General features: G+C 40.5%; 54 protein-coding genes and 1 tRNA gene (1 of these 55 running past the window's edge). 23 read left to right on the top strand and 32 right to left on the bottom strand.

Going from position 1 to position 57671, the window contains the following annotated elements:
• Together mfd and HPC41_RS20895 are read left to right on the top strand one after the other, a co-directional pair.
• Positions 1 to 780, top strand: the final stretch of a protein-coding gene (gene mfd / locus HPC41_RS20900) for a transcription-repair coupling factor (RefSeq protein WP_172396032.1). It extends 2559 nt beyond the left edge of the window; 780 of the gene's 3339 nt are visible here — the last part of the coding sequence; its start codon lies off the left edge, out of view; its stop codon occupies positions 778 to 780.
• Positions 781 to 993: 213 nt separating this feature from the next.
• Positions 994 to 2184, top strand: coding sequence for a trans-sulfuration enzyme family protein (locus HPC41_RS20895; RefSeq protein WP_172396031.1), 1191 nt, complete (start codon positions 994 to 996; stop codon positions 2182 to 2184).
• Positions 2185 to 2280: 96 nt separating this feature from the next.
• Here HPC41_RS20895 and galK read toward each other — a convergent pair whose 3' ends face one another.
• From galK to HPC41_RS20870, 5 genes are all read right to left on the bottom strand, one after another.
• On the bottom strand, positions 2281 to 3432 hold the full coding sequence (gene galK / locus HPC41_RS20890) for a galactokinase (RefSeq protein WP_172396030.1): 1152 nt from the start codon (positions 3430 to 3432) through the stop codon (positions 2281 to 2283).
• A gap of 2 nt (positions 3433 to 3434) precedes the next feature.
• Positions 3435 to 4484 (bottom strand): UDP-glucose--hexose-1-phosphate uridylyltransferase, encoded by a 1050-nt coding sequence (locus HPC41_RS20885; protein WP_172396029.1) that lies wholly within the window; start codon positions 4482 to 4484, stop codon positions 3435 to 3437.
• A 75-nt stretch (positions 4485 to 4559) separates the two neighbouring features.
• On the bottom strand, positions 4560 to 5834 hold the full coding sequence (locus HPC41_RS20880; protein ID WP_172396456.1) for a metallophosphoesterase: 1275 nt from the start codon (positions 5832 to 5834) through the stop codon (positions 4560 to 4562).
• A gap of 12 nt (positions 5835 to 5846) precedes the next feature.
• The gene (gene hemH, locus HPC41_RS20875; RefSeq protein ID WP_172396028.1) at positions 5847 to 6881 is read right to left on the bottom strand and encodes a ferrochelatase; all 1035 of its coding nucleotides are present in this window, start codon (positions 6879 to 6881) and stop codon (positions 5847 to 5849) included.
• Positions 6882 to 6961: 80 nt separating this feature from the next.
• Complete coding sequence (locus HPC41_RS20870; protein WP_172396027.1) at positions 6962 to 7810, bottom strand: 4-hydroxy-3-methylbut-2-enyl diphosphate reductase; 849 nt, start codon at positions 7808 to 7810, stop codon at positions 6962 to 6964.
• A 301-nt stretch (positions 7811 to 8111) separates the two neighbouring features.
• On the opposite strand from HPC41_RS20870, the gene HPC41_RS20865 reads away from it, so the two are divergent.
• Entirely contained in the window at positions 8112 to 8531 is a 420-nt protein-coding gene (locus HPC41_RS20865) for a nucleoside-diphosphate kinase (protein ID WP_172396026.1), read from the top strand.
• 69 nt (positions 8532 to 8600) lie between these two features.
• Here the strand turns inward: HPC41_RS20865 and HPC41_RS25865 are convergent, their stop codons facing one another.
• The 3 genes from HPC41_RS25865 to ruvX all read right to left on the bottom strand — a co-directional run bounded on the left by HPC41_RS25865 (position 8601) and on the right by ruvX (position 10636).
• Complete coding sequence (locus HPC41_RS25865) at positions 8601 to 9377, bottom strand: class I SAM-dependent methyltransferase (RefSeq protein WP_172396025.1); 777 nt, start codon at positions 9375 to 9377, stop codon at positions 8601 to 8603.
• A 276-nt stretch (positions 9378 to 9653) separates the two neighbouring features.
• A complete protein-coding gene (gene ybeY, locus HPC41_RS20855; protein ID WP_172396024.1) occupies positions 9654 to 10082 on the bottom strand; it encodes an rRNA maturation RNase YbeY in 429 nt (142 codons plus the stop codon).
• 140 nt (positions 10083 to 10222) lie between these two features.
• On the bottom strand, positions 10223 to 10636 hold the full coding sequence (gene ruvX / locus HPC41_RS20850) for a Holliday junction resolvase RuvX (protein ID WP_172396023.1): 414 nt from the start codon (positions 10634 to 10636) through the stop codon (positions 10223 to 10225).
• Positions 10637 to 10897: 261 nt separating this feature from the next.
• On the opposite strand from ruvX, the gene def reads away from it, so the two are divergent.
• Positions 10898 to 12124, top strand: a complete 1227-nt coding sequence (gene def / locus HPC41_RS20845; protein WP_172396022.1) for a peptide deformylase — start codon at positions 10898 to 10900, stop codon at positions 12122 to 12124.
• A 120-nt stretch (positions 12125 to 12244) separates the two neighbouring features.
• Here the strand turns inward: def and HPC41_RS20840 are convergent, their stop codons facing one another.
• Positions 12245 to 13234 (bottom strand): aspartate-semialdehyde dehydrogenase, encoded by a 990-nt coding sequence (locus HPC41_RS20840; RefSeq protein WP_172396021.1) that lies wholly within the window; start codon positions 13232 to 13234, stop codon positions 12245 to 12247.
• Between the two features lie 403 nt (positions 13235 to 13637).
• On the opposite strand from HPC41_RS20840, the gene HPC41_RS20835 reads away from it, so the two are divergent.
• The 10 genes from HPC41_RS20835 (at position 13638) to trhO (ending at position 22769) form a co-directional block, all read left to right on the top strand.
• Positions 13638 to 14585 (top strand): NAD-dependent epimerase/dehydratase family protein, encoded by a 948-nt coding sequence (locus HPC41_RS20835; RefSeq protein WP_172396020.1) that lies wholly within the window; start codon positions 13638 to 13640, stop codon positions 14583 to 14585.
• Positions 14586 to 14587: 2 nt separating this feature from the next.
• Entirely contained in the window at positions 14588 to 15313 is a 726-nt protein-coding gene (locus HPC41_RS20830; protein WP_121120973.1) for a YebC/PmpR family DNA-binding transcriptional regulator, read from the top strand.
• A 122-nt stretch (positions 15314 to 15435) separates the two neighbouring features.
• Positions 15436 to 16632 carry a hypothetical protein gene (locus HPC41_RS20825; RefSeq protein WP_172396019.1) on the top strand — a complete coding sequence of 399 codons (1197 nt, stop codon included), beginning with the start codon at positions 15436 to 15438 and terminating at the stop codon, positions 16630 to 16632.
• 64 nt (positions 16633 to 16696) lie between these two features.
• Positions 16697 to 17440, top strand: a complete 744-nt coding sequence (locus HPC41_RS20820) for a DeoR/GlpR family DNA-binding transcription regulator (protein ID WP_108634674.1) — start codon at positions 16697 to 16699, stop codon at positions 17438 to 17440.
• Positions 17441 to 17463: 23 nt separating this feature from the next.
• On the top strand, positions 17464 to 18924 hold the full coding sequence (locus HPC41_RS20815) for a lipopolysaccharide biosynthesis protein (protein WP_172396018.1): 1461 nt from the start codon (positions 17464 to 17466) through the stop codon (positions 18922 to 18924).
• Positions 18925 to 19797, top strand: coding sequence for a glycosyltransferase family 2 protein (locus HPC41_RS20810; RefSeq protein WP_172396017.1), 873 nt, complete (start codon positions 18925 to 18927; stop codon positions 19795 to 19797).
• A 3-nt stretch (positions 19798 to 19800) separates the two neighbouring features.
• Positions 19801 to 20715, top strand: a complete 915-nt coding sequence (locus HPC41_RS20805; RefSeq protein WP_172396016.1) for a glycosyltransferase — start codon at positions 19801 to 19803, stop codon at positions 20713 to 20715.
• 2 nt (positions 20716 to 20717) lie between these two features.
• Complete coding sequence (locus HPC41_RS20800) at positions 20718 to 21473, top strand: glycosyltransferase family 2 protein (RefSeq protein ID WP_172396015.1); 756 nt, start codon at positions 20718 to 20720, stop codon at positions 21471 to 21473.
• Positions 21473 to 21688 (top strand): DUF3820 family protein, encoded by a 216-nt coding sequence (locus HPC41_RS20795; protein ID WP_046673143.1) that lies wholly within the window; start codon positions 21473 to 21475, stop codon positions 21686 to 21688. Before HPC41_RS20800 ends, HPC41_RS20795 begins: the two co-directional genes overlap by 1 nt.
• A 94-nt stretch (positions 21689 to 21782) precedes the next feature.
• Positions 21783 to 22769: an oxygen-dependent tRNA uridine(34) hydroxylase TrhO gene (trhO, locus tag HPC41_RS20790; RefSeq protein WP_172396014.1), complete on the top strand. Its 987-nt coding sequence runs from the start codon at positions 21783 to 21785 to the stop codon at positions 22767 to 22769.
• 65 nt (positions 22770 to 22834) lie between these two features.
• On the opposite strand, the gene HPC41_RS20785 is transcribed toward trhO, so the two are convergent.
• The 6 genes from HPC41_RS20785 to trmB form a co-directional block, all read right to left on the bottom strand.
• A complete protein-coding gene (locus HPC41_RS20785; protein WP_172396013.1) occupies positions 22835 to 23515 on the bottom strand; it encodes a DUF937 domain-containing protein in 681 nt (226 codons plus the stop codon).
• Positions 23516 to 23648: 133 nt separating this feature from the next.
• On the bottom strand, positions 23649 to 24509 hold the full coding sequence (locus tag HPC41_RS20780) for a glycerophosphodiester phosphodiesterase family protein (protein ID WP_172396012.1): 861 nt from the start codon (positions 24507 to 24509) through the stop codon (positions 23649 to 23651).
• A gap of 246 nt (positions 24510 to 24755) precedes the next feature.
• A complete protein-coding gene (locus HPC41_RS20775; protein ID WP_172396011.1) occupies positions 24756 to 26282 on the bottom strand; it encodes a DUF5689 domain-containing protein in 1527 nt (508 codons plus the stop codon).
• Between the two features lie 27 nt (positions 26283 to 26309).
• Positions 26310 to 27854 carry a SusD/RagB family nutrient-binding outer membrane lipoprotein gene (locus tag HPC41_RS20770; protein ID WP_172396010.1) on the bottom strand — a complete coding sequence of 515 codons (1545 nt, stop codon included), beginning with the start codon at positions 27852 to 27854 and terminating at the stop codon, positions 26310 to 26312.
• A 12-nt stretch (positions 27855 to 27866) separates the two neighbouring features.
• Positions 27867 to 31133, bottom strand: a complete 3267-nt coding sequence (locus HPC41_RS20765; protein WP_172396009.1) for a SusC/RagA family TonB-linked outer membrane protein — start codon at positions 31131 to 31133, stop codon at positions 27867 to 27869.
• Positions 31134 to 31645: 512 nt separating this feature from the next.
• Entirely contained in the window at positions 31646 to 32302 is a 657-nt protein-coding gene (gene trmB, locus HPC41_RS20760; protein WP_172396008.1) for a tRNA (guanosine(46)-N7)-methyltransferase TrmB, read from the bottom strand.
• 57 nt (positions 32303 to 32359) lie between these two features.
• Between trmB and fcl the strand changes: the two genes are divergently transcribed.
• A complete protein-coding gene (fcl, locus tag HPC41_RS20755; RefSeq protein WP_172396007.1) occupies positions 32360 to 33298 on the top strand; it encodes a GDP-L-fucose synthase in 939 nt (312 codons plus the stop codon).
• Here the strand turns inward: fcl and HPC41_RS20750 are convergent.
• The 3 genes from HPC41_RS20750 to HPC41_RS20740 all read right to left on the bottom strand — a co-directional run bounded on the left by HPC41_RS20750 (position 33295) and on the right by HPC41_RS20740 (position 34613).
• Positions 33295 to 33798, bottom strand: coding sequence for a hypothetical protein (locus HPC41_RS20750; protein WP_172396006.1), 504 nt, complete (start codon positions 33796 to 33798; stop codon positions 33295 to 33297). The two genes, fcl and HPC41_RS20750, sit on opposite strands and share 4 nt — an antisense overlap.
• The gene (locus HPC41_RS20745) at positions 33791 to 34207 is read right to left on the bottom strand and encodes a hypothetical protein (protein WP_172396005.1); all 417 of its coding nucleotides are present in this window, start codon (positions 34205 to 34207) and stop codon (positions 33791 to 33793) included. Before HPC41_RS20745 ends, HPC41_RS20750 begins: the two co-directional genes overlap by 8 nt.
• Positions 34208 to 34343: 136 nt before the next feature.
• Positions 34344 to 34613 carry a YtxH domain-containing protein gene (locus tag HPC41_RS20740; protein WP_172396004.1) on the bottom strand — a complete coding sequence of 90 codons (270 nt, stop codon included), beginning with the start codon at positions 34611 to 34613 and terminating at the stop codon, positions 34344 to 34346.
• 238 nt (positions 34614 to 34851) lie between these two features.
• Here HPC41_RS20740 and HPC41_RS20735 point away from each other — a divergent pair, with 238 nt between their 5' ends.
• Entirely contained in the window at positions 34852 to 36396 is a 1545-nt protein-coding gene (locus HPC41_RS20735; protein ID WP_172396003.1) for a YifB family Mg chelatase-like AAA ATPase, read from the top strand.
• Here HPC41_RS20735 and HPC41_RS20730 read toward each other — a convergent pair.
• Genes HPC41_RS20730 through rsfS form a run of 4 tightly spaced genes read right to left on the bottom strand, consistent with a single transcriptional unit; the run spans position 36393 to position 40230 of the window.
• The gene (locus tag HPC41_RS20730) at positions 36393 to 37016 is read right to left on the bottom strand and encodes a rhomboid family intramembrane serine protease (RefSeq protein ID WP_172396002.1); all 624 of its coding nucleotides are present in this window, start codon (positions 37014 to 37016) and stop codon (positions 36393 to 36395) included. The genes HPC41_RS20735 and HPC41_RS20730 overlap by 4 nt on opposite strands.
• A gap of 2 nt (positions 37017 to 37018) precedes the next feature.
• Positions 37019 to 37666: a LutC/YkgG family protein gene (locus HPC41_RS20725; RefSeq protein WP_172396001.1), complete on the bottom strand. Its 648-nt coding sequence runs from the start codon at positions 37664 to 37666 to the stop codon at positions 37019 to 37021.
• A gap of 58 nt (positions 37667 to 37724) precedes the next feature.
• Positions 37725 to 39806 (bottom strand): ATP-dependent zinc metalloprotease FtsH, encoded by a 2082-nt coding sequence (gene ftsH / locus HPC41_RS20720; protein WP_172396000.1) that lies wholly within the window; start codon positions 39804 to 39806, stop codon positions 37725 to 37727.
• Positions 39807 to 39855: 49 nt separating this feature from the next.
• Entirely contained in the window at positions 39856 to 40230 is a 375-nt protein-coding gene (gene rsfS / locus HPC41_RS20715) for a ribosome silencing factor (RefSeq protein WP_077437259.1), read from the bottom strand.
• Between the two features lie 47 nt (positions 40231 to 40277).
• Between rsfS and HPC41_RS20710 the strand changes: the two genes are divergently transcribed.
• The 4 genes from HPC41_RS20710 to pfkA all read left to right on the top strand — a co-directional run bounded on the left by HPC41_RS20710 (position 40278) and on the right by pfkA (position 44582).
• On the top strand, positions 40278 to 41048 hold the full coding sequence (locus tag HPC41_RS20710; RefSeq protein ID WP_216660844.1) for a biotin--[acetyl-CoA-carboxylase] ligase: 771 nt from the start codon (positions 40278 to 40280) through the stop codon (positions 41046 to 41048).
• Positions 41049 to 41171: 123 nt separating this feature from the next.
• Positions 41172 to 41621 (top strand): protein-disulfide reductase DsbD N-terminal domain-containing protein, encoded by a 450-nt coding sequence (locus HPC41_RS20705; RefSeq protein ID WP_172395999.1) that lies wholly within the window; start codon positions 41172 to 41174, stop codon positions 41619 to 41621.
• 86 nt (positions 41622 to 41707) lie between these two features.
• Entirely contained in the window at positions 41708 to 43414 is a 1707-nt protein-coding gene (locus tag HPC41_RS20700; RefSeq protein WP_172395998.1) for a protein-disulfide reductase DsbD family protein, read from the top strand.
• Positions 43415 to 43607: 193 nt separating this feature from the next.
• Positions 43608 to 44582 (top strand): 6-phosphofructokinase, encoded by a 975-nt coding sequence (gene pfkA / locus HPC41_RS20695; RefSeq protein WP_172395997.1) that lies wholly within the window; start codon positions 43608 to 43610, stop codon positions 44580 to 44582.
• A 121-nt stretch (positions 44583 to 44703) separates the two neighbouring features.
• Here pfkA and HPC41_RS20690 read toward each other — a convergent pair whose 3' ends face one another.
• The 5 genes from HPC41_RS20690 to HPC41_RS20670 all read right to left on the bottom strand — a co-directional run bounded on the left by HPC41_RS20690 (position 44704) and on the right by HPC41_RS20670 (position 48635).
• Positions 44704 to 45150 carry a hypothetical protein gene (locus tag HPC41_RS20690; protein WP_172395996.1) on the bottom strand — a complete coding sequence of 149 codons (447 nt, stop codon included), beginning with the start codon at positions 45148 to 45150 and terminating at the stop codon, positions 44704 to 44706.
• 299 nt (positions 45151 to 45449) lie between these two features.
• Positions 45450 to 46589: a TlpA disulfide reductase family protein gene (locus HPC41_RS20685; RefSeq protein ID WP_172395995.1), complete on the bottom strand. Its 1140-nt coding sequence runs from the start codon at positions 46587 to 46589 to the stop codon at positions 45450 to 45452.
• A 74-nt stretch (positions 46590 to 46663) separates the two neighbouring features.
• Positions 46664 to 47455 carry a TPM domain-containing protein gene (locus HPC41_RS20680; protein WP_420240161.1) on the bottom strand — a complete coding sequence of 264 codons (792 nt, stop codon included), beginning with the start codon at positions 47453 to 47455 and terminating at the stop codon, positions 46664 to 46666.
• A gap of 19 nt (positions 47456 to 47474) precedes the next feature.
• Complete coding sequence (locus HPC41_RS20675) at positions 47475 to 47903, bottom strand: TPM domain-containing protein (RefSeq protein WP_172395994.1); 429 nt, start codon at positions 47901 to 47903, stop codon at positions 47475 to 47477.
• Positions 47904 to 48056: 153 nt separating this feature from the next.
• A complete protein-coding gene (locus tag HPC41_RS20670) occupies positions 48057 to 48635 on the bottom strand; it encodes a LemA family protein (protein WP_108635100.1) in 579 nt (192 codons plus the stop codon).
• 167 nt (positions 48636 to 48802) lie between these two features.
• On the opposite strand from HPC41_RS20670, the gene HPC41_RS20665 reads away from it, so the two are divergent.
• Together HPC41_RS20665 and HPC41_RS20660 are read left to right on the top strand one after the other, a co-directional pair.
• On the top strand, positions 48803 to 50347 hold the full coding sequence (locus tag HPC41_RS20665; RefSeq protein ID WP_172395993.1) for an NAD(P)/FAD-dependent oxidoreductase: 1545 nt from the start codon (positions 48803 to 48805) through the stop codon (positions 50345 to 50347).
• 59 nt (positions 50348 to 50406) lie between these two features.
• Positions 50407 to 50482, top strand: a tRNA-Gly gene (locus tag HPC41_RS20660).
• A gap of 44 nt (positions 50483 to 50526) precedes the next feature.
• On the opposite strand, the gene HPC41_RS20655 is transcribed toward HPC41_RS20660, so the two are convergent.
• The 4 genes from HPC41_RS20655 to sufB all read right to left on the bottom strand — a co-directional run bounded on the left by HPC41_RS20655 (position 50527) and on the right by sufB (position 55828).
• Positions 50527 to 51756, bottom strand: a complete 1230-nt coding sequence (locus HPC41_RS20655; protein WP_172395992.1) for an MFS transporter — start codon at positions 51754 to 51756, stop codon at positions 50527 to 50529.
• A 433-nt stretch (positions 51757 to 52189) separates the two neighbouring features.
• Complete coding sequence (gene sufD, locus HPC41_RS20650) at positions 52190 to 53497, bottom strand: Fe-S cluster assembly protein SufD (protein WP_172395991.1); 1308 nt, start codon at positions 53495 to 53497, stop codon at positions 52190 to 52192.
• 60 nt (positions 53498 to 53557) lie between these two features.
• On the bottom strand, positions 53558 to 54316 hold the full coding sequence (gene sufC / locus HPC41_RS20645) for a Fe-S cluster assembly ATPase SufC (protein WP_108635099.1): 759 nt from the start codon (positions 54314 to 54316) through the stop codon (positions 53558 to 53560).
• A 60-nt stretch (positions 54317 to 54376) separates the two neighbouring features.
• Positions 54377 to 55828, bottom strand: coding sequence for a Fe-S cluster assembly protein SufB (sufB, locus tag HPC41_RS20640; RefSeq protein ID WP_172395990.1), 1452 nt, complete (start codon positions 55826 to 55828; stop codon positions 54377 to 54379).
• Between the two features lie 330 nt (positions 55829 to 56158).
• Between sufB and HPC41_RS20635 the strand changes: the two genes are divergently transcribed.
• Positions 56159 to 56629, top strand: a complete 471-nt coding sequence (locus HPC41_RS20635) for an Lrp/AsnC family transcriptional regulator (protein ID WP_028071042.1) — start codon at positions 56159 to 56161, stop codon at positions 56627 to 56629.
• 164 nt (positions 56630 to 56793) lie between these two features.
• On the opposite strand, the gene ung is transcribed toward HPC41_RS20635, so the two are convergent.
• Positions 56794 to 57468 carry a uracil-DNA glycosylase gene (ung, locus tag HPC41_RS20630; protein WP_172395989.1) on the bottom strand — a complete coding sequence of 225 codons (675 nt, stop codon included), beginning with the start codon at positions 57466 to 57468 and terminating at the stop codon, positions 56794 to 56796.
• Positions 57469 to 57671: the final 203 nt, after the last annotated feature.

Genomic DNA, 57671 nt, shown 5'->3' with positions numbered 1-57671 from the left:
GACCTGCATCAGATGCGGGGTCGTGTGGGTCGTTCGAATAAAAAAGCGTTCTGTTACCTATTGAGTCCGCCGTTATCGACATTGACCCCTGAGGCCTATAAACGCCTTTCGGCCATCGAGGAATTTTCGGAATTAGGTTCAGGCTTTAATGTTGCCATGCGAGATCTGGATATCCGGGGTTCAGGAAATTTATTGGGTGGTGAGCAATCGGGCTTTATCGCAGAAATCGGATTTGAGATGTACCATAAAATTCTGGATGAGGCTATACAAGAATTAAAAGATGATGAGTTTTCGGAGGTATTTGCCGATGAGCAAGAACGCAAATACGTCAATTTCACACAGATAGACACAGATCTGGAGGTATTGATCCCCGATGAGTATGTCACCAATATTACCGAGCGTTACAATCTCTATACAGAACTTTCCAAACTTGAAAACGAACAGCAGCTCGCGGCCTTTGAAAAAGAACTCGAAGACCGCTTTGGCCCTATCCCGCACGAAGTATTCGAACTGTTCAATACTTTACGCCTGCAATGGTTTGGAAAAACAATTGGGTTTGAAAAGATATCCTACAAGAAGAATACTTTAAAAGGGTATTTTGTCAATAACCCCAAATCGAGCTATTTCGAATCGGATCAATTTGGCCGGGTGCTGTCTTTTGTACAGTCCCACCCGGAGATCAGCAACCTCAAAGAAGTTAAAGGGCAACTTCGTCTTGCATTGAGCAATGTAAACACAATAAGTTATGCGCTAAACCTGCTCAAACAGATGTTATCCTAGTATTCTCAACACGCGCCATAAATAAAATCTACTTATTGCGTAGATTTTATTTATATTTGGTTAAGAAACAAAACCTTCCTAAGGCGATCCATGCAGGTTGCATTGAAGGACTATAGAAGGTTATGATTGGCTATCAGAAACAAGCACATTCAATTTTAGCGTGCAACAAGTTGATTGGTACTGAAAAAAAGAACACTTATCCATAAAATTAGCATGACATCCAAGACCGAAACGATACTCGTCCATGAAGGACAACAATTCAATTCAACCGCTGCTGTAACGGCTCCTATCTTTCAGACATCGACTTATATTGCAGACAGTGATCCTGCGGAATACATTAAAGCAGCGACAGAAGCCAAACACCCTTACTTCTATCACCGGCATGGCAACCCAACGAATAGCCAGGTAGCTGCAGTTGTTGCCAAACTGGAGAAAATGGAAGATGCGCTTGTCTTTGCCACAGGCATGGCCGCGATCAGTAACGCCATATTGGCCATTGTGAAGTCTGGGGATCATATCGTTGCACAACATGCCCATTACTCTGGTACAGCGATTTTTTTTAAGGAATTCTTGACCGATTATGGTATTACTGTCACTGCCGTGGATCAAACGGATACCGCAGCCTTTGCACAGGCTATTCAGGCAAATACCAAACTCATCTATATTGAAACACCTTCCAATCCGAATTTAAATATCACCGATCTCAAAGCTATTGGCGAACTTGCCAAGCGGCAGGGTATTTTGAGTATGGTTGACAATACCTTTGCTTCACCTATCAATCAGACACCGGTGGATTTTGGGATTGATGTCATTGTGCATAGTGCCACAAAATATCTGGGCGGTCATAGTGACCTAACTGCCGGAATTGTCTGTGGAAGTCAGGAATATATCGCAAAAGTCTGGAAACGGTCCGTGACCCTGGGCGCATCGCTGGCTCCATTGGATTCCTGGCTGTTGCTCCGCGGGCTAAAAACATTGAGCTTGCGTGTCAAGCAGATCAATGCGAATGCCCTGCAGCTGGCTGAGTTTTTGGATCAGCATCCGAAGATCAAGAGCGTAAGTTATCCGGGGCTTCCCAGCCATCCCCAACATGAACTGGCGACCCGCCAGATGAAAGGCTTCTCCGGAATGATCTGCCTTGAGGTTAATGGACAGGACGAAGAACAGGCCTTCAACAATGCGCAGGCTTTGATCAACAACCTCACCATATTTATCAATGCCGCCAGTTTGGGCGGTGTCGAGTCGCTTATCGTACATCCGGCAAGCATGTGGGGTGGACACCATACCAAAGCGCAAAAAGAAATCTCGGGAATCACAATGGGTATGTTGCGGATCTCCGTCGGTATTGAGAATGCTGCAGACTTGATTGACGATCTAGATCAAGCCTTAAGGAAACTTGGCTAAAAATTTAGAGACCTACTTTCTGGTAGTGGATAAAACAAAAGAGAGTGAATAGTTATCATACCACCCACTCTCTCTTTTGCTTTATGCGATTCTTATCTAAAGAGCACGCGTACCATTTGCAATCTTGACCTGAATGACCGAAAGTTCCTTATCAAATTTTTGCTGATATTCTCTCTCCAATGCCGGCAAAATTGAGTCCAAGGCTCCTTCTTTAACAATATTAATGGTACAACCACCAAATCCACCACCCATCATCCGTGCGCCGATGACTTCGGGGAATTGTCTTACATAGTCAACCAGATAATCCAGCTCGGGGCAACTGACCTCATAAACTTTGCTCAATCCTTCATGGCTCTGGAAGATATATTGTCCTAGCTGAGCAATATCGCCCGAGCGTAATGCAGCGCAAGAGTTCTCTACCCGTTCGTTCTCGCGGACAACAAAACTTGCCTTGGCGTAGATATCTGCATCTTTCTCTTTTACCAGTTCGTCAAGCATATCCACCGTAACATCACGCAGGTTTTTAACGTCCGGATATTTCTCCCGCACCCATGCCGACGCCTGCTCACATTGTTCACGGCGTTTATTGTACGCTGTGGAAGCCAAGGAGTGTTTCACATTCGTATTCAATAGAACAACTTCATAACCTTTGAGGTCAAGTGGTACATATTCAAATCCCAAGGAGCGACAATCCAGCTTAATGACATTTTTTTCTTTACCAAAGGCAGAAGCAAACTGATCCATGATACCACACATCACGCCGGCATAGGTATGCTCAGCCTTTTGTGCGATCTGCGGAATATCAATCTGCTTGACATCCAACCCGAACAGCTCACTAAGTGCTAAAGTAACGGCACATTCCACTGCTGCCGAAGAGGACAATCCTGCACCTAGCGGGACATCACCATCAATATAAAGATTAAATCCCCCCAGTGCTGCTCCTCTTTTCTGGTATTGATCCACCACACCAAGGATATAATTTGGCCAATGCTTTTCTGAAATAGCGATATCTGTTAATTTGACCTCATGACTTTCCTGATAATCTTCGGCATAAAGCACAATATTGTCATCAGCGCGCTTGCTGACAGCGACATAGATCGCCTTATCAATAGCCGCAGGTAAGACAAACCCGTCGTTATAATCGGTATGCTCGCCGATAATATTAATCCGACCCGGAGATGTTACAACAATAGGATCGTCTTGATATAAGCTTTTAAATTTATTTACTATAGTTTCTTTTGCGATCATTCTTATATAGATTTATAATGTATAGTAGCACAACTCCGCAATTGTTCTGCTGCAATTTCTGGTGTAATATCGCGTTGTGGGTTTGCCAACATTTCATAGCCGACCATAAATTTCTTCACGGTTGCAGAGCGCAATAATGGAGGGTAGAAGTGCATATGCCAATGCCATTCGGGATGATCTCCATCGTTTACTGGAGCTTGATGCATTCCTGCAGAATAGGGAAAAGAAGTTTTGAACAGATTGTCGTAACGTGTGGTCAATAATTTGAGCATTGCTGCGAAATCCTCCTTTTCCTTTTCGTTAAACGCGGCAATGTTCTGAACAGATCGTTTGCTGACGATCATAGTTTCATAAGGCCAAGCCGCCCAAAAAGGAACCAAAGAAACGAAAGAATCGTTCTCATCAATAATACGTTCTTTTTTTCTTAATTCAGCGTTGATATAATCGGATAGCAGGGTATGCTGGTATTTGTCAAAATATTTCTTTTGCTGGACACATTCTTTTTGAATCTCTACCGGCAAATGATTTTGAGACCAGATCTGCCCATGTGGATGCGGGTTACTGCAGCCCATAATAGCGCCTTTATTTTCAAAAATCTGAATATAACGGATCCATTCAACCTTAGAAAGTTCCTCAAATTCTTTTTGCCAAAGGTCAACAACAGCTTTTATAGCAGATTGTTCCATTTCAGGCAACGTAAGATCGTGACGTGGGGTGAACGCAATCACTTTACAGATTCCTTTTTCAGTCTCCGCAATAAACAACTCGTCCTCATTAAATTCCTGTTGACTGGTATCTTTCAATAATGCCGAGAAATCGTTGACAAAAACGAAGCTTTCTTTATAATCGGGATTGATATCACCATCTGCCCTTTTATTGGTTGGGCACAAATAGCATTGGGGATCATAGGCAGGTCGATTATCACCTGGTAGATCTTCCACTTGACCCTGCCAAGGCCGCTTACTCCGATGTGGAGACACAAGTACTTTTTCCCCGGTAAGAATATTAACGCGTGTGTGGGGAGCGTCCCCAAAGTTTAAAGTTGATTGCATGTCATGTATAACTGGTGTACAGAATACACAATATTAGCTTTTTTAAGTCAAAAGTAAAAATTAAAATATGCAACACTAAACCTTAGATTTGGGATCCTGTCCTTTGATCAGTTCAAAGATTGTAATTTCAGGTAGGATACCAACCCGGCCAGGATAACCCAAAAATCCATATCCAACATTGACGTATAGGCGCTTGTTTTCCTGCGCACGGTACAGTCCGGCCCATTCCTTATAGATATATTGTACCGGGCTCCATTGCAGCATTTCAGAACGAACACCAAACTGCATACCATGCGTATGCCCCGCAAACATCACATCCACATCAGTATCCAATACTTGCGCACGCCAGTGGGAAGGATCATGGGACAAGAGCAATTTAACAGACTGTTCCTCGGTTCCGGTTAAGGCCTTTTTGATATCCCCATGTTTTGGGAAACGCCCAGTTCCCCAGTTCTGAACCCCAACAATGCACAGTTCTTCGCCATCCACCTTGATCTTACGATGCTCATCCATCAACAGGTCCCAGCCCATGACTTTATGCACATCGATCACATCCTTTAAATTTTTTCGCTTTGCAGGAGAATCTTCTTTTCCATAATAATAATCTCCATAATCATGGTTACCCAAGGTAGAAAATACCCCCAGATCAGACTTCACTCTTGCAAAAATATCTTGGTAATCTCGCATTTCAGATGCCTGAGCATTCACGATATCACCTGTAAAAAATGTAACATCCGCTTTTTCCTTTAGCAGCATATCTATCCCGCCGGTCACAGCAGTTTTGTTATAGAAAGATCCCGAGTGTACATCCGATATCTGTGCGATGGTCATGCCGTGAAATGCTTTGGGTAGATTAGGTAAGTATAACGGTACCCGTCTGACACGATAATCGTATGCACCGGAAATAATTCCCCAGCTCAGCGGAATAAGCGGTGAGGCACCTATTAATATACCAGCCTTGGTCAAAAAATCAGATCGGCTGATTCCCTTCACCGGATTTTCAGGCAATGGATCGCCAGCATCTTCAACAAGATCCTCAACAGACTCTTTCTTGCTGAATAAACGTTTGATCCAGACTCCACCCCTGCGGATATCATCGATCAAGAGGATCAGGAAGAAGAATATCTTTGAAGCTGCAGTCAGAAAGAATCCAACCAGAATAACAGATCTTACAATCAGCGGAATATTATATTTGGCAGATATAAAAACACCCAATAGCAGGAGGGCGGTATACGACCACCACAACACGGTGAATATTTTTGTCTTGGGAAATTTAATCTTCGTAGCGCGAAGGGCGAAAAAGATATAAAAATCTAAAATGAGTAAAACACATGCATTTACTAACAACATCATCAATTCGTTTTAATTTTTGGCGTTGAGTGCCAATTGCTTCAGAGATTTGATCCATTTGGGATCGTCATTGAGACTTTCAACCAGACAGACTTCCTCTCCCCCTAAATTCTTGAATTCATTAGCATATTCCACGCCAATTTCATCAATCGTCTCTATGCAGTCGGCCACAAATGCCGGACTGAAGACCAATAATTTTTTATAACCTTTATTTGCGAGGTCATGCAACAAATCAGAAGTATAGGGTTGAATCCATGGTTCTTTTCCCAACCGGGACTGGAAACACAGCGAATATTGCTCTTTCTGCAAGCCCAATTTTTCAACGATGGTCCGGGTAGTTGCATAACACTGAGAAACATAACAATATGTATTGACATTTGTTTTGCAGGAATCACAGCCAGACTCAGGGCATTTTAGTTTGCCCGAGGGGTCCACCTTACCCAATTGCCTAACAGGAAGACCATGGTAGCTAAAAACAAAATGGTCGAAATGTGCAAGATCGTGTTTTCGGGCATGATCTGCAAAGGTCTCAGCCATCAAATCATCCGTACAAAAATTGCTTACAAAACTCACCTCAGGAAGATAGTTCCACTTGCGAATGAGCTCCATAACACGATCGATGACTGAACCGGAGGTAGCCGAAGCATACTGAGGGAATAATGGAATGACGCGGATAGACTCGAGCAGCATACCTTCCATCTTGTTCAGCGCAGATTCTATGGATGGATTTTGGTAACGCATCGCCAATTCCACATGGTACTCTTCACCTAAAGATTCCTGCAATAAGTCGCGTTGCAGTATACTATAATGCATCAATGGAGATCCAGTTTCCTTATCCCAGATTGTTTGGTAAATCTTTGCTGATTTTGGTGCCCGGGTACGAGCAATGATTCCTTTCACCAATAAAGTCCGTTGGAAATAAGGGATATCTATGACACGGGGATCCATTAAGAATTCGGTCAAATATTTTTTTACGTCTGGAGTAGTTGGACTATCGGGTGTACCTAATTGTACTAAAAGGATACCTTTTTTGGCTTTATTGCTCATAGCCTACAAAAATAAACAAAAAAGCATGTACTACAGATTCGCCCGCGATAATATGAAATATCTATGACGGGTAAACTAGGTTAGAACGCTTCCAGTGCCGCTTTTACATCTTTCATTAACCACATTGGTGTCGAGGTTGCTCCGCATATACCAATACGGTCGCCCACGGCAAAAACCGACGCTTCCAGTTCGGCGGGGTCAGAAATAAAGTAACTTTCAGGATTAGCTTTTTGACAGACTTCAAACAAAACTTTTCCATTGGAAGATTTCTTCCCGGACACAAAAACAATTTTGTCATATTGCCTTGCAAATGTGCCAAGATCTTCATACCTGTTAGAAACTTGTCTACAGATGGTATCGTTTGCCTTGACTTCATACCCTCTTCTGATCAGCTCCTCTTTGATGGCGTAGAATTTATCCACACTTTTTGTCGTCTGGCTATAGAGGGTAAATGAACTTGGTAAATCGGCGTCATCCAGTTCAGCAATATCCTGAAAAACGAGCGCTTCATTATTTGTCTGTCCTTGTAAGCCGATGACCTCCGCATGTCCGTGCTTTCCGAAGATCAAAATCTTCTCATCCTGGTCAAAAGAGGTCTTGATCCGGTTCTGCAACTTGAGAACGACCGGACAAGAAGCATCAATTAAAGTGATGTTGTTTTCCAAAGCGATACGATAAGTCTCGGGAGCTTCGCCATGTGCGCGGATCAGCACCTTTTCATTTTGTAAGGTCGGAAGCACAGTATGGTCAATTATACGCAACCCCTTGGCTTTTAAGCGGGCCACTTCCTCATCATTATGTACGATATCACCTAAACAATAGAGGTAACCATCCTCTTCCAAAATCTCTTCCGCCATATCGATAGCGTATACCACGCCAAAGCAAAAGCCTGAATCTTTATCGATGTCTACTGTTAGATTTAATGCCATAACATTACAAAGTTACATATTCATATCGAATTTATTTATTTAATAGATTTGTTTACAAATGATTTTTTATTTCTATTCCTCATCAATTGTAATATAGGATCGGTCAATATCCCACGGCAGAAGAGATTCATAGGTGACTTAGCGCGTATTGCATGGATTCACTTCAACCAAACGAACCATTGTTTCACATACATGATGTATCTTAAATTAACATACTTAGGCGAATAAATTGTTTTTATATAAGCCTAATTATATTGCATATAAAAAGCAATTTATCTAAGTTTGCAAAAAAATTAAAATAATGGCAACTAACAGAACTTTTACGATGATCAAGCCTGACGCAGTAGCGAACGGTCACATCGGTGCAATCTTAAACGACATTATTGCTGGTGGTTTCAAAATCATTGCAATGAAATATATTCAATTATCGAAAGAAACTGCTGGCGCATTTTACGCTGTGCACAAAGAACGTCCTTTCTACGGTGAATTGGTAGAATTCATGACTTCAGGTCCTATCGTTGCTGCAATCTTAGAAAAAGACAACGCAGTTGAAGATTTCCGTACATTAATCGGTGCTACGAATCCAGTTGATGCAGCTGAAGGTACAATCCGTAATAAATATGCTAAATCTATCGATGCTAACGCTATCCACGGATCTGATTCTGATGAAAACGCGGCTATCGAAGGTAACTTCTTCTTCTCTCAATTTGAAAGATTTTAATCAATTAGTAATGCGATAAAAAAAGCGTTGTATAACAGTACAACGCTTTTTTTATGGATCATCGTTTTCTTATCTCCACATAAATCCACCAATCCTAAAAAAACGGAGGAATTTGTTGATCGCTGTTAGCGCCGGTTTCTTAATCTTCCATTTTAAACCACTTAAACCCGTTGGTGGAGCATCAAAATCTTGTACTGTAGCATTACCCGTTCTCATATGAGTAGGCGGCAGCATTTTACGTTTCTCAACAACCAGTATGCTGTCGTAATAATGTATGGAATTGACCGAACGTGTAAACTCATTGACCTTTAGCCCCCGTTGTTCTGAATGATAGGCATTGATGTAATCAATAAAATTCTTACTGTATTCGATAAATGTGCCATTTCGCTTATGTCCACCACCATAAAAAACCTGATAAGAGGTATGCAGGTCTTCACATAGATAGACACCATCCTCTTTTACGTGCCCAAATAGTTCTTCAAAGGTAATAATCTGTTGCAGCATGGTATGCCCGCCATCATCTATCAGGATATCTATCGGGGGGATTGACTCTTTCACTTTGCGCAGGAATTTACGGTCTGACTGAGATCCGATAAATATCTCGACGTTCTCCTCTTCCAGTGCTTTGCAATTGGGGTTGATATCTACCCCGTAGATTTTTGCTTTGTCGCCGAAATATTTCTTCCACATCTGGAGACTCCCACCCTGAAAGACTCCTATTTCCAGGACGACAATATCCTTACCTTTGAATTGGCGGAAATGACGATCGTATACGTCGAAATAATGCATCCATTTGTTGATCAGCTTATCATTGTTATTACGGAAATATTCCTCTAGCTCGTTCATATTAGACACTCTATAAATGGTTTAGACAATTTGTGGTTTGAAGCTAATTAAATATAATCGAAAAGTCAAGTTTTTTTGGCGGAAGAGGTTTGGGATATTCTGGTAGGATCAGAAATTTGATCCTACTTATCCGCAGAGATCTGTGACAGCAAATGAAAGATCACTTGCATAAAGAAAATAAACGAGAAGCTGTCAGAAAAGAAAAGCACCGTCAGGAAGAATTGCATACCTGAATGAGGCTCCCAGGGATTAAGAAGAAAAAGCTACAATAAAAAACTAGAAATTTCTTTTTCCTAGATATTCATCTTCCTTAGCCGTCATCTTTGCTTTATCCGCAGGCTTTTTGTCTGGATATCCACAAAGATGCATGACGCCGTGAATAATAACACGATGCAGCTCATCCCGTTCAGCAACTTTAAATTTTTGTGCGTTCTCCTGAATACGTTCCACACTGATAAAAATATCACCGGCAATAGTATCTTCGTCTTCCGATGAATCAAAAGTCACAATATCCGTATAGGTATCGTGATTCAGATATTCCTTGTTAATTTCCAACAGATAAGCATCCGAACATAGAATAAAGCTCAGTTCGCCAACCCGCTTAAATCCTTCACCTTTAATTGCATCAACGATCCATTGACGAATCTTTCCTTTTTCCTTTAGTTTGAAATCTATGTCCTCAGTAAAAAATAATATGTTTTTCATCTATAACTAATTATTAATTGAGCGCACGGGGCCCGGTTTTCGATCCATCAGTTAGATGGATCTTATGATCATCAAATCAACATTTCCCCATCCATAAAGCTGTTATTTATCGTGAAAGAGGTCATGTCATGAATTCTTATTTAAAAGCTTCGGCTATCCATATAGCTCTGCAAAATAATTGTCGCCGACACCGTGTCGATCAGGCCTTTCTGTTGACGGTCTTTTTTCTTTTTGCCACTTTGGGCAATGGCTGCGGAAGCCATCTTAGAAGTAAACCGCTCATCAATTTCAACCACCGGGATCGCCGGGTATATCTTTTTCAATTTGCGCATAAAGCCTACAACGTGCGAAGCTGATTCGGAGTCCGATCCATCCATTTGCCTGGGTTTGCCCACAACGAATGTTTCGATCTGCTCGGCTTGCAGGTAATCTGCCAAAAAGGTCCAGATATCCTGCGGATGTACTGTTGTCAGTGCCGTAGCAATAATCTGCATTGGATCGGTTACTGCAACCCCAATTCGTTTTGTACCGTAATCAAATGCCATTAATCTCATGGACCTATCTTTTTTTACAAAAGTACAATTTAGATATGAGTATTGAGATACGCGTATTGAGATTCTGCTTCTACACGCCATAGGCCTATGAAGTGTTATGATTTTTTTATTTTTTTACCCTGTAAAACTTCAATTCATTAAAAAAGCTATAACTTTGGTAGACTATTTAGGCGACAACCTTTGGTTCAATATTCAATTAGAATGTAACCGAATATGTATTGGCATACCCCGGTGGCGACCTAAGAAAGACAATTTATAGAGATGAGAAGAACAGTTATTGCCAGCCTTTTTGTTGCCTTTTGCCTATACGGCCATGCGCAGAGCAATTACGAGCAACAAATTTTAACGCAGCGCAAGGAAAAAGCTTTAGAATTAGCCAAGGAACAATTTGGTCCATTAAAAGCAGAACAAGTGGCCTCCTTAGATTACTTTGCTGTAAATCCAAACTATAGGGTTAAAGCAAAGGTAGAGGTCTTATTTGATGAGCCAGTGTTTCGTATGCCTACCTATGATGGTACAAGCAATGAATATAAACGTTATGCAATTGTGACATTTCCACTGAATGGAGCAGAAAGAACATTGAATATTTACCAAAGTGTAGCTTTATTTCAAAACCCTGCCTACAAAAAACATTTATTTTTACCATTTTTAGACCAGACAAACGGCCAGGAAAGTTATAGCGGTGGGCGATATATCGACCTGTCCACAGATGACATCAAAGGCAGTACCATTGAAATAGATTTTAATAAGGCTTACAATCCTTATTGTGCTTACAGCAATGGGTATCGTTGTCCAATTCCCCCAGTTGCAAACAATTTAGAAACAAAAATTATGGCAGGAGAAAAAGCCTTTCATAAAGCAAAAAATGAACGGCCTGTCAACCTGAATGGCGGACAGGAATTTACAGAAGCTGATAAGAAAATTATTTTATCAGGCAATGAAAGCACGCTCCTTCGTGTATTGCAAACCACCGATGAGAAAGATTTAAAGGTATTGAAAGCAACAAGCAGTGATGTGAAATATAATGACCCACTGTTGGAAACACTATCAAAGCGCATGTTTGCCACAGTTCGCGATCCGAACCATCCTGGCGTGGGTATAGCCGCTCCCCAAATTGGCATCAACAAAAATCTAATTTGGGTACAGCGGTTTGACAAACCCGAACAACCCTTTGAGTTTTATATCAATCCCAAAATTCTATGGCGTTCGAAGCTAAAACGGAAAGGAGCTGAAGGCTGTCTCTCCATCCCGAATCGCAAAGAAGATGTATTGCGGAGCTATGCAATCCGTTTACAGTATATCAACAAGGATGGAAAAGTGATTGAAGAGAATATTGAGGGCTTTACGGCGGTAATTTTCCAGCACGAAACGGATCACCTCTTTGGCATATTATTTCCTGACCGCCTGGAAGAACAGGAAAAAGAAAACTACGTGCCATTGAATGATAAAATTGATTTCTCCATTTTGCCGAAGACCTTGACACCATAGGTTCAAAATGTATTGAACCTTCAGGAAGCGTTTGGACAATGCTAAGTCGGCAATGTGCGATTAAAAAGAGCCCCCATTAACTGCTTCATGGGGGCTCAATTATAATGGAATCTATATGCGTTAGATCAATCCTTTTTCTGCCAATAGTTCAGCAACCTGAACAGCATTTGTCGCTGCGCCTTTGCGCAAATTGTCAGCCACTACCCACATATTAAGGGTATTTGGTTGAGATTCATCACGACGTATACGTCCCACAAAAACCTCATCTCGACCATGTGCGTCTTTTGGCATCGGATATTGAAGAGAAGCTGGATCGTCGACAACAATACAGCCGCTTTGAGCAGCTAATGCAGCACGTACATCATTTAAATCAAAGTCATTTTCAAATTCGATATTTAATGATTCGGAGTGACCGCCCATAACGGGTATACGTACAGTCGTTGCTGTCACCTTGATTGAATCATCACGCATGATCTTGTTTGTTTCCAAAATCATTTTCATTTCCTCCTTGGTGTAACCATTCTCCTGAAACACGTCAATATGCGGAATGACATTTAAGTCAATCTGATAAGGATAAGCTTTTTCGCCGTCTTTACCTGCGCGTTCATCCATCAGCTGGTTAACAGCTTTTACCCCAGTACCTGTTACGGACTGATAAGTCGAAACAACGACACGTTTAATTTTATATTTATCATGTAATGGTTTTAACGCCACTACCATTTGAATGGTTGAACAATTTGGATTTGCAATAATCTTATCATCAGCCGATAACACATCGCCATTCACTTCCGGAACGACCAATTTCTTCGTCGGATCCATACGCCATGCCGACGAATTGTCAATAACAGTAATTCCAGCTTCCGCAAACTTCGGTGCAAACTCCTTAGATGTATCCCCGCCTGCAGAGAACAATGCAACATCAGGTTTCAAAGCAATAGCCTCAGATGGTGTAACCACCTTATACTTCTTTCCCTTGAATTCAATTTCCTTACCCTTACTGCGCTCTGAAGCTACCGGAATTAATTCTGTTACTGGGAAATTTCGCGCCGCCAACACGGTTAGCATCTCAGTACCTACAAGGCCTGTTGCGCCGACTACTGCCACTTTCATTTTTGTCTGTGTTTAAATTGTATATAAAATTTGTTATTTGATTTGTTTTTAGTTGATTCTTGAAGAATGAATTCTTCAAATTTAAAAAATATTCCGTAATTACGCTATTAAAATAATAAAATATACCTCATTCTACTAAAAAAGTCACAACAGTTCCATTTTGTTAGTCCTAATAACATAAACTATCGCGCCTTACCTACCCTGTTTGTCATAAAAAAATGAAGTTACGACAATTCAAAAAAAATAAAAATTTTCGCCGCTCGTTCAAAAAAAAAGAACAAACGATTGAAACGGTTTAAAATCTCATAAAAACTGCGCCAAGAGTCTATAAATTAACATTTTTAGAGGACTGTCCTTGACACCAGACAGTTGTCAGATACTGAAAAGCCTTTATATTTGCATCATGAAAGAAAGCATTATTATCATTGGTGCAAACGGCCAAATCGGTACTGAATTGGCAATCGCTCTGCGTAAAAAATTTGGTGCAGAAAATGTTGTCACCACAGACATCAGAGAACCACAAACAAAAAGCCCCGACGAAAATTTTGAAATTGCAAATGTACTTGACAAAAATGGTCTCGACATATTGTTTCAAAAATATAAACCTACTCAAGTATATTTATTGGCAGCGATGCTTTCTGCAACAGGCGAAAAATATCCTGAAAAAGCCTGGGAGCTTAATATGAATGGATTGCTCAACGTGCTTGACCTTGCAGTTACGTATAAAGTTTCAAGAATATTCTGGCCAAGTTCGATTGCTGTCTTTGGTCCCCATTCGCCAAAGGAGAATACAGCGCAATACTGCGTCATGGATCCCAATACAATCTACGGCATCAGTAAGCTTGCGGGTGAACGCCTTATCGAATGGTATCAGGAACACCGCGGACTGGATATCCGTAGCGTAAGATATCCGGGTATTATCTCCTGGAAGACCGAACCGGGAGGCGGAACAACAGATTATGCTGTTGATATCTTTTACGAAGCATTAAAAACAGGCAACTATGAATGTTTCCTCTCCGAAAATACAGCATTACCCATGTTATATATGGAAGATGCCATCCGCGGTACACTTGAACTGATGGATGCACCACAGGAGAGCTTGAGCATCCGCCACAGCTATAACCTTGGTGGTATTACATTTACTCCGAAAGAACTCGCACAAGAAATTAAAAAAATTCTTCCTAATTTTGCAATCTCTTACGTAGCGAACGACCCAAGACAACAGATTGCCGATTCATGGCCTGCAAGTCTGGATGATTCATACGCAAGCAAAGACTGGAACTGGAAGCCAGAATTTGACATCCAGAAGATGACAGTCGATATGATTGAAAATCTTAAAAACAAAATATAACAATGGGAAGAGCTTTCGAATTCAGAAAAGAGCGGAAATTCAAACGCTGGGCTAAGATGGCCGTGCAATTTACACGTTTAGGTAAAGAGATCGCTATGGCGGTTAAAGAAAGCGGCCCGCACCCTGAAACCAACTCGAGACTTCGCACGGCAATACATAATGCTAAGGCTGTAAACATGCCTAAAGATCGTATCGAAGCAGCTATAAAACGCGCTTCAGAGAAAGATTCAAAAGGCTATGAAGAATATGTATATGAGGGTTATGGCCCACATGGTGTTCCGGTTTTGATCGAAACAGCGACAGACAATACCAACCGTACCGTCGGAAATATCCGCAGCTATTTTACAAAAGCTGGTGGGTCATTGGGAAAAACAGGGTCCTTGGATTTTATTTTCAATCGCAAATCTATTTTCCGTTTTGCAGCTACAGATGAATTGGATCTCGAAGAATTAGAACTTGAGCTCATCGATGGTGGGTTGGAAGAATTATACGTTGAAGCTGATGAAGAAGGCAATGATGTTGCTGTAGTACAGACTTCTTTTGAAGATTTTGGTAATATGCAAAAATTACTGGAAGAGAAGGGTATCGAAGTAACCTCAGCAAAATTGGAGCGTATTGCTTTATCACACTCTGACATTACAGAAGAACAAGCTGCTGATGTATTGAAGATGATTGATAAAATCGAAGAGGATGATGACGTACAGGCTGTATACCATAACATGGCGTAGGCCGACTATCTCAAAAAAACAACTAAAAAGAGCGCTGGTCGCTCTTTTTTTATTGAAATGCCTCTCAGCTCCGTCAGAAAAATTACTACATTTGTAATAGACTATATCAAACTCATAACAGGATGACTTTTGAAGAATTTTTCACGAAAAAGAAAATTGATTTAAAAGCTTTAAAAGCTGCAGATGAACTCTTATTTGAAGAGTTCAAAGCACACTATTCTGCGATGGGAGAGAAAAGCTTTGATCATAGCAAGAAGTTTTGGTTCAACAAGCTTCGGAAGAGCTTCCATCTAACGGAAGAAGAAGTGGTGGTTGTCAAAAAAACAATCCAAGAAGACAAAATAGAGACGACTTCATCCACAACGGATGCCAATGCGTCAAAACCTGCAGGTTTCAAACCGCGATTTAAAGCACCGGCCCCGTCTGAGCCCTCCAATCAAAAGGAGGAACCTAAAACAGAACCATCGACAACACCTTCAGAAGCGACTGATAGCGCAGTAACAGAAACACCGAAGCCAGCTGGGTTTAAGCCCCGCTTTAAGCCAGGTGTCACTAAAAGTGCAGAGCCAGCGGAAGAAACGTCTGCACCTAAAGGTTTGTCAACGGAATCGGCTCCGGAAACGCCGAAGCCCACGGGATTCAAACCACGATTCAAGCCAGGCGTGACAAAAACCGCAGCATCTGAACAGTCAGCACCTTTGGAAGAAAATCCAGTAACACCTTCAGAAGCGACTGATAGCGCAGTAACAGAAATACCGAAGCCAGCTGGGTTTAAGCCAAGGTTCAAACCAGGAATCACAAAAAGCGCAATAACCACAGGAAACACATCCACTCCTCCAGCTGCGTCCACGGAATCTACTCCAACAGAAGCGACAGCGGGTTCTACCTCGGAACCCTCAAAGCCAACTGGATTTAGACCACGATTCAAAGCGGGGGTGACAAAAGCAGCTACACCTGAACAATCAGCACCTTTGGAAGAAAATACAGTGACGCCATCAGAGGTCACACCCCCAACAGCGGCTGAAACCACCAAGCCGAAAGGATTTAAACCACGATTCAAAGCTGAGGTGACAAAAGCAGAAAGTACAGATTCTACACAGGCGGTAACTCCTCCAACAACAGCCGTCCGTGCGGAGCCGACAGCTGAACCTGTCCCACAAGCAGCACCAACAATAACGGAAGGCAGCACAACCAATCCCACTGGTGAGCCGCAACAGAACGATGATACTGTACAGGAACAGGCAGCGGCAAACAAGCCGAAAGGATTTATACCTCGCTTCAAAGCGGGATTAACAAAAATTGATAAAAAGGAAGAATAATTTTCACTACATTTAAACTGATTTTTTTCAATTAGTTTAAAATTCCGATTAAAACCAAAGACCAATGTTAAAGGAAGAAAGACAAGCATTTATTATACATCAGATCAATCTACATAACAAAGTTTTATCTTCAGATTTAAGTGTTCAACTCAATGTATCAGAAGATACCATCAGACGAGACCTGAATGAGCTTGCAGAAAACGGTAAAGTTTTAAAAGTCTATGGTGGGGCACTTTCCAAGTCCTTTCAATTTCCTTTCCAGGACGGAAATGTCTACGCAAAAGAAGCGAAGAAAGAAATTGCAAAAAAGGCCAGCACCTTGATCTCTAATGGTATGACAGTACTCGTAGGCGGCGGAACGACCTTGATCGAGCTGGCGCGGACAATTCCAGATCATCTTCAATGTACCTTTTTCACCATCAGTCCACTAGTCGCATTGGAACTCGCCGAGAAACCGAACCTTGAAGTGATCTTGGTCGGCGGGAAGCTTTCACGTAATACAAATATTGTGTCGGGCGCCCAGGTAGCCAATGAATTAGCAGATTTAAAAGTAGACCTCTGTCTATTAGGAACGAACTCGCTCTCTGTAGAGGACGGAGTTACTGACTCCGACTGGGAGGTGGTGCAGATCAAACGCGCAATGATCAAATGCTCCAAAAAGGTTGCTATACTCAGTATTGCAGAAAAACTTAATTCCGTCCAGAAGATGAAAGTGGTACCTTTACGTGATATTTCCTATTTGATTACTGATATCAATCCGACTGATGTTTCCTTAAAAGAATTTGCGAATACAATTGCAATACTTTAATATTGCCGCTCATTTAATTTAGCATGTCATCGCAAACGGAAAATGACTCTTTAAAATCAAAAACAACAAAAGGACTGCTATGGGGTGGTATGGCCAGTATTATCCAGCAGTTTTTGGGATTCGGCTTCGGTATTCTACTCAATCGTAAACTAACCGCCGAAGATTACGGTTTAGTAGCCATGATTACCATATTCTCTGTTCTTGCATCGGCATTTCAGGAAAGTGGTTTTATCTATGGTATTGTCAACAAAAAAGAGGTACAGCACAAAGATTACAATGCCGTATTCTGGACAAGCGTTGGGATCGGAACATTTATTTATATTGCATTATTCTTTTCAGCACCCCTCATTGCCCTGTATTACAACCAGCCGGTACTTGTTGAACTCAGTCGGTTCACTTTTCTTTCCTTTTGGTTAGGAAGTTTCGGGATTGCCCATAACGCTTATCTTTTCCGGAATTTAAAGATTAAGGAGAGGGTGATCACAGGAACCTTCGCCCTGGTCGCATCGAACATCCTCGGTGTTTATTTAGCCTATAAAGATTACTCCTATTGGGCCTATGCCATACAAATTGTATCGTATAGCGGCTTTAATATGCTTGGATTTTGGTATTACTCTAAATTCAGACCAACTTTTGAATTCGACTTCAGCCCCATTCGCGATATTTTAGGGTTTAGCAGTAAAATTTTGGTCACTAATATCTTTATCAATATTAATAAAAATATTTATGCTGCAGTGTTGGGCCGTCATTATTCCGCTGAAGCATTAGGATATACCGTCAACCCCAATAGATGGAGCATTATGGCGCAAAATATCTTGACCAACATGGTTAATAATGTCACGCAGCCTATTCTTCGAGAAATAGAAGACGATAAAGATCGACAACTTCGCGTATTTCGCAAACTCATCTCCTTTACGGCTTTCTTGGCGTTCCCGATGTTATTGGGACTGACAACGGTGGCACAAGATTTCATTACAATAGCAATTACCGAAAAATGGAAACAAAGCGCCATATTTCTTCAGATTTTCTGTATTGGTGCAGCGTTTGATTCGGTCAGCAACGTCTTCTCCAACCTGATTATCAGCAAAGGGAAATCTCAGGTCTATATGCGCAATATCGTTGCTTTCGGCTTACTCCAAATTGCAATTTTAGTCTTCGGCAAATCGCTTGGCCTAGAAATGCTAATTGCGCTAACTTCTGGATTAAATGCCCTATGGATAGTTGTCTGGTACGCTTCGGCCAGACCTTATATGACTTATTCGTTCAGCTATCTGGTTCAAGATGTTTTTTCATATGCTATATTAGCTGCTGTAAGCTGTCTTGCAGCACATTATTCCACCGCATCCATCGCTAATCTTTATCTTCGATTTGCAAGTACAATTGGTGTCGCTGTATCTACATATATCGTCGTCAATAGAGTCTTTAAACCAGGTATTTTACTTGAACTATTTAATTATTTTCTCACCGTTATCCGAAAAAAATAGATGGCCAAGATTCTTACCATAATCGTTTCTTATAATTTTGAGCCGTGGATTCACAGATGCTTACCCAGCTTATTAGCATCAAGCCATCAAACGGACATCCTCGTTATAGATAATAATTCGAGGGATAATACCAAATATATCATCAAAGAAACTTACCCTACGGTCAGACTCATCGAAAGCACAGAAAACCTTGGCTTCGGAAAAGCTAACAATCTCGGGTTAGCCATCGCGCTGGAGGAAGGCTATGACTATGCATTTTTGGTCAATCAGGACGCCTGGATAGATCAGAATTGTATTGCCCGCCTAATCGAAGTAAACACCGCAAACATCGGTATTATATCCCCCATTCACTACGATGGCACGGGGGAAAAACTTGACCATGGGTTCTCAATCTATACACAAAATGCCCGTCTTGAAAACTCCTATCGGACCTGTTCATTTGTGAATGCCGCCTTTTGGCTGATTCCAAAGTCCGTTATCAAAAAAGTCGGTGGGTTCTCCCCCATCTTTTTCCATTATGGAGAAGATAAAGACTATACCAACCGCATCCATTATTATGGATTACACATTGTACTCGCCGACGGGGCAAAGGCGTACCACGACAGACAGCAACGCCAGGTAGATAGAAAAGCTTTTCTAAAGAGCGAATTTGTTTACCACCTGACTGAGTATTGCAATATCAATTATACATTTACAAAGGCTTTTTCGATGGCTATATTAGCAAGCGTAAAGAAAATGCTGTCTTCTTTAGGTAAAGGTCGTATTTTTGAAACAAGAAGTTATTTCAATATTGCTTTTAGACTATTGGGTAAGACCATGGAAGTCCGTGATACCCGTCAGGCTAATAAAAAAGCTTTTAACAAAATTTTTTGATAGATGAACAGTCTTGCTCCAGTCTTACTCTTTGTGTATAATCGTCCAGCGCATACGCTAAAGACTCTTGCGGCACTTGAGAGAAACAAGTATGCTGACCAGACCATTCTCTATATTTATTCGGATGCGGCAAAAGATGAGCGTGCGATTGAGGCTGTAGAAGAGGTACGTCGGATTATTAAAAAGCCCTGGTCTTTTAAACAGATCAAAATTGTCGAGCGGGACAAAAATTGGGGCCTAGCTGCGAATGTCATTGACGGTGTTACCAAAGTCGTGCAAGAACATGGACAGATTATAGTCTTAGAAGATGATCTTGAAACATCAGCATTTGCCCTCGATTACTTTAATAAAGCACTAGACCGTTATAAAGAGGACGAACAGGTGATGCAGATCAGTGGCTATGGCTATCCGGTAAAAAATCTGGGTGAGCTTCCTGAAACGTTTTTCTTTCGGGTCGCCAATAGCTGGGGTTGGGCAACATGGGATCGTGCATGGCAACATTTCAACCCCAACATCGATGAACTTGTTTCCGATTTTTCGGAAGAACAGATTCATCAGTTCAGTATTGAAGGCAAGGAGAACTTTTGGAAACAGGTGCAGGAGCTTCGCAGCGGAAAGATCAACTCCTGGGCAATCCGTTGGTACGCTTCGGTATTCAAAAAAAATGGACTAGTTTTGTATCCAAGGAATTCGATGACACAGAATATTGGCAATGATGGCTCAGGCACTCATACAGCTGCAGAATCGACCTATCAGGTTACACTAGCAGATCATCCTGTACGTTATTTTCCAACTGAAATCGCGGAAAATGTACAGGCGTATGAGGCTATCAAATATTTCTATGCACATCGGAAAGGTTCTTTCCTCAGTCGGGGCATCCGGTTCCTCAAGAAAAAAATTAACGAATTCAATAAATAGACATGGCTGCTCATCCAAAATTTTCAATCATCACTGTCGTTTACAATAATGTGCGGGATATTGAGCACACCATTACATCGGTTGTTAACCAGACTTACGACAATATTGAATACATCGTCATTGACGGGGAATCATCCGATGGCACCTTAGCGGTTATTCACAAATATCAGGACAAAATTGCGGTTTCATTATCTGAAAAAGACAAGGGAATTTACGATGCGATGAACAAAGGCCTTGCTTTGGCTACAGGTGATTATGTTCTTTTTCTGAATTCAGGAGATGAAATATACGATCTTAATAGCATCGAAAACTTAGCGAAACTCAGTAATGATGCCGATATCCTCTACGGTGAAACTATCCTGATAGACGAGGACAGAAATATTATTGGTGAGCGAAGACATAAGGTGCCGGCAAATTTTGACTGGAAGAGCTTTCGCTATGGCATGAATATCTGTCATCAGGCGATCTATATCAAGCGAAGTATTGCAGAACCCTATGACGTCAATTACAAACTATGCGCGGACATAGATTGGGTCATTCGTTGTGCTAAAAAGGCAAATAAATCTGTTAATACGCATCAATATGTAGCGCGTTATCTCGTCGGCGGGATGTCAAAACAGAAACATAAGGAGTCGCTAAAAGAACGCTTCGCCATCTTCAAACACTATTACGGTGCCATTCCCAACTTATTCAATCACGGAATCATCGCTTTAAAAGCGATTTGGCACCGCATTAATTACGGTAAACCTCAAGACTAATGCTAAATCCTGAAATCCTAACGGAACTTGTTACTGTTAAGATGCCTTTCGGCAAATATCAAGGTTACACGTTGTGTAATCTCCCAGAACCCTACCTCGTCTGGTACAATCAAAAAGGATTCCCCAAAGGTAAATTAGGCCAACAGCTCGCCACACTCTATGAGATCAAGTTAAATGGGCTGGAATACCTCCTGGAGCCTTTGAAGAAAAGGTGACGAAGGTCATTTTCATTCATTTATTATTTTTCGTAACTTTGCAGTGAATTTATTTTTGCATTAAACGCCGTTTGCAGCGGTATCAATGAATATCATGGCACAATATCAAACATTGCTGTACTATTGTTACAGCCCTATCGAAAACGCAGAACAATTTGCGACTGATCACCTTGAATTTTGTAAATCACTTGGCTTAGTAGGACGTATTATCGTCGCTGACGAAGGCTTGAATGGTACTGTTTCGGGCACTACTGAAGCATGTCAGCAGTATATGGATGCAATTTATGCGGATGGTCGTTTTAACAAAACAGAATTTAAAATCGATCATGTTGAAGAACCCTCTTTTATCAAGATGCATTGCCGTTATAAGGCTGAAATCGTGCATTCCGGTTTAAGAGACCCTAAAGAAATCGACCCAAACCGCCAAACGGGCGTACATTTGGAGCCAAAAGATTTCTTAGCGATGAAGGACCAGGACGATGTGGTCGTCTTGGATGTGCGCTCAAATTACGAACATAGTGTGGGTCGCTTTAAAAATGCAGTGATGTTGGACATAGATAATTTCCGCGAGTTTCCAGAAAAGATCAAAGAACTGGAACAATATAGAGGAAAAAAAATATTGACGTATTGTACGGGCGGTATCAAATGTGAAAAAGCTTCTGCCTTATTATTAAAAGAAGGATTTGAAGATGTCTACCAATTACACGGCGGAATCATTAAATATGGTAAAGAAGCGGGTGGCGAAGATTTCGAAGGACAGTGCTATGTATTTGACAACCGTGTCACAGTAGACGTCAACTCGGTCAACCCATCTGTGGTATCAACCTGTTTCAATTGTGGTAAACAGACAACCAAGATGATCAACTGTGCCAATCCGGTATGTAATGAGCATTTTACCCAATGTGATGAATGTGGCTGGAAAATGGACGGCTGTTGTTCAGATGCCTGTAAGGAAAGTCCGAATAAACGGGAATACGATGGAACCGGCTATTATGTCAAGGTTCCGCAGCCGGTCAATGTAGACAAAATCAGCAAAAGAAAACACAAGAATTTTCCACCTAAAGTGAAGGTCGAAGATTAACTCAATACAGCATAAAAAAGTCGGTACCTGATCAGTTACCGACTTTTTTATGCTGTCAGATTGCGTTACTTGCCAAACATTCCTGCTATTGAATCCAGTATATTTCCTTTGGATTGGCCGTCGTTGCTCTTGTCAAAGAAGCTACCGGCCAAACCGCCCAACATATCCGTCATGCTACCACCGGCAGAAGCCTGTGCCGTTTCTTGTGCGGGCTCTTCCTGTCCACCACCTAAAAATGAACCAAGGATCCCCCCTATCATACCGCCACCTGCGGCTTGCTGTCCGCCTCCACCTAAAACAGAACCGATCAGATCACCAATACCACCACCATTGGATGCCTGTTTTTGCTGCCCTAGATATCCCATGACAATAGGCGCGAGTGTTGCCAAAATACCAGTTACCTGAGCAGAACTGATACCAGCTTTATCGGCAATATTCTGTGTCACTACTTCTGTATTTTGGCCAAACATATGGTTGACAATCTTGTTCCCGTCGTCAGATCCACTCTGACCAAATAAATCACCTATCTTATCGAAGATACCACCACCGCTATGCTGGTCGATCGCTTTATCAATATTTTCTGACTGACCTTTATTTTTCGCATTGTAATTCAATGCCGCAATCATTAAAGGAACTGCTGCTGCCACAATCCATTTCGCTTTGGATTCGCTGACACCTGTCATTTTGGAAATGGCTTCTATTGCTTTTGAGCCAACTCCACCTGTAACTAAATCTGTTAAGTTCATAAGTCTTCGTTTATAGTTATGATGAAGATAGCAAAAATATGTCTTGATCTGGACAAATTTCCCATAAATATCCACAGGAATAAGCACTTCCTAAAAGAGCTAATTTTAATTGATGGCTCTATTTGATGCCGTGTCAAGGTAAATCTTTATATGGGTAATCCGAGCAAAATTCGTCTACTCCCAAAGCCATAACCCGATCAATCTCTTTTTTATTATTGTTGTTTCCACAAAGTATTTTAACCCCTCGTAGCTTACATTCATCAACCAAAGCTTTATCAATCAAATTGGCATTAGGAGCATAATAGTCCGGATAGAATGTTAGCATTTTCATGTTCTCTTTGAAGCTTCCTTTCGTTGCATTAAGCATCGTTATTACTTTGGGATAATCGCGGTGAACAATCTCTAATGTACGCGGATCGAAAGATTGAATAATCACACGGTCAGCTATATCCTTTTCGACGAGAATCGTCATTAATTCTTTTACAAAGATTTCGGGAATAGGGGTCACTACGTGATCGCGATTAGGATTAGTTTTAGTTTCTATACTATATCGTGGTTTAATTCCCTTTGACTTTGCATAAAGCTCAACAGAATCAATTAAATCAGTTAATTTAGGAATTTTAGCTTTTCGACTTTTTTGAGCTGGGAAATCGCGATGCCGCTGTGACCCAACATCATATTTTTCCAGTTCCTGATAAGTCATTTTGTAAATAGGAAGACCTTTGCCACTTTTTATCGGTTTTCCAACCGGATCTAATGTAATTAGTGAATCTAGCCAGGGATCATGTGAAACGACGGCATAACCATCAGACGTAAAAGCAATATCCATTTCCAACACAGCAGCGTTTCGAACCAACGCATTTTTCATCGCAACAATTGTATTCTCTGGCATCAACCCCCGATAGCCTCGGTGTGCATAGAACTGCGGTTTAATTTGTGCAAAACAAAAGGTTATAAAGAAACACGCACAAAAAAAGCTTAAAATTGTTTTCATAAACTAGTCATTATCTTAATCTAATAGCAAGGTGTTTTGTACCCGAACAGGTTCCCCAAGCTCCCCCACCCGTTTCCATAGGAGTCTCTTTAACCCTATATAATTTAACTCCATCCATCTTTTGAGGTTCTATTTCCCTATAATAATAGGCTGAATCTTTCATCGTTGTAATCTCACCATTTTTTTACCGCATGTCGCTTTATAAATTAGTTCATGAATAAAAACGGAGCCTAGGCTCCGTTTTTATTACTCTTCAATTTTAGTAGAAAACTCATTTTCGATTTCGTTCAGTGTAGATGCCTTCGTCATCTCGACATTATTTTGAGAACGAGCAGAAGTCCACCTTGCCAAAGAAGTGTTATATACTCCACCAAGGCTCACAAAATAACCAACGTCTGCCGTATTATATTTTAGGAAAATATTATTAGTTCCGGCCATAAAAAATGGTTGGGGCTTTAGTGACAAAGGATCAATAACATCATAATAATCATTATTTGTTATGCGGTAACCTTTATTCCCATCCGTCAATGCCCCGCCTCCAGAGTTATACATCACATCTACTGGTTTACTCGATTCGGTTACTGCTGTCGTATTGAACACAGCTATGCCAAAGGCGTTCCCACTATTAGCCATCAAACCACCGGTTTTATCTCCAACGCCATCAAATCCATCGTTTGCGACATAATCATAATTCAGAATCCATTTTGCGTTGGAAATGTCTGTAGAGCTCGGGCCATTAATCAATTTATACTTACCCCCAACATAGAAGTATTGGCCCTTCGCCACAGTTCCAGAGGTAATATTCAGTTTATACGTCCGCATTCCTCCGGTTGCCCAACCCTTTGCGGGGACTCCTGTTGGTGTTGATTTATTCGCATTATTACTTACGACAACAGCATAAGGTGTCTTTGAGAAATCTATATCTTCAATTGCCAAAAGCTGAATATATTCGTAATTCCCATCGCTACCTTTTACATCACTCGCAAAACCAGCAATTGCTACAGGCGTATGTTCGATCACTGAACTTAGTTCCTGGATATCGGATTCTCTACGCAAAACTTCGTAGGGAACGAGATTACCCTCAGTGCCCACCTTATTAAAGATCACACCAAAATAATTTGCTAATACACTTAAATTCCTTTTCGCAAATTTGGCTGACGATTTTGTCACCAAACCCAAATTTCCAAAGCCATCGTTTAGTGTTTTCTGTCCTTCGAGAATATCCCCCGCTGCTGGCAATGGATTAAAGCCGCCTTTTACGATTGCTACCAAAGTGCTTTCATACTTATCTGGATTTGCCAAAATGTCTTTCGCAGTAACTCGATTATTAGGAATCGGTCTGTCCGAAGCTATTTTCACAATATTTGATTCGGCAATATTCTTTAGCTGAAGAATTCCATCTTCTCGTGTGAGTTCACTACCAACGATATTGATTTGCAACGAATCTCCTATCACATAATTTTCAGCGGTTTTACCCAATGGTATTGTTATTCCTCTTAATTGATTTAAGCGTCTACGATCTTGGATGACCAAATATCCTTCAGGAAAATTTCCTTCTCGGTGGTCTGAAACCACTACGCCTGCGATTGTCGTTGAACCATCTAAGTTATCCTGACTGATTTGTACAGGCTGCCCTTTATAAATGCTCCTGACATCAAAAATTCCAATATACGTACTTACTACCCCTCCAGGATAATTTCCGTCCTTGCTACAAGAACCAAGAGCTAAGGCGCCCATGAATCCCATTATTATGTAAAGAATATATTTCTTCATTGTGTACTCATTAAAATTATGAAACCCTTATGGTTTTTGCCACCAAACTTTTGTATTAATCGCGTCTCCACCTTGCGATTGAACAGCTAACTTATAATTCGTTGGATTTGCTGACTGGACATAAATTGGATAATTTAATCTGGCAGGCATCTCGCCATTATTTTTCAATCCTGTTCCTTTCGGCAGTTTGGGGTAGCCTGTTCTTCTAAATTCAAACCATTGTTGACAATCCACAAATAATAACGCATAATACTTTTGCAGATGAATCATTTCCATCTTTTTTTCAAAAGAGTAACTGTCGTCCCAATTTATATCGCCATTATTTAAATAATCTTCAATAGACTCTGTATAAGTAGGTAACCAAGTTGTGATTCCTTTCATCACCCCATCTTTGTAAAGATCCCCTGGTTTATCATTATAAAAACCTTTTAACGCTAATTCCGCTTTAATAAACTGCAATTCAGCACAGTTCATGATCATACCTGTTAACGGTTCGTTCATCATTGTCCTTACTGCAATATCACTTACAGTTTGATCGTAAGAATAGAAATAGGATTGCTTATCCCATCCTTCGCCGGGTGCATATCCACTTGGAACACCTAAGAAATTCCCACTTACAGGTGCTATACCCAAACGATTAACACCATTTGAACCATATGTTGGAATATTTATCCTTGGGTCATTCCATGCGACCAGATTATCAATAAAGAAACTACCTAGCGAAGGAGTTCTAAAATCCTGCGCACGTACATCCATAAATGGGGAAACAAAAGGTATAGTTCCTGTCCATTTGAGAATTGCTGAATCATCATTACTCGTCATAACTGGATAGGCTGAAGCATTGTCAACCAAAATATCTGCGATTTTAGTTTTGACCAAATTAACTACTTCAGCATCCTGTTTGCCTGAAACTCTCAATAATAGGCGTAAAAATAACGTATTACCGAATTTCCTCCATTTACTGATATTTCCGGCATATATTGGATCATACTCTCCTTTGATCGCCACATTTTTAGCCAAAAGCGTATTGGCTGTATCAAGTTGCCTGAACAGATCCAAGTAAATGTCTTTTTGTGCATCAAACTTTGGTTCAAGAATATCATCACTCTGTCCTTTTAATGCTTCACTATATGGGATATCACCATACGTATCTGTCAATATCGAAAACACCCAAGACTTCATGATCAATGCAATACCCCGATAGGATGCATTATCATTCATTCCACCGTCCGAAAGCTTATACATTTCATTAATATTGTTCAGTTCGGGATATAAAGAATTCCATGGGCCATCTGCTACGTTATTTCTAATATCATAACGGAAGATGCGGTATTCCCCATCACCGATATTCACGGTAACCTGCATTAACTCATTATTAAATGAGCGATTTCGTGACATATTTGATGCCACAGCATCCCGAAACGCGGCCTGCATAAATTGATATGGATAGGCATTTGTACTATTATTGGGATTTGTATTGATCTCTTGAAAGTTCTTATCACAAGATTGCAATAAGACTGCTAATGAAAGGAAAAGACCACCTAATCCAAAAAATTTTATATATGATTTCATAACGATTTTATACTAAAATCCAACAACTAAATTAACACCATAAGTTCTTGTTGACGGGAACTGAGCAATTTCAAATCCTTTGACAATATCTGTTCCTGACAATGTTCCAAATTCAGGGTCAAAGTTTGGCCAATTGGACCAGATCACAAGATTTCTACCATATACCCCAACAGATGCTTTTTGTAATTTTAAACGATTGACAAAAGCTTTGGAAAAAGAGTAGTCAAATCGGGCCTCTCTAAATTTGATAAAATTAGTCGAAAAGGTGCTACCCTCCGCATTATCCTGTCCATAGTGAGAACGGTAGTACTCATCAATATCCGTCGCAATGACATCATTTTTTCGATAAGTACCATCAGCATTTTGAACAACTCCATTCCCTATGATTCCACTATATCTTCCTGGAAGTGTATTTTTTGTTTTTCCTTGCTCAGCCAATTTATAGTGGGTCAATGAGTGGGAAACCCCACCAAACTGTGCATCAAACAATAAGTTCAGGCGGAAACCTTTAAATTTAAATTCATGGCCTAAACTGGCTTTCCCTTTTGGAATGGTATTTCCCAGGTACACGACTTCATCTGTCAATAATGCCACACCGGTATTTGCATCATAGACAATCTGTCCATCTGGCGATCTTTGATATCCAATTCCGTACAAATCTCCCATAGATCCGCCAACTTTCGCCACTAGCTGCCCACCAGCGACGGGACCAGTTTGAAGAATCATTGTTGAGTCGGCCAATGACATGATTTTATTCTGATTCATCGAGAACGTTGCAAAAACCTTCCAGCTGAATCCATCCTTATTTTTGATTGGCATACCATCCATTGCCAATTCGATTCCTCTATTACGTACCTCACCAGCATTCACCATTTTGAATCGCGCTCCTGTTGAAGCATCAACGACACGTTGCAACTGTTGATTGGATGTATTACTTTGATAAACTGCTAAATCAAAACCAAAACGATCTTTAAACATCCGAACCTCAGTTCCAAATTCTACCGAACGAGTTTTTAATGGTTGCAGGTAAGGATTGACAATAACTGAGGGAATCTGCAATCCTCCTGGGTATTGCGGACCAGCAGTCTCATAAGAAAAATCAATCATATAAGGTTTATTTCCTCCATTTCCAACACCAGACACAGAACCTCTCAATTTCGCATAGTTAATAACGCGAGGTAATTTCCACACTTCAGAAGCAATAAAGCTCGCGTTCAAAGATGGGTACGTAAAGTATGTTTTTTTATCTGGCGCAAGAGCAGATGCTAAGGTACTCGCCCAATCTATCCGGTAGGTACCATCTACGTATAAAAAGTTTTTGTATGCCGCAGTAAACAAACCATAAAAACCATTTCTTTGTTCATGACTCTTATAGGGTAGGCTAAGCACCTGACCTTTTGCATTCGCCATCGTATAAACACCGGGATAAGTCAGCGAATCCGCACGCATCTCATCTCTATTATAGCGATTGTCATTAGTACTTCCACCTACTGTTGCTGATACTTTCCAATCCTTATTGATTTCCTTATCATACTTCAATAAGAAATCCAACGTCGTTTCATGTGAGAAAATAGACTGCGTACGGTAGCTACCGAAAGGCATTTTAGCACCAGCATCATATGGTCTCTTTTGCTCGCGATTTTCATAGGCCATATCCATGGAGCTCCGCAACATCAAATTCCAATTTTTATTAAACTGATAGCTTGCCTGGACATTTCCTGTTATTCCATGTCTATTCATCCCATTGATAAATTCCCTCGAGATAGCAAACGGATTCTCGGGATAAGAAGAAAATGGATATTTGATTTTTTGCCCTTCAGAACCTTGTACCCAATAATCTTTTAACCAATTCATATCAGCGTTTGGTTGCCAGAAAATAAACCAATACATCAAAGATTGATTTCCATATCCCGCACCTGGTAAATTGTCAGACCATTTATTGGTATAGTTTACCTTCGCATTAATTTGCAATTTATCACTTACCTTGGAATTTACGGATAATGCGACTGTATTACGTTTATATCCTGTATTGGGAACAATCCAAGTATTATTGACGTTTGTTGCTGAAAATCTTGCTGAAGTTTTTTCTGTACCGCCATCTATACTAACCGAATTGGTAAATGTTTTTCCAACATCAAAGAATGTTTTTAAATTATCATATGGGCGCCAAAGAGTCCGTTCCGTACCTACTTTTTGCGTAACAGGATCATACTGATAAAAATATTGCCCATCGAATTTCGGTCCATAGGCCGAACTTGTTCCGGAAGTACTAGCCCCATCCTCTGTGGTTCCATAGGAGTAATAATTTGAACCGGCCAATCCCTGTCCGTATTCATATTGCAAGTCAGGCATCCTGTTAATCGCTTCCAGTGATGTATTTGAATTGACCGTAACACCAATCCCTTTTTTACCTTTCGACCCAGATTTAGTCGTAATCATAATCGCCCCATTTGCACCACGTTGCCCATACAAAGCAGCCGCGCTAGCCCCCTTCAATACCGTCACATTTTCTATATCTTCAGGATTAATATCGTCAATACCTGAGCCATAATCAGCAGGCATATTATCTGACCCTGTTCCATAAGTATTTTCGCCCTGATTAGCAGTTTTACGCCCGCTACCATCATTTACTACAACTCCATCTATTACAATCAATGCCCCCGGGTCCCCATTCAGATTGGCTTCCCCTCTCAAAATAATCTTAGTTGATCCTGTAGGCCCAGCATTCGAACGCATCAGATTGAGTCCAGCAACTTTACCGGACAAAGCATCACTCCAGTTATTGGAAAGTGCGTCAGTCAATTGTTCACCCTTCACAACAGTTGTCGCATAACCCAACTCCCGTTCTTGTCTTTTAATCCCCAGCGCAGTGACAACAACCTCTTCAAGTGCCGCGGCTGTGGGACTTAATGCAATTTGAAGACTGCTTTGAGACGCTTCGAAAGTCTTTGTTTGCGCTTCATAACCGATTAGTTGAAAACGTATTTTCCCTCCTGCATCAACATCTACCTCAAAATTACCATTTCGGTCTGTCGTACCTTTTGCAATTCCTCCCGACAGAATAGAAACTGAAGCGAGTGGCTCCTGCGTCTTGCTATCTACAACTTTTCCTTTAATTTTAATCTTCCCCTGATTAAAATTATGCATGATGCTGTAACTATTACCTAATGGCACAGCTGCTACAGCTACATCCAGATTGCAAGCAACGATCAACGTTGCAAATAGCACTTTCGAGGATGAGTGCCTTAGATTAATTTGGATAGGGTTAATACTAAACATAGATATTAGTGTAAATTGTTAATTTTCAATTTGGGACAAAAGTATATTCTTAACAAAAAGTTTGTCTTAACTTAATGTTTTCTTTTTGTTAAGAATTGTTTCGAATATCATTTCCTTTAAGAAACATTTTTCCCGATTTACATCTTATAAAAATGCTGAAGAATCCATTTAGACAGGAATTTCACGCATTAGGTCTAAAAAGCACTTACTTTATTTTGGTTATTTCATTATTATAGAATCGAAAATAATTAATATTCTATAAAAAACGAAATAAATCGAAATTATTTAAAACATTGATTTAATATAAAAACAAACAATAAATTCGATAAACATAAAGAAGGTAAATGGATATTAATGGCACATCCAATTATTGACACAATGTTAACGCTATATCCTCTATGGGAAACAATGAACAAACTATGCGCTTTGATTGGGGTTAATTGAAGAAACCTGTGTTATTAAAAAAGCCCAAACTTTCGTTTGGGCTTCCTATTATAATTAAAACTCTGATGCTAGCGTTTTTCAAAGCTCCATTTGACGTAGTTGATATTCTTATCGTCCGCCAGATACTTTTTCTCATAGTATGTCTTGATGGATAAAACATCATCAACCAGATCCGAGTGATAAAGATCTGTTGTCTCTTTATATTTCTTCAGGTTTTGCAGATCTATTTGCTCAAGAGTATACGCATAGAAGCCATCATTATCTGTCTTCAGATTCATCATACCTTCCGGCTTCATGACAATCTTATAACGGTCTAAAAACTTAGGACCTGTCAAGCGTTTCTTTTCGCGGCTGTCCTGCGGCTGTGGATCCGGAAAGGTAATCCAAATTTCATCAATTTCATTTTCAGCAAAATGCTCAAGAAGTGTCTCAATCTGTATCCGTAAAAATGCGACATTTTTGATACTATCCTCCAATGCAGTTTTTGCGCCGCGCCAAATACGGTTGCCCTTAAAATCAATACCGATAAAGTTCTTATCTGGAAACAAGCGTGCCAAGTTAACCGTATATTCTCCTTTACCACAGGCAAGTTCCAAAACAACCGGGTTTGTATTTCCAAATTGCTTCTCAGCCCATTTTCCTTTATATTCCTTGCCGGCATCGAGCTGGATGACATTCTCAAAAGTCGCTACTTCGGCAAATTTACGTAGTTTATCCTTTCCCATTTTTTAATTAATATCCCGCAAAAATAACCTTATATTTGCAGGAATCAATAACTTATCGTGGAAAAAGACGCTAAAATTTACGTAGCAGGCCATCGAGGAATGGTCGGATCGGCAATACATCGCAAATTAATAGAACTAGGATACAATAACATCGTGACCCGTACTTCTCAGGAACTAGATCTGCGCAATCAACAGGCAGTTGCCGATTTTTTCAACGAAGAAAAGCCCGATTATGTCTTCCTGGCAGCAGCCAAAGTCGGTGGAATCATGGCAAACAACACCTATCGGGCGGATTTTATCTACGAGAATATGGCGATACAGAATAATGTGATTAAATCTTCTTACGACAATGAGGTCAGGAAACTGATGTTCTTGGGATCAAGCTGCATTTATCCCAAAATGGCAACACAACCTTTAAACGAAGACTTATTGTTGACAGGTACCTTGGAACCTACCAATGAGCCCTATGCCATCGCCAAAATTGCCGGTATTAAAATGACTGAAGCTTTCCGCGATCAATACGGCTGTAATTTCATATCAGTCATGCCAACCAATCTGTACGGCATTAACGATAATTATCATCCAGAAAACTCTCATGTCTTACCAGCTTTGATCAGAAGATTTCACGAGGCAAAAGTCAATAACTTAGATAACGTTGTGATATGGGGTACCGGAACCCCACTAAGGGAATTTCTTTTCTCGGATGACTTGGCTGATGCATGCGTATTTTTGATGAATAACTATGACGAAAAACAATTTGTCAATATCGGTATAGGCGAAGATCTCAGTATAAAAGATCTCGCAGAACTCATTAAAGAAGTTATAGGATATGAAGGCAACATCTCTTTCGACAGCAGTAAACCCGATGGAACGCCACGGAAATTAATGGATGTATCCAAATTACATGCCCTAGGCTGGAAACATAAAATCAATCTTCACGAAGGAATTAAATTAGCCTACGCTGATTTCCTGAAAAAAGAAGAAGCTAATTCCTAATAGGTCTCACTATAGGAGGGAATACCATATTCATTGACCTCGTCTTTTATTGTAGCCTCGCCTTCGAGCTGTGAACCTTTCTTTTTCTTCTTTTTAGGTCGGATAAAATTGGTGAGTTTGCCAATCAAGCCACTGATTTTATCCTGATTGATCTGCCCCACAGCACGTTCAGATAACAACAACATAAGCGCTTTTTTCAGCATACCCGAGTTTTTCAAAAACAGCTTGTTCATCATAAAAGGAACACCTATGCGCAGAGTTTTCGTCAGCCAATCTGAATCTGGGTTGTTGCTCTTTGCAAACAGTTGTTGAATCATATTTACGCCTGGGATATTATTCTTTAATGAATTGAAAAATCGAACCGGAGCTTCAATTTTATTGTTAAGCAAAGTAAATTGTGTTTTTAAGTAAGCCTCTTGTTCATTTTTGAGCACCTTCAAACGAGCAATTTCCATCTTAAGCTCCTGTAAATTACGTATTTTAGTCTGCTTGTTATTCATTTGTAGTCCCTTCTCTATCAAATTGTTCTTTTTTCAATTCTTCCTCTTCTTCTTCGATCTCGTCGTTCCATTTAGCCAAAAAGCGGCGAATAGAAAGATCCATAAATTTCGATTCCAACGCAGGTTCAAAAATCCGGATTACTATAATAATCACTATAAAAATACCTGCTGTTGCCAAGAATCCCAACGAATAACTTCCCAACAACTCACCTAGCCAAAAGCCCAATGCCAGACATAAGAAAAAGACGACAAACAAAGTAAGTATCAATTTGGTTGCATCCACCACCAAACTGGCAATCAGGCGTGATGAGCGCTCAATTGTCTTCAGTTTAACAAGCTTGAACTGGGAATCTACGTACTCTTTTGTTTTCTGGAAAGTACCACTAAGTGAAAATTTTTCTTCTTCCATGCATCTTAATTTTATTTAGGCTATCTCAAAAGTCCTATACGAATCTCAATTTCTTTGTATTATTAATATTCAGCCTTTTGAAATAGCCTAATATTCTATGTATCTCCACAAATTGCTCTTAAGAACAGTTTGTCTTTTATGCATGCTCGATGATATCATCATCTACAATTTCCTCGGCTTGGTTTAATTTACCTTTCAAGGTGGAGACAATTTTTTCTTTAAAATCATTCAATTGATCGAATTGTTCTTCAGCTCTCTCACGAATAGCATCACTCAAATCGCTTAATGAATCATTGATCTTATCTCTTGTATCTGATCCTTTGTCCGGAGCAAATAAAACTCCTAAAGCTGCACCTGCAGCAAGACCTGCCAACAACGCCAAAGCTACTTTACTTGTGTCATTCATTTCTTTTTCGTTTTAAAGTTCTAATTCTATTATTCGATGAATCTAGTCTTCGATAATAATACAATTTGTAAAGCAAATCGTTTGCCAAATAACGCAATTATCTATTATTTACCAGAATCCATATAATTACAATATAATCATTTTTCAACAATTCGCTATCGAATTACAATAATTCCTCAAAGCGTTATCATTTTTAATTTTATATTTAGTATCTTTAAATCAACCGATTATAAAATTCATGCTGAACAAAACTTATTGTAGCGCCGTCTATGGTATTGAGGCGTGCACCATAACCGTTGAGGTCGTTGTCTCTACCGGACTCCATTATTATATCGTCGGACTTCCTGACAATGCTGTCAAAGAAAGCCTAAGACGTGTTGAAAGTGCCATTACTTCCTGTCAACTTCACATGCCAAGACAAAAAATTGTGGTCAACATGGCACCAGCTGACATCAGAAAAGAAGGCTCTAGTTATGATCTATCGATCGCCATTGGCATATTGGCATCCTCTGGACAACTCAGCAATGTGTTATTGGAACATTACCTTATCCTGGGCGAATTGTCCTTAGACGGCAGCATTAAACCTATTAGAGGAGCTTTATCTATTGCCTTACAAGCACTCGATGATGGCTTTAAAGGAATTATACTTCCTCAACAGAATGCACTGGAAGCCGCTATCGTCAGCGGAATTGATGTGATTGCAGTCGAAAATCTTACGGAAGTAGTACAGTTCCTCAATAACTCAAAAAGCATTGTTCCGACCAAAGTGGATATATCATCCTCCTTCAATGTAGGAACAAATAAGGATGAGGTAGACTTCTCGGATGTTCGTGGACAGGAAAATATCAAGAGGGCCTTGGAAATAGCCGCTGCCGGAGGACATAATGTCATTCTTATAGGTCCTCCAGGAGCAGGAAAGACTATGTTAGCAAAAAGGTTACCAACCATTCTGCCTCCGCTCACTATGACCGAATCCTTGGAAACAACCAAAATTCATTCGGTTTCAGGAAATCTCAAAGCCAAAGACGCATTATTAACTATACGGCCATTCCGCGCTCCTCATCATACCATCTCTGATGTAGCAATGGTAGGGGGCGGTTCTAATCCGCAACCCGGCGAAATTTCACTTTCGCATCATGGAGTTTTATTTTTGGATGAACTCCCCGAATTTAAACGAAGTGTCCTTGAGGTCATGCGACAACCGCTCGAATCCCGGAATATCACTATTTCTCGGGCAAAATTAACCATAGACTACCCCGCAAGTTTTATGCTAATTGCAGCAATGAACCCCTGCCCTTGTGGATATTTCAATCATCCTGAGAAGGAATGTATCTGTGGCAGTAACACCGTCCAACGTTATTTAAGTAAAATATCAGGACCTTTATTGGATCGGATCGACCTGCATGTAGAAGTCACACCTGTTCAGTTCGACGAACTGAGTGCTTCTCAACCCTGTGAAAATAGCCTGACTGTTCGCAATCGTGTCGTCCAGACAAGACAAATTCAAAAAAAACGGTTCGAATCTTATCCTGAAGTCCATTGCAATGCACATATGAGCACCAAGTTAACAAGAGATATCTGTCAGGTTGGCGAATCTCAAAAGAAACTGCTTAAAACAGCTATCGATCGTCTAAATCTTTCGGCAAGGGCTTATGATCGAATATTAAAGGTTGCACGTACTATCGCCGACATGGAAAATAGCCCCACGATTGAAAACCACCATCTCGCTGAAGCAATCCAATACAGGAATTTGGACCGGGAAACTTGGGGTGGAAAATTTTAAAACTGCGCTAAGCAATGTTTTATGACCCAGGGGAAGCAGATAATCGTCAGGATCAACCCTGATAATGCACCATAGAAATGTGCATCATGGTTAATTCCGTCTTGCGCTTTTTTGGAAGCCCAGATACAATACCCCAAAAACAGGAAGGCAAATAAATAGGCGGGCATTGGAATGATCATCATCACACCGATAGTCATCTTTGGATTAAAGAGGATGTAACTGAATAAAACGGCACAGATCGCTCCCGAAGCGCCCAAACTATAATAACCATAATTATTTTTCTGCTGAATAATGGTTGGAATATCACTCAGCAGCAGACTGCCTAAATAAATAACAGCAAAGAGAAGATGTCCATAGATGCTTGCCTGTGCTAACATCTGCTCCAACCCAAACGCAAAATAATAGAAAGTGATCATATTGAACAGGAGGTGCCCCCAGTCCTTATGAATAAAACCACTTGTCAGTATGGTATACAAGCGTTGCTTACGGGCGATGCTATAAGGATGCAACATCAACTTGCCATAAAGCTGCTCATGAGAAAAAGTATAAATACTTGTGACAAGTGTAAAAAAGAAAATGACGCTCGCTACGGGCGTTTGTTGTAAGTAATGAGTCAGCATAGTTAGAAACGGTCCTCTAAAAGTAAAACGTATAGCTCTTTGGGGCCATGAGCGCCCAATACCAGCCTCTTCTCAATATCTGCTGTCCGCGAAGGTCCTGTGATGGTTGAGATCATTGTTGGAATCTCCTGCCCGTAACGCTTTTGCATATAAGCCAAGGAATCTTTCAGATCCCAAACCAATTGAGAAGCTTTAGCTATAACGATGTGAATCGGCGGATAGATACTCAAACGACGTCCAGAAGCATTCGCATTGCTCACCATGATACTGCCATTGCGCGCGATCAATGCTTCACATGAGGTAATGCTCGCATTGGCCGATTCGAAGTCTTTCTCTGTTTTGAAAAAAGGGAAGCCATAGGGACTCAATAGGTTTTGTATCCCCTGTTCCCAGGCATAGATATTTTTTATATTATTGACCTCTGTCAATGTAATCAAATTCTCGATGAGGCCAATTTCGCCATCACAATAAAGAAATTTGCCGCCTGCGGCCGTGAACTCACGAACAAAAACAAGATCCACTAATTCATCCTCTTGTTTGTAAAGCGGTGTTTCTTTGAAATTAGGATGTGGATTGTCATTTTTTTGAAGCAATGCCTGACGTATACGTTTTAACATTACCTCCTTCGCTGTTGCGTTCTTCACGTTCATGGCTCAATAGCACTATAAAATACAGCGCTAGAAGAGCTCTAGCGCTGCAAAATCTAAATTAGTTTAAACTACCTGATTGATTATCCAAACGTTGTTCATCTTTTGAAGTCGCTTCGTCTGGATGAACATCCAATGGCAAATCAGTTTGCGGAACACCGCCACCATCGGCACCGTTAACAAACTCATCATAAGTAGTCTTGGTATCGAAAGGACGTTTACCTAATATTTCTTCAAGATCCGATTGGAAAAGAATTTCCTTTTCTAAGAGCTTCTCTGCAATCTTAATCAAACCTTCACGTTTGTCCAATAAAAGTTGCTTTGTCCGCGCGTAAACGTCTGTGATCAGATTACGAACTTCAGCATCAATCAGCTCTGCCGTTTTGTCAGAATATGGTTTTTGGAAAGACGCTTCCGAGCTGTCGCGGAAAGACACATTGCCAACTTTATCATTCATACCGTAAATGGCAATCATGGCATAGGAAAGTTGTGTAATACGCTCCAAGTCATTCTGGGCGCCTGTTGAGATTCTTCCGAAAGTAATATCTTCCGCAACACGCCCTCCCATCGTCATACACAAACTATCAACCAGCTGTTCGGTTGTATATAAGAACTGCTCACGTGGAAGATACTGTGCATATCCTAACGCAGCTACTCCACGCGGAACAATAGATACTTTTACCAAGGGATCGGCATGTTCTAAGAACCAACCCGCAATGGCGTGTCCCGCCTCGTGATAAGCAACAATACGTTTCTCCTCAGGAGATATGATTTTATTCTTTTTTTCAAGACCACCAATCACACGATCTACAGCATCTTGAAAATCCTGCATATCTATCTCAGATTTGTTTTTACGTGCAGCAATCAACGCAGCTTCGTTACACACATTGGCGATCTCTGCTCCCGCAAAACCTGGCGTCTGTGCGGATAATTTTTTAGCATCTACCTCTGCAGATAATTTCAATGGTTTTAAATGCACTTTAAAAATATGCTCACGACCTATCAGATCTGGTTTATCAATTGAAATCTGACGGTCAAAACGTCCCGGACGCAATAAAGCTGTATCCAATACATCAATACGGTTTGTAGCGGCTAGAATAATAACGCCGGAGTCTGTACCAAAACCATCCATTTCTACCAATAACTGGTTCAATGTATTTTCACGTTCATCGTTACCGCCCATCATGGAGTTTTTACCACGGGCGCGGCCGATTGCATCAATCTCATCAATAAAGATAATACAAGGGGCTTTCTCTTTGGCTTGTTTGAACAAATCACGCACACGTGAGGCACCGACACCCACAAACATCTCAACGAAGTCCGAACCTGATAAAGAGAAGAAAGGTACCTGTGCTTCTCCTGCAACAGCTTTTGCCAATAAGGTTTTACCTGTACCCGGAGGGCCTACAAGCAATGCTCCTTTCGGAATTTTACCCCCTAGATTCGTGTATTTACGTGGATTTTTTAAGAAATCTACGATTTCCATTACCTCTTGTTTTGCTTCTTCTAAGCCAGCAACATCGTTAAAAGTAATATTGATCTGTGATTCTTTGTCAAATAACTGTGCTTTGGATTTACCGATGTTAAAGATCGCGCCACCGCCGCCACCAGCTCCACCACCCATGCGGCGCATCAAGAAAATCCAGATTGCTGCCAAGACCAATAATGGCAACATAAATGTCACAAACCAGCTTGCCCATGGATTGGAACGATCAGCATATTTTAATTGTACCTTAGGTGTACCCGGAGCCAGCTCATCTTGTGATGCAGCTAACTTCTTCTCCAACACCTCTGCCGAAGCATCTTTAAAGATATATTGGGGGCCTGTTTCTTCCTGACCGGCAAGACTTGGAATTGGATCGCTGTTCTTAGCTACGTCTTTAAAACTGGGGTTGTCTTTCCAGCCCTTTTTTAGATAGACTTCCACCTCGACAAGATCATTTTTCTTATATGCTTCCAGACGCTCAACAGCTCCGGTTTTTAACATGCGTGTTTCAAAATCACTATAGCTAATTTCCTTAGCCGGGTTTTCTCCAAAAACATATTGCAAGGCAAAAAAACCTAAAAACATGGCAATCATAAGCCACACAAAATTGAATTTTGGCGGTTTCGGGCTTACCTTACTACTTGGGATTTTTTTCATTATATCGTAATTATATTTTCTGTATAAACTATTGTATTGAGGCTTTTATTTAGGCGCTTTGAAAATGCTGAATCTGTGCATCTCCCCACAAATCCTCAATGCCGTAATGTGCTCTCTTTTCGGTCTTAAAGATATGTACAACCACATCCACAAAATCCAAAATCAACCATTCTCCGTTGGATTGTCCTTCTTTATATTGGGGTTCTTGACCAAAAGCTTTATAGACTTCCTCCTCTACACTCTTTGCAATGGCATTAACCTGAATGTTTGAGTCGGCATGACAAATCACAAAATAATCAGAAACAGAACTGTGAAGATCTCTTAAATCCAAGCGAACAATCTCGTTTGCTTTCTTTTCCTGCATACCATGGACGATAATTTCTGATAGACGTTGCGACAATTCTGAACTTTTATTTTTACTCATTAAAAAATATGATAGTTTTGACTTAATATTTATTTAATACTTTCAGTTTGCAAAATAACAATATTTCGGGACTTATCATCGGTCAAAATACAATATATCTTGACAAAGTTGCCTCTACAAACGATTATTTAAGAGAATTATTGTCAAATTTCAAGCCACTCGCAGAGGGTACTGCCATTTTAGCAGAAGAACAATTTCGGGGAAAAGGACAGCGTGGAAGTACCTGGGTGAGCGAGCCTGGAAAAAATCTGACGACATCAATTCTTTTAAAACCTCATTTTTTAGCAATTGAACAGCAGTTTGCGCTCTCAGCAACAGTAGCTATCGCTTTAGTAAAGTGGCTAAAATGCAAAACTGAGCTGCCTGTAACCGTTAAATGGCCTAATGACATTTATGTTGACAATAAAAAAATAGCAGGCATCCTGATTGAAAATAAGTTGAAGGGAAATAAAATTGAAGCTTCCATTGTCGGAATTGGCGTAAATATCAACCAAGTCAATTTTGACACAGCGTCAACAATTACCTCCTTATCCAATTTAACTAATAAAGCTGATTATGTCATAAAAGATTTGGCTGTCGAACTTTTTGCAAGTATCCAGAAGGAATATAATACACTCTTTACCCACTCTTGGCAACCCCAATTGAATTATTATAACGAACTACTCTTTTGGAAAGACCAGGAAAAACCATTTTTGATCGCAGGTGAGAAAAAGATTGGAATGATCAAGACTGTTGGGATCGATGGTCAACTGCAAGTACTTATCGACGACAAACTGCAGAAATTTAATATCAAAGAGATAAGCCATCTTATATCCTAATCTTTACACTAAATACAGATAAAACATTTGGGAATATGCTAAATTTGTAACGTGGTTAAATTAAACCTTTAGCAGTTTTTGCTATCAAAGGTGTAGAACAAACTGCAATAATTATTTAGGAAAATGAAAAAATTAGTATTGTTGATAACTGCTGTGATTTTTGCAGCTACTGGAGCCTTTGCCCAAATTCACAAACCTGTAAAATGGACTGTAGCCAGCAAAAAATTAAACAACAACGAAGCTGTTGTCTATGTCAAAGGAACAATCCAAAGTGGTTGGCACATCTATTCCCAAAATGTGAAAGACGGCGGACCAATCCCAACTTCCTTCAATTTTGCTAAAGCCGCTGACTATGCGCTGGTAGGCAAAACTGCTGAGCCAAAACCAAAAGTAAAACACGAAGAAGTGTTCAAAATGGATGTTGGTTATTTTACAAATGAAGTGATCTTTCAACAAAAGGTGAAGTTGAATAAAGGTACTGCAACAGTGAAAGGCACGGTAGAATGGCAAGCTTGTGATGCATCACAATGTCTTCCTCCGGATGAATATGCTTTTGCTGTGACAATCAAATAGTAAAAATGATCATACACGGATAAAATAATAAGGCGATTCTCATCGCCTTTTTTTATTTTTGAAGCTGACATCAGAAACAGATACGCATGTTAAAAAACACATTTATTCTACTTTTAATTGCTTTTTTCAGTCTTTCCCATACCTCGACGACTTTTGCATTGCAACAAGACAGTTTGACAAGTACGGAAGGACTTCAATTTGAATCTTCACCTGATACCACACCAGCGGTAGAGGCCGTACCGGATGACCTGACTTTTTCAGACGCTCCGGATACCACGGTCAGCCAGGATAGCAGCAAATTGGATAGGGCAACAACAAATATCTCTTCCACTAACGCAGAAACCGGAAAGAAATCGCTTTGGAGTATTTTTATCGCCGGATTAATTGGCGGCTTTGCGGCGCTCCTCATGCCTTGTATATTCCCTATGCTACCATTGACTGTTAGCTACTTTACAAAACAATCTGGTACCCGCGCAAGTGGCATCAGCAAGGCGCTACTCTATGGCCTTTTCATCATTGTGATATATGTGGCTTTAGGGATGATCATTACGATTGCATTCGGTTCTGACGCACTTAACGCACTATCGACGAATGGAATATTTAATTTCTTGTTTTTTCTGTTGCTCGTGGTTTTTGCTGCGTCATTTTTTGGTGCTTTCGAAATCACCTTACCAAGCTCCTTTGTCAATAAAATGGATGCCAAATCAGATAAGGGCGGCCTTATCGGGCTCTTTTTTATGGCATTTAGTCTTTCGCTGGTTTCGTTCTCCTGTACAGGTCCAATTATTGGCACCCTACTCGTTGAAGCCGCTTCAAAAGGAGAACGTTTAGGTCCGGCGATCGGTATGCTGGGTTTTTCCATTGCCTTAGCAATCCCGTTTGGCTTATTTGCTATGTTCCCTTCATTGTTAAAGTCATTGCCGAAATCTGGCGGGTGGCTCAATTCAGTAAAAGTCGTTCTCGGATTTTTAGAACTCGCTTTAGCATTAAAATTTTTATCGAACGTAGATCTAGCCTATCACTGGAACTGGTTGGATCGTGAAGTATTTTTATCCTTGTGGATTGCCATATTTGGCCTGATGGGATTATACCTCATTGGCAAAATCAAGTTCTCGCATGATAGTGACCTTAAATTTCTGTCCGTACCACGGACAATACTTGCAATCGTCGTATTCTCTTTTGTCGTATACATGGTTCCCGGTCTATGGGGAGCACCATTGAAATCGATATCCGCTTTCTTACCGCCTTCTGCAACACAGGACTTCGATCTCTCTGCTGGTATTGCAGGCGCTCCTGCCCACAGCGACGGTAAAGTAAAAAAATATGCGGAAATCTTCCATGAGCGCGGTACCCCGAAGGGATTTGATCCATATTACGATTATGATCAGGCTCTGGAAACCGCAAAAGAGTTGAATAAACCTGTATTGATAGACTTCACCGGCTGGAACTGTGTCAATTGCCGAAAAATGGAGGCAAATGTATGGACAGATCCCAGTGTTGCGAAGCTATTGAAAGAAGAATTTGTTATGGCCGAACTCTTTGTTGATGATAAAACAGAGTTACCAGCAAATGAACAATTCGTTTCTAAGTATAGTGGAAAGAAAATCAAAACAATCGGTAATAAAAACAGTGATTTTCAGGCATCGACTTTCAATAGCAATTCGCAACCTCTATACGTGATTGTAGATGAAACGGGAAAGGTATTGGTACCACAAACTGGCGCAAACTATAATATTGATCAATACAAAGCTTTTCTACAAAGTGGGATTGATGCTTTTAAAGCAAAAAGATAAGCAGACTGTCTAGTGGGTATTATCGCTTTTTATAATTCAAGGCTCCATTGTAAAGTTAACATGAAGTTTGACACTGATTTAGATTAATTGCACAGCAGAAGGCAATTAATTAATTGCTTTTAAGCGATTCGGAACTTTTAATAACGGAAATATAATTGTATATAAGCACAAAAATAGCTAAGTTTGAGTTCGTATGAGTAACATTAAAAAAATTGCTGTTTTGACATCTGGAGGGGATGCTCCAGGAATGAATGCGGGTATTCGTGCTGTTGTAAGAGCAGGTATCTATAACAATCTTGAGGTATTTGGTATACGCAGGGGCTATGATGGTTTGGTAAATGGTGAGATTTTCCCCATGGATGCAAAATCCGTGGCCAATATCATACAACGTGGCGGAACTATTCTAAAAACTGCGCGCAGCGAGGCATTCAAGACTGTCGAAGGACGTAAACAAGCTTATGATAACTTACGTAGCCATGAAATTGATGCGATGGTGGTCATCGGTGGTGACGGAACCTTCACTGGCGCATCTAAATTTATCGATGAATTTGACTTCCCTATTATTGGTTTACCAGGTACAATTGATAACGACCTGGCTGGAACCGATTTCACCATCGGCTATGATACAGCAATAAACACTGTTATTCAAGCAGTAGACAAAATCCGTGACACTGCAGAATCCCATGATCGTGTGTTTGTCATCGAAGTGATGGGACGTGATTCTGGCTTGATTGCCATCCGTTCTGGTATAAGTACGGGTGCTGAAGCTGTATTGGTTCCCGAGTTTGAGGTGGATTACGATGCAATCATGAAAAGGCTGGATAAAAGCCGGAAGAATAAATCTTCACGCATCATCATCGTCGCCGAAGGGGACAAAGAAGGTGGAATGGTCGTTTCGGAAAAAATAAAGGAGAATTTTCCGCATTATGATGTAAGGCTTTCTATTTTAGGCCACATCCAACGTGGTGGAAGCCCAACATGTATGGATCGTGTATTGGCCAGTAGACTTGGCGTTGCTGCAGTAGAAGCGCTTGTTGCTGGCCGTAGAGGAGAAATGGCCGGACTAATCTGTAGCGAAGTTAGATTCACTCCTTTTAAGAGCGCGATTAAACATAACGTAAAACTGAACGAAGATCTACTTCGCATCATTGAGATACTTTCTTTATAAGGAGCTCTTTTACAAGACTAATATATAAAAAACACGCATGAAATCAATTTCATGCGTGTTTTTTATATCCTAAATTAAACAATACCACTATCTGACCAGCTTTTACATTCGTTTGAAATTACTATTTCAGTAGCTTATTGAGATATTCCTCATTCACAGCTGGCAATTGAATCGTCTGTCCAGTTTTCGCCATTGAATCTGCGAAATGGTTGGTATTTTGGATCGCCTGCTCGTAGGCTTTGATAACTTGGTCGGAAATGTATAAAGACTTTGGATCTTTAATATCTACCTTATACTGGTTATCCTTTAAGCTTACATGATGATAGAAACGATAAGCTGCAGCCTTCAGTAGCCCCAGCTCCTGCTGTGACAACTCATCGATTCGCGCATTTGGTGGTAATGTCACATCTATATATTCCTTACCCTTTGCCAAAGCCTCGATGGAATGATCTAGGGGAATTGCACTAAGCGCCTCCAGATTTACGACTGGTACACCATTTTCTTTCTTGGAATTACAGGCAAAAGCTAAAATACTTAAAGCAATCACCAGTATCAGTTTTTTTCTCATTTTTTGTGTTTTACACGCAGTTTATCATTAATGAACGCTATAGTAGTCTATATGCCTTGCAAAAAGCAAATAATGCTTTTTGAAATCCGTTAATAAATGTTTCTCTTGGCCTAAAGAAGCTCATGTTTTTTAAAACCCATCCTTTGCCATACGAAGCAATTAGGCGCTTAGAAAAGCCATCTCCACAAACAAAGGTCGAGAAGCAGTACAGCTTTCACAAAAAACACCTATTTAAAATCCATCAACAAAGATAAGATTTTAAATAGGTGTTCTATATTAATCTAAGAAACTGAAAGAGTCTATTTTAATAGCTCCGCCAATTTAGCTTCCAAAGCCTCTCCTCTTAAATTAGAAGCGACAATTTTACCAGAAGGATCAATTAAGAAATTCTGTGGAATTCCGCGTACTTCATACAATTTCACAGGGGCCGATTTCCAACCCTGCAAATCAGACACATGTGGCCATTGTTGCAAATTATCATCATGAATCGCTTTTAACCAAGCATCCTTTTTACCTGGGTTGTCCAAGGAAACACCAAACACAGTAAAGCCTTTATCTTTAAATTTATTGAATGCGGCAACAACGTTCGGATTTTCGTGACGACAAGGTCCACACCAGCTCGCCCAGAAATCCAACAATACATATTTGCCTCGCAATGAAGATAGAGACACGTTATTGCCTGTCGTATCCGGTAACGTAAAATCTGGTGCCACAGAACCTACAGCAACAGCTTTTAATTTTTGAATACGATCCGCTAATTCTTTACCCTTCTCAGAATTTTTCAGTTCGGGAGATAGCTTATCAAAAGAGGCCAGATATCCATTAACGTTTTCACCATTTACATTTTCAGCAAGGAGATCTAATGTATACCAGCTTTTTGGATTTTTGTTGATAAACTCAGCATCAGCCTTTTCCATCTTTTCAGAAATCTCGCCCGCTTGTTTTTGCAGACCTTCAATAAACTTCGGATCCTGTTTCTGTGCATCAGAAGCCGCATAATATTGTTGATTTAAGCCTTCAAATTGATCTGCATAAGGTTTTACAAATGCTTTGTATTGCGTAAAGTCATCATTGATCGACGTACCTGTTATCACAGCATCTTTAAATCCTTTGGATGCATCTACGTTGATCACGCCTTTTGACAAATACAACTGAGCCGTTTCAGGTTGCTTTTGTGCACCCCGGAGTTCGCCAAAGGAAAGCCCTTCCGCAGAATAAATCATCACACCTTTAGTTGGCGATGCTACCTGACCGTTGAATTTAAACTCACCTTTGACCACAGCAGCTGAATCTAGCTGACGGGCACCATTATTGGCGTACTGCATAAATACCTTAGCCTTATCAGAAGCTGCATTCACTTTTCCTGTCACTGTATAGCTTTCTTGTGCCATCAATAAGGCTGGTAAAAAGCTTAAACCCATCAATATTCCCTTCTTCATAATTATATACTTCCCATAAATGTAAAAGATTTCCGTTGCATTGACACGCTATTTAACATTATTTAGCAAAGTTGTTACCATCGTCCCGAAGCACCGCCACCACCGAAATCGCCGCCTCCAAATCCGCCAAACCCACCGCCGGATCCACCTCCAAATCCACCGCCACCACCTCGGTTGCCTCCCCCGAGACCGTTAAGCAAAGTCCACCAAAAAATATCTGAAGAGCCACGACCATTCATCACGCGCCCGCCTCCTTTTCCACCGCCACCGCGATTTGAAAACATCACAACTAGAAATATCACGACAATAATGACAAATATGATGGATCCCGATCCACGGCCGCTAGGCTGTTTGGGATCAGCTTTATATTCACCTTTGGCATAGGAAATAAGAGAATTTGTAGCCTTGTCAACTCCACTATAATAATCGCCCTGACGAAAGGCTGGTTTGATATCATTCTCAATAATACGATAGGCAATCGCATCGGGCACTGCCCCTTCGATCCCATAGCCGGTCTGAATGGTAACAGCTCGGTCGCCCAATGCCGCCAATAATAAAATACCATTATTGTACTTTTTATTACCAACACCCCACTTCTTCGCCAGACGGACAGCATAATCTGAGATATCATAACCTCCAGTAGAGTTCATCATTACCACAGCAATCTGTGTAGAAGTAGAATCTTCAAATGCCAACAGCTTTTGCTCCAATTGCTGTTTTTGACCGGCCGTCAATGTATTTGTATAATCATTGACAAGTTTATTGGGTGTCTCTGGAAAATCCTGCCCTATTGCACTCATGAAGGCCAGCGCCCACAGCACCATCACCATGACTGGAATCCGAACCCGAGAAAATAATTTCAACATAAGTTTTATTTTTTATTGATTAGCGATCACCAAAAACAATATCATTTGGAAGTTCATTGATATCATCATGTTCTCTGGGAAAGAATTTCGCTAATTGTTTGCCCGCATGTTCAATTCCCTTCACCAGTCCCTCTACAATTTTATCCATACGGAATTCTTCGACCATAAGATCTTTGGTACAATTCCAAAAGTCGCTTTCTACGCGTTGATTGATCCCTTTATCACCAATGATAGAAAATTTATGATCCTCCAATGCGATGTAAATAAGCACTCCATTTTTTAGCACGGTTTTATGCATGCCCAATTTGGAAAAATAGTACGTTGCACGATCGTGGACTTCATCAGGGCAATGATTTTCTATCACAACCCGGATTTCTCCCGATGTCTCGTTTTCTGCCATATTAATAGCATGAACGATTCTTTCTTGTTCTTCTGCATTTAAAGCCATAATATTTCGTCAATGATGTCTACATTCAAGATCAGTCTGCCCGGCTCTCCCATGTAAACACGTCTTTGTAAAACAATCTGTATAAAAAATGGATGAAGGGCTTATACGCAAGCCGCATCATCCATCATTTCGTCCATTTCTAACAAGATGTTATTAGAATGATACAGTCGGTGCCTTATCTGAGCCAGGTGCAGCTGTAAATGTTCCTTTGGCTTTAAACCCAAACATGCCCGCCATTAAATTATTTGGGAAGCTACGTACAGTCGTATTGAATTGCTGTACAGCTTCATTATAGGATCTACGTTCCGTCGAAATACGGTTTTCTGTCCCTTCCAATTGCGCTTGCAATTCCAAAAAGTTTTGATTTGCCTTTAAGTCCGGGTAGGCCTCTACCGAAGCCAATAGACGGCTCAAAGAACCACTGAACTGATCTTGTACTTTTTGGAATTTAGCGATATTCTCCTCCGATAAATCATCTGCATTGATGGTAACCGAAGTTGCCTTAGCTCTTGCTTCAACGACCGCAGTTAATGTGCTTTCTTCGTGCTTAGCTGCACCCTTCACAGTGTTCACCAAGTTCGGAACCAAATCCGCACGACGTTGGTAAGCATTTTCAACCTGTGCCCATTTCCCTTTGACGTTCTCGTCCTGAGAAACCATCGTATTGTAACCACATGAGTTTAATGATACTAATGCAAATAAACCGCATAGGGCTACTAAAAATCTTTTCATTTTCATTGTTCAAAGAATTAAATACTATTCAAATTATACGTTTACACTATCAAAGCATATACCAAGCTCCTACTAAGATAAGAATATTTTTATTTCCAAATCGGCAAACAACCAATATTCCGTAACTTTGTGGTGGTTTTGGGATAAAAACCCAGCCCTTTTATCTTATGCAAAAAGAAATTGAGATTGCGATCCTTCCGGAGAAAATCGAAGATGAGCAATATATCCTACAGCAAGGCGCAAAAATGCTACGCCTGCAACCACAACAGCTCAAAGGTTATAAAATCCGTAAACGCTCTATTGACGCCCGTAGTAAACAAGTGGTTTACAGAGCACGGGTGATTTTTTATATCGACGAATTTCCCCTACCGGAGATTTATGAAAATCATTTTAAATCTGTGCAGTCGGGAAAACCCGTCATCATCATCGGTGCTGGCCCCGCAGGTTTATTCGCCGCGATCCGCTGTATTGAACGTGGTCTCAAACCAATTGTCATTGAGAGAGGCAAAAAAGTACAGGACCGAAGACGCGATCTTGCGAAGCTAAACCGCGAGGGCACTGTGAACCCCGAATCCAACTACTGTTTTGGGGAAGGTGGTGCGGGCACCTATTCTGACGGCAAGCTTTATACCCGCTCCAATAAAAGAGGTGACGTTGACAAAGTCCTTAAGCTTTTTGTATCTCATGGAGCGACAACGGACATTTTAGTGAATGCCCGCCCCCACATCGGCACCAACAAGCTCCCTCATATTATTGAAGCGATGCGGGAGAGTGTGATCGAATTTGGAGGTGAGTTTCTTTTCGATCAACGTGTAGATGATATATTGGAATCCTTTGGTCAGGCCCGTGGGGTAAAATTAGCCAGTGGAGAAGAAATCAAAGCCGATCATGTTATTGTAGCCACGGGCCACTCCGCGCGTGATATTTTCGAACTATTTCATCGCAATAATTGGTTGATTGAAGCAAAAGCTTTTGCGCTCGGTGTCCGCATCGAACATCCACAGGCTATAATTGATCAGGCTCAATACCATTGTCAGGTCAGAAGTGAACATTTGCCACCAGCCTATTATAGTCTAGTCGAGCAAGTCAATGATCGCGGTGTCTTTTCATTTTGTATGTGTCCGGGTGGCGTTATTGCTCCCTGTGCAACTGACCATAACGAAATCGTCGTCAACGGCTGGTCTCCTTCTAAACGGAATAATCCACACGCCAATTCAGGTACCGTCATTCAGATCAACCTCGAAGATGTACCTAATGCGCTAAATGATCCCTTTGCTTTACTTGATTTTCAAAAACAGATCGAACACCGAGCTTTCGAAGTTGGTGGAGGAAACCTTGTTGCACCTGCACAGCGCATGGTTGACTTTGTCGAAGGCCGAGTTTCCTTGGATCTACCGGAAAACTCGTATAAACCCGGAACCTCTTCGGCCGACTTGCGAGAGGTTTTACCAACTTTTGTACATGAAGCGCTTCGGGGTGCCCTCCCAATATTTGGTAAAAAGATGAAAGGCTATTATACAAACGAGGCTATCCTGGTCGGCGTAGAATCGAGGACATCTTCGCCTATACGTATACCGCGAAACAAAGAAAACCTGCAACACCCTCAGGTCAAAGGACTTTACCCTTGTGGGGAGGGGGCGGGCTATGCCGGCGGTATTATTTCGGCCGCAATAGACGGAATTAATTGTGTCGATGCAATTGATTTAAGCTAAGATTTTTTATTTTTTCTCTTGCAGAATAAGAAGAAATGCCTTACTTTTGTAGCATCAACGCGAAAGTAGCTCAGTTGGTAGAGCACAACCTTGCCAAGGTTGGGGTCGCGAGTTCGAATCTCGTCTTTCGCTCCAAACAAAAAACGCTTCCAAAATCTGGAAGCGTTTTTTGTTTGGAATTACTTTATTTTTCCGCTCACTCCTAAGCGCATAATTGACCTGTTCAAAAAAGACAGCAATCCCACCAATACAACAATAAGACCAGCAATAACAAACGCCGTTGCCACTCCGATCACGTCAGCGATAAAGCCTGTAAACAGGAGTCCTATCATACTTGGTAAAATAGCGATGCTAAAATAAAGCGAGAATACACGCCCTAACATTTCTGCCGGTACCTGCTCTTGAATAATGGTCATAAATGACGCGGAGAAAATAGACATTGAAACGCCCCCAAAGCCCGTCATAATGACAAATGGAATAAACCAGCTGGAGGGAAACAAACCCGAGATCGCAAATGTGATTCCCAGTACAATATGCATGCTGTTAACCAACGCTACTTTGGACATCGATACCTTTGCTAATCCCAAAAAGCTCCCACCGATCAGCATTCCTATGCCCCAAATAATCTCAATAATACTCATTTCCCATTTGCCACCACCGTAATGACCAATCGTCAACAAAGGAAACATGATCGCAACAGGCATAATACAGAAAGTCGCTATCATAGCATACAGGAACAACATTTTCAATCCTTTATTATGATAGATAGTCCTCATTCCTTCTCTAAGGTCATCCAAAACGGCAATAATCGAGGGTTTCACATCAGATCGTGAAAGATGCGGGATGGTTACAAAAAGTAAAGATATAATGGCTACCGCAGCTCCAATGACATCCAGATACAAGACACTCGAAATGGGGAAATAGCTAATAGCCAAAGTGCCCAATGCAGGACCAGCAATACTACTTACTGACTGTAGCATTTGATTAATCCCCGATACACGCAATAACTTGTCCTCGGGAACGAGCAATGGCGCAATTGCTTGCATAGCCGGCGAATGAAATGCAGACCCGATCGAACGACAGGCCATCAATAGATAGATCAGAAACATGTTGGTACCATCACTTTTTAGCACGAAAGTCATCCCTAAGGTACAGAGGGCGATAAACCCGTCAGCGAAAATCATGACTTTCTTTCTATCCCAACGATCTATATAGACACCGGCAAATGGTCCGATAATCGCCTGAGGTAACAAACCAGCAATAGCGGCAAAAGCCAATATCTCAGCAGACCTGTGCGTCAAACTCAACCAGATCATGATCGAAAAGTTGACCGCTGAACTGGACAGTAAAGAAATAAATTGCCCAATCCATATATAACTATAGGTACGAAACCAGTTATTTTTTTCCATCAAATTTTAAGTAAAAAATACAACAGGTGTATGATCAAGAATGATCAACACATTAAATAAAACGTTTATAATACATACTGCATCAATAATGAAAATATGCTGCATGACACACTCCCATGATCAGGCTAGCCAAAGCTGCCACTGGATACTTCAGAGAGAATCATGCTATTCATTAAGTGAATAGGTGTGTTCAATTGAGAATTTAAAAACGTAAATGAGCTATAAAACCCAAGGTTTATAAGCGTAAATTGTATGCAAAGACATGTTCATAACGGTATAAAAGTAAGAGAAAAGAAGCAAAAACACAACTCCAAGACTGCTGACTACCTCAAAACTGTTTTCTCTAATCCGAAAAATAAAATATTCATCAAAAAAAGGCGTTTACCGAATCGGTAAACGCCTTTTTTTGTTTATATAGCTTGTGTGATTTTGTTTAATTCGTTCTTAAGCTTTCTTCCACCAATTCTTCTACATATTTTCGGACAACTTCGTTTGAAAAACGGGTGGTCACATCAAAAGCAAAGGCATGTACGAGCAGGATACGCGCTGATTCTTCACCAATTCCGCGAGCTCTCAAATAAAACAAAGCCTCATTATCAAATTGACCTATCGTACATCCGTGTGAACATTTCACATCATCCGCAAAAATCTCGAGTTGAGGTTTGGTATAAACCGCTGAATTATCCGACATCAACATGTTATTATTCTGTTGGAAAGCATTGGTTTTTTGCGCGTCTTCGCGAACAAAGATTTTTCCGTTGAAAACAGCAGTAGATTTATCCTGTGTAATATTCTTATACCATTCGTAAGATTCACAATGTGGCTTAAGATGATCCACAACAGTATGATTGTCGACGAGTTGATCACCTGCCGTCAGGTTAATACCATACAGATGACTCTCTACGTTTTCCGCATCTAAACGTACATTAATATTATTGCGAATAAAAGAAGCTCCTGGAAAATTACAGTTATAGTTATTGTAAAGGCTATATTTCTCCTGGTATACTTCCGTATGGTTAAAGTATCGGCTTACTGATTCTGCCACTTGGAGATAGTAATGTTGAACTTTAGCATGCTCTTTTACTATAATTTCTGAAACTTTATTATGCACATTGCTTGCGCTACCATCTGCCGTGATAAAGCTTTCGATCAACTCAAGTTCAGCGTTGGGTTCAACAACAACCAAATTCCGTGTTTGCGCAAAAAAATCTTCTTTCCCTGTCGCTACGTGGATGATCTGTATCGGTTTGTCAAGTACAACACCTTTCTTTAAGTGGATAAATACACCATTTGTAAAAGCAGCTGTATTAAGCGCCACCATGATGTTATCGGATTTATCAGCGTATTGAGCAAAATGTGCCTGAAATGCAGGTTCAGCGACAGCGTCATCCATTGGAATAACAACAAGTCCCTTTACTTTTTCCAGCTCACTCACAGCCAATACATACTGGCCGTTAACCAGAATAATACGGTACGCATCCAAATTCGGGATCTCTCCCGCACTAAAATCCAAGCCCTCGATATCCACATCTACATCAAGCGCATAGGGCTTATTGATAATACTGTGAATGTTTGTATATTTCCATTCTTCATTCTTAACTGTGGGAAAGCCTGCTGCTTCGAAACGTTCGAATGCGTGTTGACGTGCCTCCGTAAAGAAGGCAGGTCCGTCTGAAACAGATTGCTCTTTAAAAGCTCCCAACACTTGTTGAAGTAATGATTCTGAAACTAATGTACTCATGTTATTTTTTAATCAAATCGCCAAAATTCTCTTCCACTCCTATTTTACCGGTGTAAAAGATTAAGCGTTTTGTGTATCATATTCTTTTAACCAATCGTATCCTTTTTCTTCTAGCTCTAAAGCCAATTCTTTAGGCCCTGATTTCACGATACGACCATTGTACAATACGTGAACAAAATCTGGAACGATATAATCCAACAGACGTTGGTAGTGAGTGATGACAATAAAGGCATTGTCTTTGGAGCGCAGCTGATTCACACCATTTGCAACTATACGAAGTGCATCGATATCCAAACCTGAATCTGTTTCATCCAAGATCGATAATTTAGGATTCAACATCGCCAGCTGAAAAATCTCGTTACGCTTTTTTTCACCACCGGAGAACCCTTCATTCAAAGAACGATTCGCTAAATTAGCCGAAAACTCAACCAGTTTTTGCTTATCCTTCACCATTTGTAAGAATTCTTTAGCTTCCATCGGAGGCAAACCTTTATATTCACGAATATCATTCACTGCTGTTTTCAGAAAATTAATATTCGATACTCCCGGGATTTCAACAGGATATTGGAACGCTAAGAACAGTCCCTCACGGGCACGATCTTCTGGAGAAAGATCCAATAAATCCACGCCATCCAAAAAAGCAGAACCTTCATTCACTTCATATGATTCGCGTCCAGCCAACACATTTCCTAAGGTACTTTTTCCAGCTCCATTAGGCCCCATAATGGCATGAATTTCCCCTGCTTTAACTTCCAGGTTTAATCCCTTTAATATTTGTTTGTCTTCTACAGACGCATGTAAATTTTTAATGCTTAACATTTTATTCGTATTGAGTATTGAGCAGTATGCTACCAATTTAGCGCGCTCAATTATTTTTATCTATCCTACTGAACCTTCTAAAGAAATAGCCAATAATTTCTGTGCTTCCACAGCAAATTCCATTGGCAACTGATTTAACACCTCTTTGGCGTAACCATTAACAATTAATCCAACCGCTTTCTCAGAATCAATACCACGTTGGTTTAAATAAAACACCTGATCTTCACCAATTTTCGATGTAGTCGCCTCGTGCTCCAATTTTGCTGTCTTATTGCGGTTTTCGATGTATGGAAATGTATGTGCACCACATCTATCACCGATCAATAAAGAATCACATTGGGTAAAGTTTCGGGAGTTATCAGCATTAGGGCCGATTTTCACTAATCCTCTGTAGCTGTTATGGCTTTTTCCCGCGGAAATTCCTTTTGAAACAATTTTGGATTTCGTATTCTTACCCAAATGGATCATCTTCGTTCCTGTATCAGCAACTTGGTAATTACGAGTCATCGCAACCGAGTAGAACTCGCCGACCGAATTATCCCCTTTTAGGATCACACCTGGATATTTCCAGGTAATTGCAGATCCGGTCTCTACTTGAGTCCAAGAGATCTTGCTGTTATCTCCTCTACAAATACCACGTTTGGTTACAAAGTTAAAAATACCACCTTTCCCATCTTTGTCACCAGGATACCAGTTCTGTACAGTTGAATATTTAATTTCTGCATCGCGCTCAGCAATCAATTCCACAACAGCTGCATGTAATTGATTCTCATCACGCATCGGCGCAGTACATCCCTCTAAGTACGACACATAAGCCCCTTCGTCCGCAACGATTAATGTACGTTCAAACTGACCCGTATTCTGAGCATTAATACGGAAATAAGTTGATAACTCCATTGGACATTTCACGCCCTTTGGAACATAAACAAATGATCCATCCGAAAACACAGCAGAGTTTAATGCAGCATAGATATTATCTGTTTGAGGAACTACTGTTCCCAAATATTTCTTCACTAAATCAGGGTGCTCTTGCACTGCTTCACCAAATGAACAGAAAATCACTCCTTGCTCCTTTAGCTTCTCACGAAAAGTTGTCTTTACTGATACGGAGTCAAAAACTGCATCAACAGCAACCACACCAGCCAATATCTTTTGTTCGTCCAAAGGTATACCCAGCTTTTCAAACGTAGCAATCAACTCAGGATCAACTTCATCCATGGAATTGACTTGTGGCTTTGCTTTAGGGGCAGCATAATAAGATAGATCCTGAAAATCAATCTCTGGAGCCCTGAAATTTTGCCAAGTAGGCATCTTTAACGTCAAGAAATGACGAAAAGCTTTCAATCTCCACTCCAATAACCATTCAGGCTCATTCTTTTTTGCCGAAATAAAACGAACCGTATCCTCTGTAAGGCCTTTGGCTGCGATTTCCATTTCGATATCTGTCGTGAACCCGTATTTATATTCTTCGAGCTCCAGCTCTTTTAATAAATCGTCGTCTTTAGTACTCATATTGCGCTCTCACGGTTTAACTAATTCGGGAGGGCTAGCCTCCACACCTATCGAACTGCAAAGTTACAATTTCAAAGCCAATAAAATACATTTTATGTATCCGTAAACAGGTATTTTTAATAAAAAAATGACATTTATCACCTCATTTCATTGAAATGCGCACATTTTAATTGATTATGACAGTCAAATGATTTTAAATCAATTAAAATTATAACATAAAGACCATATTATAGTCAAAATCTATTAATCATCAATAATTTTGTATTTTTTTAAATTTCCAAATATAATTTTGTATATTTACAAATACTATTGATTATTAAGACTTAAGATATGCCGTTTGCACCAGACAAAACAGATTTAAAAATTCTTAAACTACTACAAGAGAATGGTCGCATTACTAATTTGCAATTAGCATCAAGTATTGGACTCTCGCCGGCGCCGACTTTGGAACGCGTAAGGAAGCTTGAAAATTCGGGTTTCATCAAAAGTTACCATGCTTTTGTCGACGAAGAAAAATTGGGCCTAGGTATCAAATCCTTTATACAGATTTCATTGGATTTCCACACACACAACGCAATTCCTGAATTTGTCGCCGCAGTAAAAATGATTCCAGAGGTAACCGAATGTCATCACGTCACTGGCAATTGTGATTTCATTCTTAAGGTATACGTAAAAGATATAAAAGCCTACGAAGGCGTTATTATGGAAAAGATTGCCAAGATTCCGTTTGTAAAAACATTCCAAACGATGATGATCATGTCTACCAGCAAAAAGGAACCAATCATTCCCTTGGAATATTAAAGATACGTATGAAAACATCATCCTGATATCAAGGTCTTGTTATAATCCTTGCTTACCCGATCCTACCATCCATAGGGAAGAGGTGTGGATGATGTTTTGATTTGAACGATACGCACCTGCCGAACGTCTTTTAGACGTTTTTTTTTCGGCTGGTGGTAAATTAGTTAGGACAAACGCCAATCGATAGGGACCTTACCATGTTCCACTAAATATTTATTTGCCTTCGAAAAGTGTTTACTTCCAAAGAATCCGCGATAAACAGAAAGAGGAGAAGGATGTACCGATGTCAAAATAAGATGTTTACGTGCGTCAATTAATACACTCTTCTTTTGCGCATAACTTCCCCAGAGGAGAAAAACAACATGTTCACATTGCTCTGAAATAGCATGGATGATGCTATCCGTAAAAATTTCCCAGCCTCTTTTTTGGTGCGAGCCGGCCAAATGAGCCTGAACAGTCAATGTCGCATTGAGCAACAATACGCCCTGTTTGGCCCAAGCTGTTAAATCTCCCGATCGAGGCTCCACAAACCCTTCAATATCATCCTGAAGTTCCTTAAATATATTTTTTAGAGAAGGAGGTAAGGCAATACCCTCCGGCACAGAAAAAGACAGGCCATGCGCCTGACCGTCATTATGATAAGGATCCTGACCTAAAATAACAACTTTAACATTGTAAAGTGGTGTGAGTTTGAAAGCATTCATCACCAGATTAGCTGGAGGAAACACTTTCGCGCGTTGGCGCTCTTCTTGTACAAAGGAAGACAATTGTTTCATATAAGGCTGACTGAACAAAGGTTTCAGCACCGGGGCCCAAGAGTCATCATACAGTTTTTCCATAGATCAAACTTAGATAAAGTTGCATGCAATGACAAATTTTATTCACCTGTACGTATTCATATCGGCTTTAAAGCTGCGGCATCACCTATGGTTCAATAGCCTCTTTAACCATTAACATCAAAACGAAAAAATATAATTTTACAAAATAACCACTTGAACAAGTTGCTTAAACGACGAAATTAACGGATATTTGCAGAATTAAA

The organism is Sphingobacterium prati, assembly GCF_013167215.1.
Taxonomy (GTDB): domain Bacteria; phylum Bacteroidota; class Bacteroidia; order Sphingobacteriales; family Sphingobacteriaceae; genus Sphingobacterium; species Sphingobacterium prati.
The sequence above is the reverse complement of the archived record's forward strand: the minus strand, read 5'-3'. Positions and strand labels throughout refer to the sequence as shown.

Coding starts and splice junctions, on each gene's coding strand:
- HPC41_RS20895 (WP_172396031.1), top strand. CDS start 994: ATGACATCCAAGACCGAAACGATACTCGTCCATGAAGGACAACAATTC.
- galK (WP_172396030.1), bottom strand. CDS start 3,432: ATGATCGCAAAAGAAACTATAGTAAATAAATTTAAAAGCTTATATCAA.
- HPC41_RS20885 (WP_172396029.1), bottom strand. CDS start 4,484: ATGCAATCAACTTTAAACTTTGGGGACGCTCCCCACACACGCGTTAAT.
- HPC41_RS20880 (WP_172396456.1), bottom strand. CDS start 5,834: ATGTTGTTAGTAAATGCATGTGTTTTACTCATTTTAGATTTTTATATC.
- hemH (WP_172396028.1), bottom strand. CDS start 6,881: ATGAGCAATAAAGCCAAAAAAGGTATCCTTTTAGTACAATTAGGTACA.
- HPC41_RS20870 (WP_172396027.1), bottom strand. CDS start 7,810: ATGGCATTAAATCTAACAGTAGACATCGATAAAGATTCAGGCTTTTGC.
- HPC41_RS20865 (WP_172396026.1), top strand. CDS start 8,112: ATGGCAACTAACAGAACTTTTACGATGATCAAGCCTGACGCAGTAGCG.
- HPC41_RS25865 (WP_172396025.1), bottom strand. CDS start 9,377: ATGAACGAGCTAGAGGAATATTTCCGTAATAACAATGATAAGCTGATC.
- ybeY (WP_172396024.1), bottom strand. CDS start 10,082: ATGAAAAACATATTATTTTTTACTGAGGACATAGATTTCAAACTAAAG.
- ruvX (WP_172396023.1), bottom strand. CDS start 10,636: ATGAGATTAATGGCATTTGATTACGGTACAAAACGAATTGGGGTTGCA.
- def (WP_172396022.1), top strand. CDS start 10,898: ATGAGAAGAACAGTTATTGCCAGCCTTTTTGTTGCCTTTTGCCTATAC.
- HPC41_RS20840 (WP_172396021.1), bottom strand. CDS start 13,234: ATGAAAGTGGCAGTAGTCGGCGCAACAGGCCTTGTAGGTACTGAGATG.
- HPC41_RS20835 (WP_172396020.1), top strand. CDS start 13,638: ATGAAAGAAAGCATTATTATCATTGGTGCAAACGGCCAAATCGGTACT.
- HPC41_RS20830 (WP_121120973.1), top strand. CDS start 14,588: ATGGGAAGAGCTTTCGAATTCAGAAAAGAGCGGAAATTCAAACGCTGG.
- HPC41_RS20825 (WP_172396019.1), top strand. CDS start 15,436: ATGACTTTTGAAGAATTTTTCACGAAAAAGAAAATTGATTTAAAAGCT.
- HPC41_RS20820 (WP_108634674.1), top strand. CDS start 16,697: ATGTTAAAGGAAGAAAGACAAGCATTTATTATACATCAGATCAATCTA.
- HPC41_RS20815 (WP_172396018.1), top strand. CDS start 17,464: ATGTCATCGCAAACGGAAAATGACTCTTTAAAATCAAAAACAACAAAA.
- HPC41_RS20810 (WP_172396017.1), top strand. CDS start 18,925: ATGGCCAAGATTCTTACCATAATCGTTTCTTATAATTTTGAGCCGTGG.
- HPC41_RS20805 (WP_172396016.1), top strand. CDS start 19,801: ATGAACAGTCTTGCTCCAGTCTTACTCTTTGTGTATAATCGTCCAGCG.
- HPC41_RS20800 (WP_172396015.1), top strand. CDS start 20,718: ATGGCTGCTCATCCAAAATTTTCAATCATCACTGTCGTTTACAATAAT.
- HPC41_RS20795 (WP_046673143.1), top strand. CDS start 21,473: ATGCTAAATCCTGAAATCCTAACGGAACTTGTTACTGTTAAGATGCCT.
- trhO (WP_172396014.1), top strand. CDS start 21,783: ATGGCACAATATCAAACATTGCTGTACTATTGTTACAGCCCTATCGAA.
- HPC41_RS20785 (WP_172396013.1), bottom strand. CDS start 23,515: ATGAACTTAACAGATTTAGTTACAGGTGGAGTTGGCTCAAAAGCAATA.
- HPC41_RS20780 (WP_172396012.1), bottom strand. CDS start 24,509: ATGAAAACAATTTTAAGCTTTTTTTGTGCGTGTTTCTTTATAACCTTT.
- HPC41_RS20775 (WP_172396011.1), bottom strand. CDS start 26,282: ATGAAGAAATATATTCTTTACATAATAATGGGATTCATGGGCGCCTTA.
- HPC41_RS20770 (WP_172396010.1), bottom strand. CDS start 27,854: ATGAAATCATATATAAAATTTTTTGGATTAGGTGGTCTTTTCCTTTCA.
- HPC41_RS20765 (WP_172396009.1), bottom strand. CDS start 31,133: ATGTTTAGTATTAACCCTATCCAAATTAATCTAAGGCACTCATCCTCG.
- trmB (WP_172396008.1), bottom strand. CDS start 32,302: ATGGGAAAGGATAAACTACGTAAATTTGCCGAAGTAGCGACTTTTGAG.
- HPC41_RS20750 (WP_172396006.1), bottom strand. CDS start 33,798: ATGAATAACAAGCAGACTAAAATACGTAATTTACAGGAGCTTAAGATG.
- HPC41_RS20745 (WP_172396005.1), bottom strand. CDS start 34,207: ATGGAAGAAGAAAAATTTTCACTTAGTGGTACTTTCCAGAAAACAAAA.
- HPC41_RS20740 (WP_172396004.1), bottom strand. CDS start 34,613: ATGAATGACACAAGTAAAGTAGCTTTGGCGTTGTTGGCAGGTCTTGCT.
- HPC41_RS20735 (WP_172396003.1), top strand. CDS start 34,852: ATGCTGAACAAAACTTATTGTAGCGCCGTCTATGGTATTGAGGCGTGC.
- HPC41_RS20730 (WP_172396002.1), bottom strand. CDS start 37,016: ATGCTGACTCATTACTTACAACAAACGCCCGTAGCGAGCGTCATTTTC.
- HPC41_RS20725 (WP_172396001.1), bottom strand. CDS start 37,666: ATGAACGTGAAGAACGCAACAGCGAAGGAGGTAATGTTAAAACGTATA.
- ftsH (WP_172396000.1), bottom strand. CDS start 39,806: ATGAAAAAAATCCCAAGTAGTAAGGTAAGCCCGAAACCGCCAAAATTC.
- rsfS (WP_077437259.1), bottom strand. CDS start 40,230: ATGAGTAAAAATAAAAGTTCAGAATTGTCGCAACGTCTATCAGAAATT.
- HPC41_RS20705 (WP_172395999.1), top strand. CDS start 41,172: ATGAAAAAATTAGTATTGTTGATAACTGCTGTGATTTTTGCAGCTACT.
- HPC41_RS20700 (WP_172395998.1), top strand. CDS start 41,708: ATGTTAAAAAACACATTTATTCTACTTTTAATTGCTTTTTTCAGTCTT.
- pfkA (WP_172395997.1), top strand. CDS start 43,608: ATGAGTAACATTAAAAAAATTGCTGTTTTGACATCTGGAGGGGATGCT.
- HPC41_RS20690 (WP_172395996.1), bottom strand. CDS start 45,150: ATGAGAAAAAAACTGATACTGGTGATTGCTTTAAGTATTTTAGCTTTT.
- HPC41_RS20685 (WP_172395995.1), bottom strand. CDS start 46,589: ATGAAGAAGGGAATATTGATGGGTTTAAGCTTTTTACCAGCCTTATTG.
- HPC41_RS20680 (WP_420240161.1), bottom strand. CDS start 47,455: ATGTTGAAATTATTTTCTCGGGTTCGGATTCCAGTCATGGTGATGGTG.
- HPC41_RS20675 (WP_172395994.1), bottom strand. CDS start 47,903: ATGGCTTTAAATGCAGAAGAACAAGAAAGAATCGTTCATGCTATTAAT.
- HPC41_RS20670 (WP_108635100.1), bottom strand. CDS start 48,635: ATGAAAAGATTTTTAGTAGCCCTATGCGGTTTATTTGCATTAGTATCA.
- HPC41_RS20665 (WP_172395993.1), top strand. CDS start 48,803: ATGCAAAAAGAAATTGAGATTGCGATCCTTCCGGAGAAAATCGAAGAT.
- HPC41_RS20655 (WP_172395992.1), bottom strand. CDS start 51,756: ATGGAAAAAAATAACTGGTTTCGTACCTATAGTTATATATGGATTGGG.
- sufD (WP_172395991.1), bottom strand. CDS start 53,497: ATGAGTACATTAGTTTCAGAATCATTACTTCAACAAGTGTTGGGAGCT.
- sufC (WP_108635099.1), bottom strand. CDS start 54,316: ATGTTAAGCATTAAAAATTTACATGCGTCTGTAGAAGACAAACAAATA.
- sufB (WP_172395990.1), bottom strand. CDS start 55,828: ATGAGTACTAAAGACGACGATTTATTAAAAGAGCTGGAGCTCGAAGAA.
- HPC41_RS20635 (WP_028071042.1), top strand. CDS start 56,159: ATGCCGTTTGCACCAGACAAAACAGATTTAAAAATTCTTAAACTACTA.
- ung (WP_172395989.1), bottom strand. CDS start 57,468: ATGGAAAAACTGTATGATGACTCTTGGGCCCCGGTGCTGAAACCTTTG.